The organism is Streptomyces sp. HB132 (genome assembly GCF_016909575.1).
GTDB lineage: Bacteria > Actinomycetota > Actinomycetes > Streptomycetales > Streptomycetaceae > Streptomyces.
Map to the genome: position 1 here is coordinate 1 of NZ_JAFBGA010000028.1, position 45,087 is coordinate 45,087.

Sequence of the window (45,087 nt, forward strand, 5' to 3'; positions counted from 1 at the left end):
TGAGTGTGCATTCGCGGTCGGCTGATGATGCTGATGGTGAGTGGGTGCGTCACGCGACGGGTGTGCTGTCGGCAGTGGGTGCGGGTACGGGTGAGCCGTTGCGTGAGTGGCCGCCGCGGGGTGCTGTCGGGCTGGACGTGGCGGGGTTCTACGAGGAGCTGCTCGGGCTCGGATATGGGTACGGGCCGGTGTTCCAGGGGCTGCGTGCTGTGTGGCGGCGCGGCGAAGAGGTATTTGCCGAAGTTGCGCTGCCGGAGGAGATTTCCGGGGACGGATTCGGTGTGCATCCGGCCCTGTTGGACTCGGCCCTGCACGCGATGGGACTGGCAGGTGACCGGGGTGAGGACGGTGGAGGGACAGGTCTGCCGTTCGCGTGGTCCGGGGTTTCTCTTCATGCTGTGGGGGCTTCGGTTCTGAGGGTGCGGATCGCGCCGGCTGGTTCCGGGGTGTCGTTGGTGTTGGCTGATGTGGCCGGTGAGCCGGTGGCGTCGGTGGATTCGTTGGTGCTGCGGCCTGTTTCGGCTGAGCAGGTTCAGTCGTCGGTTGTTCCGCGTGATGCGTTGTTCGAGGTGGACTGGGTCGAGCACGTGCGTGGTGGGGAGGGTGTGGCGTCCGTCGTCCAGGTGGTGACGGGTCTGGACGCGCTGGACGTGCTGGATGCAGTGCCGGGTGTGGTGGCGGTGTCGTTCGCGGAGTGTGGTTCGGGGTCCGGCGGGGTGGTGTCCCGTACGCATGAGGTGACGGGCCGGGCGCTGGGGTTGGTGCAGGGGTGGTTGGCGGACGAGCGGTTCGCCGATGCGCGTCTGGTGGTGGTGACTTCGGGTGCCGTGTCCTGTGACGGCGATGCTGCGCCGGATCCGGTGCAGGCTGCTGTGTGGGGTCTGGTGCGGACGGCGCAGTCGGAGAATCCGGGCCGGTTCGTGCTGGCGGACGTTGACGGGGCCGAGGCTTCGTGGGCAGTTCTGTCGGCTGCGGTGGCTTCGGGTGAGCCGCAGGTGGCGGTGCGTGGTGGTGCGGTGTCCGTCCCGAGGCTCGTGCGTACGGCGGTCGGTGCTGGTGGGGCTGCTCCGGGTGTCGATCCTGAGGGCACGGTGTTGGTGACGGGTGCCAGTGGTGCGCTGGGTGGGTTGGTGGCGCGCCATCTGGTCGTGGAGCGCGGCGTCCGGAATCTGCTGCTGGTGAGCCGTCGGGGCGGCGATGCGCCGGGGGCGGCGGATCTGGTGGCGGAGCTGGAGGGGCTGGGTGCGCGGGCTGGTTTCGTCGCGTGTGATGTGGCGGATCGTGCCGCGCTGGCGCAGGTGCTGGACGGTGTCGCTTCTGAACACCCGCTGACGGGTGTGGTGCATACGGCGGGTGTGCTGGATGACGGTGTGGTGTCGTCGTTGACGTCGGAGCGGCTTGCTGCGGTGTTGCGGCCGAAGGTTGATGCGGCGTGGCATCTGCATGAGTTGACGCGTGGCATGGATTTGTCGATGTTCACGTTGTTCTCGTCGGCGGCGGCGACTTTGGGGTCGTCGGGTCAGGCGAACTACGCCGCGGCGAACGCGTTTCTCGATGCTCTGGCCGTGGTGCGGCGGGCGGAGGGGCTGGCGGGTCTGTCGTTGGGTTGGGGTCCGTGGGCCGAGGGCGGGATGCTCGGGCGGCTCGATGCCACCGACCTCCAGCGCATGGCCCGCGCCGGCCTGCCCGCACTCACGGCCGAACAGGGTGTCGCCCTCTTCGACGTCGCCGAGACGACGGGTCGGGCAGCGGTCCTCCCGCTGCGGCTCGATCTCCCGGTCCTCCGCCAGGGCGCTGCCTCCAATGGCGTGGCGCCCCTGATGCGTGGGCTCGTACGCGTATCGGCACGCCGTGTCGCGCAGTCCGGGACGGCCGATTCGGCTCTTGCCGACCGGCTGCGTGGACTGGACCAGGCAGAGCGTCTCCGTATGGTGCTGGACCTCGTCCGGCGCGAAGTCGCACTCGTGCTGGGGCATGCGTCCGGGGACTCCGTCACCTCCGGACAGGCCTTCAAGGAGCTGGGCTTCGACTCGCTCACCGCAGTCGAACTCCGTAACCGTCTCAACGAGGTGACCGGCCTCCGCCTCCCCGCCACGCTGGTGTTCGACTACCCCACCCCTGAATCGCTCGCCGAGTACATCCGCGACGAGGTCGTGGGCACGCAGGGCGAGCTGGGCCGGTACGGCGTGGCTGTGGCGGATGCTCTGGACGACGACCCCATCGCGATCGTCGGAATGAGCTGCCGTTACCCGGGCGGAGTCCTCAGCCCTGAGGATCTGTGGCAGCTGACGATCGGTGGAGGCGACGGCGTCGCACCGTTCCCCACCGACCGCGGCTGGGACCTGAACGGGGTGTACGACCCCGACCCCGAGAACCGTGCCGCCTCGTACACCGCGGAAGGCGGCTTCCTGTACGACGCGGGGAAGTTCGACCCGGCGTTCTTCGGCATCTCCCCGCACGAGGCGCTGGCCATGGACCCCCAGCAGCGGCTGCTGCTCGAGGCCACCTGGGAGGCGTTCGAGCGCGCGGGCATCGACCCGGCAGCACTGCGCGGGAGCCGGACCGGTGTGTACGCCGGAATGATGTACCACGACTACGCGTCGCAGACCGCCTCCGTACCGGAGGGCGTCGACGGCTTCCTCGGCATCGGCACCTCGGGGAGTGTCCTGTCGGGCCGGGTGGCGTACACGTTCGGTCTGGAGGGGCCGACCATGACCATCGACACGGCGTGCTCGTCGTCGCTGGTCGCCCTGCACCTCGCCGCTCAGGCCCTGCGCAAGGGCGAGTGCACCATGGCGCTGGCCGGCGGTGTGACGGTGATGTCCACTCCGGGGGCATTCATCGAGTTCAGCCGTCAGGGTGGCCTTGCTTCGGACGGACGGTGCAAGTCGTTCTCCGCGAGCGCGGACGGCACCGGCTGGTCCGAAGGCGTGGGCATGCTGCTGGTCGAGCGGCTGTCCGACGCCCGACGCAACGGCCACCCTGTGCTCGCACTCGTGCGAGGTTCAGCGGTGAACCAGGACGGTGCGTCGAACGGTCTGACGGCGCCGAACGGCCCGTCGCAGCAGCGGGTGATCCGGCAGGCCCTGGCCGCCTCGGGCCTGTCGGCAGCCCAGGTCGACGCCGTGGAGGCGCATGGTACGGGTACGACGCTGGGTGATCCGATCGAGGCGCAGGCGTTGTTGGCGACGTACGGGCAGGGGCGTCCGGAGGGGCGGCCGTTGTGGTTGGGGTCGTTGAAGTCGAACATCGGTCATACGCAGGCTGCCGCGGGTGTGGCCGGGATCATCAAGATGGTGATGGCGATGCGGCACGGTGTGCTGCCGCAGACGTTGCATGTGGATGAGCCGACGCCTCAGGTGGACTGGGAGTCCGGTGACGTCGAGTTGCTGACGGAGCAGCGGGAGTGGCCCGAGACGGGTGAACCGCGGCGCGTGGGCGTGTCGTCGTTCGGCGTCAGCGGCACCAACGCACACGTCATCCTGGAGCAGTCCTCCGAGGCTGCGGTGCCGGCCCCGACTGATCTCTCGGTGCCGAGCGTGCCGAGTCCGTCGGTGGTGCCGTGGGTGGTGTCGGCGAAGACGGCTGAGGCGCTTGTCGCTCAGGTCGAGCGGGTGTCGGCGTTCGCAGCGGATCGGAATCCGGTGGACGTCGGGTTCTCGCTGGCGACGACGCGTGCGGTGCTGGAGCACCGTGCCGTGGTCATCGGCGACCGGACGATCGAGGGGTCGGTGACCTCGGGTCGTACAGCCGTGTTGTTCTCGGGTCAGGGTGCGCAGCGCTCGGGTATGGGCCGTGAGCTGTACGGGGCGTACCCGGTGTTCGCGGACGCCTTCGACGCGGTGTGTGCGGAGCTGGACCGTCATCTGGACCAGCCGCTCTGTGACGTGGTGTTCGAGGGTGGTGAGCTGCTGGACCAGACGCAGTTCACGCAGGCCGGGCTGTTCGCCCTTGAAGTGGCGTTGTTCCGTCTGGTGTCGGCCTGGGGTGTGCGGCCGGATTATCTGCTGGGTCATTCGATCGGTGAGTTGTCGGCCGCGCATGTGGCCGGGGTGCTGTCGCTGGAGGACGCGGCGAAGCTGGTGGCGGCGCGTGGTCGTCTGATGCAGGCGCTGCCGGCGGGCGGGGCGATGATGTCCCTCCAGGCCACGGAGGACGAAGTCCTGCCGCTGCTGACCGACGAGGTCTCGATCGCTGCCCTCAACGGGCCGTCTGCGACGGTGGTTTCGGGTGACGAGGACGCTGTCCTGGCGATCGCCGCGCACTTCGCGGCTCAGGACCGCAAGACGAAGAGGCTCCGCGTCAGTCACGCGTTCCACTCGCCGCGTATGGACGCCATGCTGGAGGAATTCCGTACGATCGCGGAAAGCCTGACCTTCCAACGGCCCGGTATCGGGATCGTCTCGAACGTCACCGGTCAGGTGGTGTCGGGCGAGGAGATCTGCTCGGCGGACTACTGGGTGCGTCACGTCCGTGAGGCTGTCCGCTTCGTCGACGGTATGCGCACTCTGCAGGGCCAGGGAGTGACCACGTACCTGGAGCTGGGTCCGGACGGTGTGCTGTCCGCGATAGGGCAGGACTGCGTCGAGGAGTCGGCGTTCGTACCGGCCCTGCGCAAGGAGCGCGACGAGGCGACGACCCTCGTCACCGCGCTCGCCGAACTGCACGTACGCGGGTCGGCCGTCGACTGGGCGGCGTACTTCGCCGGCACCGGCGCCCGCCGCATCGACCTCCCCACCTACGCCTTCCAGCACGAACACTTCTGGCTCGCCTCGTCCTTCAGCGGGGCCACGGACGCGAGGGCCCTCGGCCAGAGCGCGGGTGAGCATCCGCTGCTGGGAGCCAAGGTGATGGTGGCTCAGGCCGATGAGTACCTGTTCACCGGCCGACTGTCGGTCGAGTCGCATCCGTGGCTCGGCGACCACATGGTCATGGGCTCGGTCCTGCTCCCGGGCACAGCCTTCGTCGACCTGGCGCTGCACGTCGGTGAGCAGGTCGGCTGCGGCCTCCTGAGCGACCTCACGCTGGAGGCGCCCTTCGTCCTCCCCGAGCACGGGGCCGTGGCCATCCAGCTGACCCTGGGCGCTGCCGAGGACGACGGCAGTCGGGCGATCGCCGTTCACGGGCGACCCGCTGAGGACGCGGACGCGAAGTGGACACGGCACGCGGCCGGGACACTGTCCGCAGGCGGCGTACCGGCCGGCGAGTCGCTGGAGGAGTGGCCGCCGCGCGCTGCCGTCGCCCTCGACGCCGCAGGTCTCTACGAGAACCTGGCTGAGATCGGCTTCGCCTACGGGCCGACGTTCCAGGGGCTGCGGGCCGCGTGGCGGCGTGGCGACGAGGTCTTCGCCGAGGTCGCACTGCCGGAAGGAACGGATGCCGCAGGGTTCGGCGTCCACCCCGCCCTGCTCGACTCCGCCCTCCACACGATGGGTCTGGCGGCCGGCGAGGGCACGGCCGGAGAAGCGCGGCTCCCGTTCGCGTGGAGTGGGGTGTCGGTCTCCGCAGTGGGGGCGACGGTCCTGCGGGCACGCATCACAACCGTCGGTTCGGGTGTCTCCCTGACTCTCGCCGACAGCACGGGCGCGCCGGTTGCATTCGTCGACTCACTGGCCCTGCGCGCGATCTCGCCCGACCAGCTCTCGGCTGCCGCCGACACCGGAACGCGCGATGCGCTGTTCCAGGTGGACTGGATCAACCACGAGGTGGCGGAGGAGAAGGTCGAAGCCCGCTGGGCCGCGCTGGGCGACGCGATCGGCGTACCCGGACTGCGGTACGCCGACCTGACCGCGTTCACCGCCGCGGCGGACTCCGGTGAGTCGGTGCCGGGTGTGGTGGCGGTGTCGTTCGCGGAGTCCGGTTCGGGGTCCGGCGGGGTGGTGTCCCGTACGCATGAGGTGACGGGCCGGGCGCTGGAGTTGGTGCAGGGGTGGTTGGCGGACGAGCGGTTCGCCGATGCGCGCCTGGTGGTGGTGACTTCGGGCGCAGTGTCCTGTGAGTCGCCGGATCCGGTGCAGGCTGCTGTGTGGGGTCTGGTGCGGACGGCGCAGTCGGAGAATCCGGGCCGGTTCGTGCTGGCGGACGTTGACGGGGCCGAGGCTTCGTGGGCAGTTCTGTCGGCTGCGGTGGCTTCGGGTGAGCCGCAGGTGGCGGTGCGTGGTGGTGCGGTGTCCGTCCCGAGGCTCGTGCGTACGGCGGTCGGTGCTGGTGGGGCTGCTCCGGGTTTCGATCCTGAGGGCACGGTGTTGGTGACGGGTGCCAGTGGTGCGCTGGGTGGGTTGGTGGCGCGCCATCTGGTCGTGGAGCGCGGTGTCCGGAATCTGCTGCTGGTGAGCCGTCGGGGCGGGGATGCCCCGGCGGCGGCCGGCCTGGTGGCGGAGCTGGAGGGGCTGGGTGCGCGGGCTCGTTTCGTCGCGTGTGATGTGGCGGATCGTGCCGCGCTGGCGCAGGTGCTGGACGGTATCGCTTCTGAACACCCCCTCACGGGTGTGGTGCATACGGCAGGCGTGCTGGATGACGGTGTGGTGTCGTCGTTGACGTCGGAGCGGCTTGCTGCGGTGTTGCGGCCGAAGGTTGATGCGGCGTGGCATCTGCACGAGCTGACGCGTGACATGGGTCTGTCGATGTTCACGTTGTTCTCGTCTGCGGCGGGTGTGTTCGGTGGTGCGGGTCAGGCGAACTACGCCGCGGCGAACGCGTTCCTGGACGCGCTGGCGGAGGCACGCCGGGCGGAAGGGCTCGCGGGACTGTCGCTGGCCTGGGGCCCCTGGGCGGAGAGCGGGATGCTCGGACGCCTCGACGACGCCGACACCCAGCGCATGGCGCGATCCGGTGTGCCGCCCCTGTCGGTGGACGAGGGCCTGGCGCTGTTCGACGTCGCCGCGGGTCTCGACCGCGCCGCCGTGGTGCCGGTACGGCTCGACCTCGCGGTATGGCGCAAGCGCGCTGCGGCCGAGGGTGTGCCGCAGCTCTTCCGGGCACTCGTACGCGTTCCCGGCCGCCGCACCGCGAAGTCCGGTGAGTCCGAGTCTGGCTTCGCCGCACGGCTGAAGGCACTCACACAGGACGAGCGGACTCGTCTGGTCGACGGCTTGGTGCGTACCCAGGTCGCTGCGGTCCTCGGGTACGCGTCGAGTGAGGCGATCAAGTCCAGGCATGCCTTCAAGGAGTTGGGCTTCGACTCGCTGACCGCCGTCGAACTGCGTAACCGGCTCAACGCGGCGACCGGGCTGCGGCTGCCCGCCACGTTGGTCTTCGACTACCCCACCCCTGCCGTGCTTGCCGAGTTCCTGCTGGACGAGGCGCGGGGTGCCGATCCCGAGGGGCCGGTGGCAGCGGGTGCGGCGGCCTTCGCGGACGACGAGCCCATCGCGATCGTCGGCATGAGCTGCCGCTACCCGGGTGGCGTCGCCGCTCCGGAAGACCTGTGGCGGCTCGTCTCCATGGCAGGGGAGGGGATCTCCGGATTCCCGACCGACCGTGGCTGGAGCCTGGACGGCATGTACGAATCCGACGCCGGCCGGGAGGGCAAGTCCAGGACCATCGAGGGCGGCTTCCTCTACGACGCGGGTCAGTTCGACCCCGGCTTCTTCGGGATCTCGCCGCGTGAGGCGCTGGCGATGGACCCGCAGCAGCGGTTGCTGCTGGAAACGTCGTGGGAGGCCGTCGAGCGGGCGGGTATCGACCCCGAGTCGCTGCGGGGCAGCCGCACGGGTGTGTTCGCCGGCCTGATGTACCACGACTACGCTGCCCGGCTGGGTTCCGTACCCCAAGACGTCGGCGCCTTCCTGGGAACAGGCAATTCGGGCAGTGTGGCGTCGGGGCGGGTGTCGTACGCGTTGGGCCTGGAGGGTCCGGCGGTGACGGTGGATACGGCGTGTTCGTCGTCGTTGGTGGCGTTGCACTGGGCGATTCAGGCGTTGCGGTCGGGTGAGTGCTCGATGGCGTTGGCCGGTGGTGTGACGGTGATGGCGACGCCTGGGACGTTCGTGGAGTTCTCCCGTCAGCGTGGTCTTGCGGCTGATGGCCGGTGCAAGGCGTTCGCCGATGCGGCGGATGGTACGGGGTGGTCCGAGGGTGTGGGCATGCTGCTGGTGGAGCGGTTGTCGGACGCGCGGCGTAACGGGCATCGGGTCCTGGCGGTGGTGCGGGGTTCGGCGGTGAACCAGGACGGTGCGTCGAATGGTCTGACGGCGCCGAACGGTCCGTCGCAGCAGCGGGTGATCCGGCAGGCTCTGGCGAATGCGGGTCTGTCGGCTTCGCAGGTGGATGCGGTGGAGGCGCACGGTACGGGGACGAAGCTGGGTGACCCGATCGAGGCGCAGGCGTTGCTGGCGACGTACGGGCAGGAGCGTGCGCAGGATCGGCCGCTGTGGTTGGCGTCGGTGAAGTCGAACATCGGTCATACGCAGGCTGCGGCGGGTGTTGCCGGGATCATCAAGATGGTTCAGGCGATGCGGCATGGTGTCCTTCCGCGGACGTTGCATGTGGACGAGCCGTCGTCGCAGGTGGACTGGTCGGCGGGTGCGGTGGAGTTGCTGACGGAGTCGGTGGCGTGGCCGGAGACGGGCGAGGTGCGGCGTGCGGCTGTGTCGTCGTTCGGGATCAGTGGTACGAACGCGCACGTCATCCTCGAACAGGCACCCGCTGAAGGTGATGGTGCCGCGACGCAGGGGGACGAGGTCTCACCGCTGGGCGGGGAGGCACTGCCCTTCGTCCTCTCAGGGAAGTCGGAGGCCGCGCTGCGGGACCAGGCCGCACGTCTGAGGGAGATGGTGGCGGCCGGTTCCGGGGTGGAGCCCGCAGGGATCGGCTTGTCGCTGGCGATGGGACGGTCGCGCTTCGAGCATCGTGCGGTGGTGGTCGCCGCAGGTGCCGATGAGCTCAGTTCGGCTCTGGGCGCGCTCGCCGATGAGCGTCCCGGGGCGGGTGTGGTGCGGGGTGTCGCTGATGGCGTGATGCGGCCGGTGTTCGTGTTCCCGGGGCAGGGTTCGCAGTGGGTGGGTATGGCTGCGGGGCTGATGGGGTCCTCGGATGTGTTCGCGGAGCGGATGCGGGAGTGTGCGACCGCGTTGTCGGCGCATACGGACTGGTCGCTGCTGGATGTGCTGCGTGGTGAGCCGGGTGCTCCTGGGTTCGGTCGTGTTGATGTGGTGCAGCCGGTGTTGTGGGCGGTGATGGTGTCGCTGGCCGAGGTGTGGCGTGCGGCCGGTGTGGAGCCCGCTGCGGTCATGGGCCACTCCCAGGGCGAGATCGCTGCTGCCTGCGTGGCCGGTGGGCTGTCCTTGGAGGACGGTGCGCGGGTGGTGGCGTTGCGGAGCCGGGCGATTGTGGAGCTCTCGGGACTGGGCGGCATGGCGTCCGTGGCGGAGCCGGCGCAGCAGGTGGAGGCACGGCTCTCCAAGTGGGAGGGGCGCCTTTCCGTCGCGGCGGTGAACGGCCCGTCCTCGGTGGTGGTCAGTGGTGACGGTGACGCGCTGGATGAGCTGCTGGTGGTGTGCAAGGCGGACGGGGTGCGTTGTAAGCGCATCGATGTGGACTACGCGTCTCACAGTGCGCATGTGGAGCGGATCCACGACCGGCTGCTGGAGGTGCTCGCGGACCTGGCTCCGCGTGCCTCGCGGGTGCCGCTGTTCTCCACGGTGACCGGGGAACTGCTGGACACGGCGGGGATGGACGGCGAGTACTGGTACACGAACCTGCGCCGCACTGTCCGCCTGGAGGAGACGACCCGCACCTTGATCGACGCCGGGCATCGTGTGTTCGTCGAGGTCAGCCCCCATCCGGTACTGGCCGTTGGACTGCAGGAGACGTTCGAGGCGGCCGGTAGTGACGCGGTGGCGTTGGGGACGCTGCGGCGGGACGAGGACGAGGCCCGGCGCTTCATGACCTCCCTCGCCGAAGCACACGTGCAGGGGGTGGAGCTCGACTGGAAGACCCTGTTCGCGGGCACCGTGGCCCAGCACGTCGACCTGCCCACCTACGCCTTCCAGCATCAGCGCTACTGGCTGAACCCCTCCGCCGGAAACGGTGCCGTTGACGTTTCCTCGGCTGGGCTGAAGTCCCTCGACCACGCCATGCTGTCCAGCGCCATGGGCCTTGCCGGCACAGACGGGGTGGTGATGACGGGCAGGGTCTCCATCGAGACTCATCCCTGGCTCGCCGACCACGCCGTGTGGGGCTCGGTTCTCCTGCCGGGCACAGCCTTCGTGGAACTCGCTCTGCAAGCCGCGGACCAGGTCGGCTGCGACCTCGTGGAAGAGCTGACGATAGAGGCACCGCTTCTCATCGCCGACCAGGACGCGATCGTCATCCAGGTCGCGGTGGCCGCGGCCGACCCGACGGGCCGGCATGAGATCACGGTGTTCTCACGCCCCGCCGACGCCTCGGACGAGGCATGGACGCGGCACGCCAGCGGCACGCTCGCCACCGGCGCGGAGACGACGGACGGCCTGGCTGACTGGCCGCCGGCTGGAGCGCAGGCCGTCGCGGTGGACACGCTCTACGCGTCGCTCGCCGACGCGGGGTACGAGTACGGCCCCCTGTTCCAGGGGCTGCGTGCCGCGTGGCGGCAGGGTGACGACGTATATGCGGAGGTGGCCCTGCCCGACGAGGCCGAGGTCGACGGCTTCGGGCTGCATCCGGCTCTCCTGGACGCCGCGCTGCACGCGATGGGCCTCGCCGCGGTCCCCGACTCGGACGGGACGGCGGGAGCGGTCGGCCTGCCGTTCGCCTGGGCCGGCGTGTCCCTGTCGGCAGTGGGAGCACAGCTCCTGCGGGTCCGAGTCCGCCGTCAGGGATCGGGAGCGTCGCTTCTGCTGGCCGATGGAGCCGGATCGCACGTCGCCTCGGTGGAGTCGCTAGCGCTGCGCCCGGTATCGCCGGAGCAGTTGCGCGGAAGCGGCAACGCCCACGCCGACTCGCTGTTCCGCGTGGAATGGTCCGTCAAACCGGTCGGCGCCGCTCGGAACGCCGAGAAGCCGGAGGGCGCCTGGGCCGTCATCGGGGAAGCCGAGTTCCTCCCCGAAGCGGTGCGGTATGCGGATCTGGCATCGATGGACGAGATACCGGATGTGGTGGCGGTGTCGTTCGCTGCATCCGGCTCCGCTCTCGCTTCCGGTCCCGGGGACGTGGCGTCCCGTACACAGGAACTCGCCGTCCGGGCACTGGAACTGGTGCAGGAGTGGCTGGCGAACGAGCGGTTCGCAGACGCGCGGCTGGTCGTGGTGACGCGGGGAGCGGTCTTCTGTGACTCGCCCGATCCCGTGCAGGCAGCTGTATGGGGTCTGGTGCGGACGGCCGAGTCCGAGAACCCCGGACGGTTCGTGCTGGTTGATCACGACGGCCAGGAACCCGGCCTGTCGGCGGTGGTCGCCTCGGGTGAGCCGCAGGCCGCAGTGCGCGCGGACGAGATGTTCGTTCCGAGACTGGCACGGGTCCCGTTGCCCGAGGGGCAGGCACCCGCCTTCGTCGAACCGTCCGGCACCGTGATGGTGACGGGTGCCAGCGGGGTTCTGGGCGGGGTGGTGGCACGTCACCTGGTCGCCGAGCACGGCGTGCGGCACCTGCTCCTGTTGAGCCGTCGAGGTGCGGATGCCCCTGGAGCGGCCGAACTCGTGGCCGAGCTGTCCGAGTCGGGGGCGCAGGCACGCTTCGAGGCGTGTGACGTGGCGGATCGCGGGGCACTGGCCCAGGTCCTGGACCGCGTCGAGTCCGAACACCCGCTCACGGGTGTCGTGCACACCGCCGGTGTGCTCGACGACGGGGTGGTGTCCTCGCTGACGCCGGAACGGCTGGCTGCTGTGATGCGGCCCAAGGTTGACGCCGCGTGGAACCTGCACGAGCTGACCCGTGACATGGATCTTTCGATGTTCACGCTCTTCTCCTCCGCCGCGGGTGTGTTCGGCGGTTCCGGTCAGGCGAACTACGCCGCGGCGAACGCGTTCCTCGACGCCCTGGCCGAGGCGCGCCGGGCGGAAGGGCTCGCCGGGCAGTCGCTGGCCTGGGGACTGTGGGCTCAGGCCAGCGCGATGACGGGACAGCTGGACAGTGGTGATCTGCGGCGGATGGCCCGGGGTGGTCTGACGCCGCTGTCCTCGGAGCAGGGGCTCGAGCTCTTCGATCTGGCCGGGGGGCTGGCCGACGAGGCCGTGCTGGTGCCGATCCGGGTCGACATGGCTGCTCTGCGGCTACGGCCGGAGATGACTCCGCTGATGCTGCGGGGTCTTGTCCGGGTACCGAACCGGCGGCAGGCGGACTCCGGCACCGATCGCTCCGCATCGTTCGGACGCACCCTCCTCGCCCTCCCCGAGGCCGAACAGCACCAATGGGTGCAGGATCTGGTACGGGCCCAGGCGGCCGCCGTGCTCGGGCACGACTCGGGCGAGGCGGTGCAGCCCGAGCGGGCGTTCACCGAGCTGGGCTTCGACTCCCTCACCGCCGTCGAACTGCGTAACCGGATGAGTGCCGCCACGGGCCTGCGTCTGCCGGCCACCCTCGTGTTCGACTACCCGACCCCCTTCGCGATGGCCGACCACATACGGACCGAGATCGTCGGCGTGCAGGCGGGGGCCGTCATCAGTCGGCCCACCGTGACCGGCACCGAGGACGACCCGGTCGTCATCGTCGGCATGAGCTGCCGGTTCCCGGGCGGTGCCGAATCGCCCCGAAAGCTGTGGGAGCTGGTGGTCGGCGGCAACGAAGGCATCACCGGCCTGCCCACGGACCGGAACTGGGACGTGGAAGGGCTGTACGACCCCGACCCGGACAACCCCGGCACCTCCTTCACCCGCGAAGGCGGTTTCCTGCACGACGCGGCCGAGTTCGACCCGGGCTTCTTCGGGATCTCGCCGCGTGAGGCCCTCGCCATGGATCCGCAGCAACGACTGCTGCTGGAAGGTTCCTGGGAGGCCATCGAGTCGGCAGGCATCGACCCGGCATCGCTGCGCGGCACGAGCACCGGCGTGTTCGCCGGGCTGATGTATCACGACTACGTCGCTCAGCTGGCCACCGTCCCGGAGGGTGTCGAGGGGTACCTCGCCACGGGCACGTCCGGCAGCGTCGTGTCCGGCCGTGTCTCCTACACGCTCGGACTCGAGGGACCCGCTGTAACGGTCGACACCGCTTGCTCGTCCTCCCTGGTGGCGCTGCATCTCGCGGCGCAGGCCCTGCGTTCGGGCGAGTGCTCGATGGCGCTGGCAGGCGGCGCCAGTGTGATGGCCACACCGGGCAGCTTCATCGAGTTCAGCCGCCAGCGTGGACTGGCCGCGGACGGCCGGTGCAAGTCCTTCGCCGCGGGCGCCGACGGCACCGGCTGGGGCGAGGGTGTGGGCATGCTGCTGCTGGAGCGGCTGTCGGACGCGCGGCGCAACGGGCACGAGGTGCTCGCGGTCGTACGCGGCTCTGCGGTGAACCAGGACGGTGCGTCGAACGGTCTGACGGCCCCGAACGGCCCGTCGCAGCAGCGGGTGATCCGGCAGGCCCTGGCCAACGCCGGTCTCACCCCGGCGCAGGTGGATGCGGTGGAGGCGCACGGTACGGGTACGACGCTGGGTGACCCGATCGAGGCGCAGGCGCTGCTGGCGACGTACGGGCAGGGGCGTTCGGACGACCGTCCCCTGCTGCTCGGCTCGATCAAGTCGAACATCGGGCACACGCAGGCCGCCGCGGGTGTGGCCGGTGTGATCAAGATGGTGATGGCCATGCGGCACGGTGTGCTGCCGCAGACCCTGCACGTCGACGCGCCGACGCCCCAGGTGGACTGGTCGGCGGGCGCGGTGGAGCTGCTGACGGAGTCGGTGGCGTGGCCGGAGACCGGTGAGGCGCGCAGGGCGGGGGTGTCGTCGTTCGGTATCAGCGGGACCAACGCCCACGTGATCGTCGAGCACACACCGGTCGTCGAAGAGCGCCACGAGCCTTCGGTGTCCTTGCCGGTGGTTCCATGGGTGGTGTCCGCGAAGTCCGAGGCAGGTCTTTCGGCACAGCTGGAACGGCTTTCGGCGTCCGCCCGGGAGCACGCACCGGTGGATGTCGGGTTCTCGCTGGCGACGACGCGTGCGGCGATGAATCACCGAGCGGTGGTCATCGGGGACGTGGCGGTCCGGGGCACGGTCTCGTCGGGTCGAACCGGCGTGTTGTTCTCGGGTCAGGGTGCGCAGCGGTCGGGTATGGGCCGTGAGCTGTACGCGTCCTATCCGGTGTTCGCGGATGCGTTCGATGCGGTGTGTGCGGAGCTGGACCGTCATCTGGACCGGCCGGTGCGGGATGTGGTGTTCGAGGGTGGTGAGCTGCTGGATCAGACGCAGTTCACGCAGGCCGGGCTGTTCGCGCTCGAAGTGGCTTTGTTCCGTCTGGTGTCGGCGTGGGGTGTGAAGCCGGATTATCTGCTGGGTCATTCGATCGGTGAGCTGTCGGCCGCGCACGTGGCTGGGGTGCTGTCGCTGGAGGACGCGGCGAAGCTGGTGGCGGCGCGTGGTCGTCTGATGCAGGCGTTGCCGGCCGGTGGGGCGATGGTGTCGCTCCAGGCGTCGGAGGACGAGGTCCTGCCGCTGCTCGGCGAGGCGGTCTCGATCGCCGCCCTCAACGGGCCGTCCGCGACGGTGGTTTCGGGCGATGAGGACGCCGTCCTCGCGGTTGCCGCGCACTTCGAGGCGGAAGGTCGCAAGACGAAGCGGCTCCGTGTCAGTCACGCGTTCCACTCGCCGCGTATGGACGCCATGCTGGAGGAGTTCCGCACGGTCGCGGAGGGCCTGACCTTCCACTCGCCCGGCATCGGGATCGTCTCGAATGTCTCCGGTCTGGTCGTGTCTCATGACGAGATCTGCTCGGCGGACTACTGGGTACGCCACGTCCGCGAGGCCGTCCGCTTCGTCGACGGTATGCGCACTCTGCAGGGCCAGGGAGTGACCACGTACCTGGAGTTGGGCCCGGACGGTGTGTTGTCCGCGATGGGCCAGGACTGCGTCGAGGACTCGGCGTTCGTACCGGTTCTGCGCAAGGACCGCGACGAGGCGACGACCCTTGTCACCGCGCTCGCCGAACTGCACGTACGCGGGTCGGCCGTCGACTGGGCGGCGTACTTCGCCGGCACCGGCGCCCGCCGCATCGAGCTCCCGACGTACGCCTTCCAGCGCGAGCGGTACTGGCCCGAAGGCGGGGCGCCGCTCATGGGCGGCAAGCGAGCCCTGGAAGCCGCATCGTCCCTCGACGCGACCTTCTGGGACGCCGTGGAGCAGGAAGACGCGGCGGCGCTCGGGGTGGCTCTGGGGTCGGACGAGCTTGCACCGCTCGAGGCGATGCTGCCCGTGCTGTCCTCGTGGCGTCGGCAGAGCCGTAACCTCTCCACCGTCGATGCCTGGCGCTACCGCGCCACCTGGCAGCCCGTCTCCGCCGTTCCTCGCCCCGCGTTGGAGGGCACCTGGCTGGTGGTCGCACCGGAGCACCACGCGACGCACCCCGTCACCGACGGGCTCCGCGCACACGGAGCCGACGTCATCCACCTTCCGCTCGCCGGCACCGTCGGCCGGGACGAACTGGCCGGCATACTCGCCGACCACTCCGAACTCGTCGGAGTGGTGGCACTGCCGACGACGGAGGACGAACCCACCGCCGGGGCGGTGGGCGCCGAGGTCATCAGGACTCTGACCCTCGTCCAAGCCCTGGGTGACGCGGGCAGGACGGTTCCGCTGTGGTGCCTGACCCGCGGCGCGGTGTCGGTGGGCAGGTCGGACGGAACGGTCACCCCCTCGCAGGCACAGGCCTGGGGGCTGGGCCGGGTGGCCGCGCTGGAACACCCGCAGCGCTGGGGCGGGTTGATCGACCTTCCCGAGGTGCTGGATGACCGTGCCGTGGGACGCGTCTGCGCGGCACTGGCGGGTATCGACACCGAGGACCAGGTCGCCGTCCGGGCATCGGGTGTGTACGTACGACGGCTCGTCCGCACACCCGGTACCGGGCAGGGGTCCTCGTGGACGCCACGGGGGACCGTCCTGATCACCGGTGGTACGGGCGTCCTGGGAGCGCACGTGTCCCGCTGGGCCGCCCGCAACGGTGCCGAGCGGCTGGTACTCACCAGCCGCCGGGGCATCGATGCCCCAGGCGCCCAAGAGCTCAGGGACGAACTCGTCGCACTCGGAGCGGCTGTCACCGTCGCCTCGTGCGACGTCACCGACCGCGCCGCACTCATCGAACTGGCTGACGGCCTGCGGGCCGCCGGATCACCGGTGAGGGCCGTGCTGCACACCGCCGGAGAGGCCGCTTCGCATCCGCTTGCAGAGCTGGACGCCGACGGCCTGGAGGCCGTCCTGTCCGCCAAGGTCGCAGGGGCGGTCAACCTGGACGCGGTGTTCACGGATGACGACGCCGACGCGACGCTCGACGCGTTCGTCCTCTTCTCCTCGATCGCGGGCGTGTGGGGCAGTGGGGGGCAGGCCGCCTACGCGGCGGCCAACGCCCATCTCGACGCCTTGGCGCTGAGCCGTCGTGCCCGCGGTCGGGCCGCCACCTCGGTGGCCTGGGGACCGTGGGGCGGAGGCGGGATGGCACAGGGTGAGGCCGAGGCGCATCTGCTGCGACGCGGACTGCCGGCCATGGCTCCCGAGCGCGCTGTCGCGGCTCTGCAGCAGGCGCTGTCCGAGGGCGACTCCCTCATCACGGTGGCCGACGTCGACTGGGCGCGCTTCGCCCCGGCGTTCACCGCGCTCCGCCCGAGCCCGCTGCTCGCGGAACTCCCCGACGTACGCGAGCTGCGGGAGACGGCTTCGGCGCCGACGGGTGACGCCGTGTCAGCCCTGCGGGACCGGTTGGCGACGGCCACCGGAGGCGAGAGGACCCGGGCACTGCTGGAACTCGTACGCAAGCAGGCTGCCGTCGTGCTGGCGCACCCGAGCACCGAGTCGGTCACTGCGGCGAGCACGTTCCGCGAGCTGGGCTTCGACTCGCTGACCGCCGTCGAACTCCGTAACCGTCTGGCCAAGGAGACGGGGCTGACGCTCCCCGCCACCATGGTGTTCGACCACCCGACGCCGACGGTCCTGGCCGAGCATCTGCGTACCGAGCTGTTCGGAGGCGAACTCCGGAGGGCCGACTCCTTCACGGCCGTGGCAGCGGCGGACGCCGACGATCCCATCGTGATCGTCGGGATGAGCTGCCGGTTCCCAGGAGGCGTGCGCTCGCCGGAAGAGCTGTGGGAGCTGCTCGCCGCAGGCGCCGACGGAGTGTCCGGATTCCCGGTCAACCGGGGCTGGGACCTGGACTCGCTGTACGACCCGGACCCGGACCACTCCGGTACCTCCTACGTCTCGGAGGGCGGATTCCTGCATGACGTGGGGGACTTCGACCCCGGCTTCTTCGGGATCTCGCCCCGCGAGGCCACGGCGATGGACCCGCAGCAGCGGCTGCTGCTCGAGACGTCGTGGGAGGTGTTCGAGCGGGCCGGCATCGACCCGGCCTCCCTGCGTGGAAGCCGCACCGGCGTCTTCACGGGGACCAACGGCCAGGACTACTCGGCGTTGCTGTTCATGTCTGCCCAGAACTCCGAGGGCCACATGGGGACCGGCAACGGCGCGAGCGCCGTCTCGGGCCGGCTCTCGTACACCTTCGGGCTGGAGGGTCCGGCGGTGACGGTGGACACGGCGTGTTCGTCGTCGCTTGTCGCGTTGCACCTGGCGATTCAGGCGCTGCGGGCGGGGGAGTGCTCACTCGCCCTGGCCGGTGGCGTCACGGTGATGTCGACACCCGGCGCGTTCATCGAGTTCTCCCGTCAACGCGGCCTCGCGGTGGACGGCCGGTGCAAGGCGTTCGCCGACGCGGCGGACGGCACGGGCTGGGGTGAGGGTGTCGGCATGCTGCTGGTGGAGCGGCTGTCGGACGCGCGGCGCAACGGCCACGAGGTGCTGGCGGTCGTACGGGGCTCGGCGGTGAACCAGGACGGTGCGTCGAACGGCATGACGGCCCCGAACGGCCCGGCCCAGCAGCGCGTCATCCGGCAGGCACTGGCATCGGCGGGTCTCTCCGCGTCCCAGGTGGACGTGGTCGAGGCCCACGGTACGGGTACCCGACTGGGCGATCCGATCGAGGCGCAGGCGCTCATGGCGACCTACGGCCAGGAGCGCGCCCACGGCAGGCCGCTGCTGCTCGGGTCGATCAAGTCGAACATCGGGCACACGCAGGCTGCGGCCGGTGTGGCCGGTGTGATCAAGATGGTGATGGCGATGCGGCACGGGACGCTGCCGCGCACCCTGCACGTGGACAGTCCGTCCACGCAGGTGGACTGGTCGGAAGGAGCCGTCGAGCTGTTGACCGAGTCGGTCGGCTGGCCCGAGACGGACGAACCGTGGCGTGCGGGGGTGTCGTCGTTCGGGATCAGCGGCACCAACGCCCACACGATCATCGAGCAGGCACCTCCCGCCCCGGCCACGGCCGTCGCCATCGCCCCGCCGGTTCTGCCGTGGGTGCTGGCCGGCGGCTCGGAACGAGCCCTGGTGGCTCAGGCCGGACTCCTGCGGTCACACCTCCTGCGACGTCCGGGACTCGAAGCCCTCGACGTGGCGTTCACTCTGGCCACGGGCCGAGCGGCGCTCACACACCGGGCTGTGGTCAGCGGAGCCGACCGAGACGCGCTGTTGCGCGGTGTCACGGCCCTCTCCGAGGGAGGCGCCGATCCTCAGGTGACGGTGGACCAGGAGGTCGACGGACAGGTGGCGGTGCTCTTCTCGGGTCAGGGTGCGCAGCGCTCGGGTATGGGCCGTGAGCTGTACGCGTCCTATCCGGTGTTCGCGGACGCCTTCGACGCGGTGTGTGCGGAGCTGGACCGTCATCTGGATCAGCCGCTCCGCGATGTGGTGTTCGGGGGTGGTGAGCTGCTGGATCAGACGCAGTTCACGCAGGCCGGGCTGTTCGCGCTCGAAGTGGCGTTGTTCCGTCTGGTGTCGGCGTGGGGTGTGAAGCCGGACTATCTGCTCGGCCATTCGATCGGTGAGTTGTCGGCCGCGCATGTGGCTGGTGTGCTGTCGCTGGAGGATGCGGCGAAGCTGGTCGCGGCGCGTGGCCGTCTGATGCAGGCGCTGCCGGCCGGTGGGGCGATGGTGTCGCTCCAGGCGTCGGAGGACGAAGTCCTCCCGCTGCTGACCGACGGCGTATCGATCGCCGCGCTCAACGGGCCGTCCGCGACGGTGATCTCCGGTGACGAGGACGCTGTCCTGGTGATCACCGCGCACTTCGAGGCGGAAGGCCGCAAGACCAAGCGCCTCCGTGTCAGTCACGCGTTCCACTCGCCCCGCATGGATGCCATGCTTGACGAATTCCGCACGGTCGCGGAGGGCCTCACCTTCCACCAGCCCCACATCGGCATAGTCTCCAACGTCACCGGCCGGACAGCCGGGCCGGAGGAACTGTGCGAGCCCGAGTACTGGGTGCGGCACGTCCGTCAGGCCGTCCGCTTCCTCGAAGGCATGCGAGGTCTGGAGGACCTGGGAGTCGCGACCTTCCTGGAGTTGGGCCCCGACGGCGTGCTCTGCGCCATGGGACAAAACTGCGTCACCCCGGAGGGCACTGCGTTCATTCCGGCCCTGCGCAAGGACAGGGACGAGCCGGGCACCGTGGTCGCCTCACTCGCCGGTCTGCACGGACGGGGAGTCACCGTCGACTGGCCGGGGTTCTTCGCCGGCACCGGCGCCCGGAGCATCGAGCTGCCGACCTACGCCTTCCAGCGGCAGCAGTACTGGCCTGAGCCGGCCGGAGCGGAATCCGCGGCTGATGGCGGAACGTCCGCCCTGGACGAGCGGTTCTGGGCAGCGGTGGAACAGGAGGACCTGAGCGGACTGGTCGAGGGCTCGGGGCTCTCCGCCGACCAGCCGCTCAGCACGGTGTTGCCCCTGCTGTCGTCATGGCGTCGGCAGTCCCGTGAGCAGTCCACCGTCGACGCGTGGCGCTACCGGGTCACCTGGAAGCCGTCCACCGCCACCGGCGCGCCGGCCGCATCGGGGACCTGGCTGGTCGTGGCGGCGGAGGAACACCACGACCACCCGGTCGTCACCGGCCTGCGTGAACACGGCAGTGACGTCGAACTGCTGACGGTGGGCAGTGGCCAGCAGAATCGGTCGGTGTCGGCCGGGGAACTCGCCGAGAAGCTGGCCGGCCGGACGGCCGGGCACGGGGAACTCGTCGGCGTCGTCTCCCTGCTGGCGCTGACCCACAGCCCGACGGCGGCGAACCTGAGTCTCTTCCAGGCTCTGGGCGACGCCGACGTCCCGGCCCCCCTGTGGTGTGTCACCCGGGAAGGGGTGAGCGTGAGCCGTACCGACGCGGCACCCGACCCGGAGCAGTCGCAGCTGTGGGGCCTGGGAAGGGTCGCAGGACTCGAACAGCCCCACCGGTGGGGCGGTCTGATCGACCTTCCCCCGACGACGGACGAGCGAGCTGCGGCCCGCGCGGTCGCCCTGCTGACAGGCGGTACTGCGGAGGACCAGGTCGTGGTGCGTTCCTCCGGAGCGTTCGTCCCACGCATCGAGCGGGTGTCGACCCACGCGGCCGGGCCCGAGTGGGAGCCCAGGGGCACGGTGCTGGTCACCGACGCCTCCACGCCTCTCGGCTCGGGCGCCGCCCGCTGGCTGGCCGGAACCGAGGCCGACCAAGTGGTGCTGATGGTTCCGGAAGGCGCTGAAGTTGCGGCGGGGGCGGTAGCACAGCTCGGCGAGCGTGGACTCGTCGTCCGCTGCGACGTCGCCGACCGCAAGGCACTCGAAGCGCTCGTCCGCGAGCTCACCGAGGGCGGCAGCCCGGTCCGTGCGGTGCTGCACACGGTCGGCGGCAACCAGCTCACCCCCCTCGACGCGCTCCGTATGGACGACGTCGACGGACGACTGAACGCGAAGGTGGTGGGCGCGGCCCATCTCGACGAGGTGTTCGCCGACACCGAACTGGACGCGTTCGTCCTGTTCTCCACCATCGCCGGAGTCTGGGGAGGCGGTGGCCAGGGGGCGTACGCCGCGGCGGGCGCGTACCTGGACGGTCTGGCACAGAACCGCAGGGCGCGCGGTCTGGCCGCCACCTCGGTGGCCTGGGGGCCGTGGGCCGAGTCGGCGTCCGCCACTCCGGAGGACGCAGCGGCCGAGGAACAGCTCCGCCTGCGAGGGCTGCCCGCGATGCTGCCGGAGCTGGCGCTCACCGTCCTGCGGCGCGCGGTCACCGACCACGACCCGCTGCTCACGGTGGCCGATGTGGACTGGGCGCGGTTCGTACCGTCGTTCACGGCCATGAGGCCCAGCGCGCTGTTCGCCGATCTGCCTGAGGCCGTGGAGGCACTGGGCCGTGACGCCGAGGGCGAAGGCGTCGACACGGACGCCGCCGAGGAACTGCGCCAGCATCTCGCGGGACTCTCCGAAGCGGACCGGGAGGCGGAACTGGTGCGTCTGGTGCGCACCCACGCGGCCGCCGTACTGGGCTACGCAGGCATCGAGGAGGTCGGCCCCGGCCGGGTGTTCCGCGAGCTCGGTTTCGACTCGCTGACAGCCGTGGAACTCCGCAACAGGCTCACGCGGGCAACGGGTCTGCGCCTGCCCGCCGGGCTGGCCTTCGACTATCCGAGCGCTGCCGCCGCCGCCGGCTTCCTGCACACGGAGCTCCGGTTCGGCTCGGACACCACCGGCGCGTCGCTGCTGGCGGAACTGGACAGGCTGGAGGCGGCAACTGCGGCGAACGAGCCCGACACCCTTACCAGGGCAAAGGTCGCCATGCGCCTCCAGGCATTCCTCGCCAAGTGGTCCGAAGGAGGGACGGCCGAGGCGGACCCGGCGGATGTGACCGACAAACTCGAATCCGCCTCCGATGACGAGATATTCGACTTCATCAACAACGAACTGGGGCGCTCGAACTGACGGTCACGGCCCCGGCGTGGCGCGCGTGACGGCCGCCACGCCGGGGCCGTGGTGTTCGCGGGGCCGGGCTGCGGCCGGCCGTACCCCTGCTCCCACGGGGCCGGGAGCCCGGGGGCCGGAACGGTCGTGGTGCGCGCCGCAGGGGCCAGGGATGAGGGGAGGTCCGTTAGGGGGCGGATGGAGACCCGTAGGGGTTGTGCGGCCAAGGGGGGTCGAATAGCTTCGCATTGCGAGTTGATCTGCTGGAATGTCGACGTCATTGCCAGGCCGTATCGATATTCATGGATCGTCATGCAAAGGCTTTGGGTGAAGGGTTGCGTCGCCTCGGGGAATTAGTTTCCGAGGACATTTCTATCCGTTGACAGCTGAGACGTCGTCTGACGTTCCACCCCTTTATCGGTCCTCCATCGCTATTAAGTGCTGTCTGCTCAGGGGTGGGATTGAATGGCGAACGAAGAGACGCTGCGGGAATACCTCAAGTGGGTCACCGCGGATCTGCACCAGGCCCGTCAGCGTCTGCAGGAGGTCGAGGCGGCCGACTCGGAGCCTGTCGCGATCGTCGGCATGAGCTGCCGGTACCCGGGCGGGGTGCGCAGCCCCGAGGACCTGTGGGAGCTTGCGGCCTCGGGCGTCGACGCCATATCCGGATTCCCCCTGGACCGCGGCTGGGAAAGCCTCGGCGACGCCGCCGACTCAGCGGGGCCCTCGTTCGCCATGGAAGGCGGCTTCCTCGGCGACGTCGGCGGCTTCGACCCCGCGTTCTTCGGGATCTCGCCGCGTGAGGCGCTGGCGATGGACCCGCAGCAGCGGCTGCTCCTGGAGACCTCCTGGGAAGCGATCGAGCGCGCCGGCATCCCCCTGGAGACGCTCCGGGGCAGTCGTACCGGTGTGTTCGCGGGCACGACGGGCCAGGACTACTCGATGCTGCTCCAGCCGCCCCCGGAAGGAACCGGCGGCTATGTACTGACCGGCACCTCGGCGAGCGTCGTCTCCGGGCGCATCGCCTACACGCTCGGTCTGGAAGGGCCGGCCGTCACGGTCGACACCGCCTGTTCCACCTCGCTCGTGACTCTGCACCTCGCCGTGCAGGCCCTGCGCTCCGGCGAATGCTCGCTGGCCCTGGCGGGCGGAGCGACCGTGATGTCGACTCCCAGCGCCTTCTACGGCTTCAGTGACCAGGGCGGCCTCGCAGCCGACGGCCGCTGCAAGTCGTTCGCCGCGACCGCCGACGGCACCGCATGGTCCGAGGGCGTCGGTGTGCTGCTCCTGGAACGGCTCTCGGACGCCCGCCGCAACGGTCATGACGTCCTCGCCGTCGTCCGGGGCACCGCCGTCAACCAGGACGGTGCGTCCAACGGTCTGACCGCGCCCAACGGCCCCTCGCAGCAACGGGTCATCCTCCAAGCCCTCGCCGACGCCCGTCTGTCGGCCCAGGACGTCGACGCCGTCGAGGCACACGGGACCGGCACCCGGCTGGGCGACCCGATCGAGGCCGAGGCGCTCATGGCGACATACGGCCAGGGCCGCCCCGCGGCCCGGCCCCTGCGCCTCGGAGCGCTGAAGTCGAACATCGGACACTCGCAGGCCGCGGCCGGTGTGGCCGGTGTGATCAAGATGGTGATGGCGATGCGGCACGGGACGCTGCCGCGCACCCTGCACGTCGACAGTCCGTCCCCGCAGGTGGACTGGTCCGCGGGAGCCGTCGAGCTGCTCACGGAGCAGATGGAGTGGCCGGGCACGGGCGAGCCCCGACGGGCAGGTGTGTCGTCCTTCGGTATGAGCGGTACCAACGCGCACGTGATCGTCGAGCAGGCACCCGCTGACGATGCTCCCGAGCCGAGCGCTGAGGGAACCCCGCCGCTGCGCGGGGAAGTGCTGCCGTTCGTACTGTCCGGGAAGTCGTCCGACGCGGTGGCGGAGCAGTCGGCCCGTCTGCTCAGCCTGCTGAACCGTGATCCGGACGTGGCTCTGCACGACGTGGCGTGGTCGATGGCCACCGCGCGTACCAGGTTCACGCACAGGGCCGCCGTCGGGGCCTCGGCCCGTGAAGAACTGGTGGCCGGCCTGGAGGCCCTGGCGGGTGGGCGGTCGGGCCCGGCGCTGGTGCGGGGTGTCGCTGATGGTGTGATGCGGCCGGTGTTCGTTTTTCCGGGGCAGGGGTCGCAGTGGGTGGGTATGGCTGCGGGCTTGTTGGAGTCCTCGGATGTGTTCGCGGAGCGGCTGGGCGAGTGCGGTGCGGCGTTGGAGCCGTTCACGGACTGGTCGCTGCTGGATGTGCTGCGTGGTGAGCCGGGGGCTCCTGGGTTCGGTCGTGTTGATGTGGTGCAGCCGGTGTTGTGGGCGGTGATGGTGTCGTTGGCCGAGGTGTGGCGTGCGGCGGGTGTGGTGCCCGCTGCGGTGATGGGCCATTCCCAGGGTGAGATCGCTGCTGCGTGTGTGGCTGGTGGGCTGTCCTTGGAGGACGGTGCGCGGGTGGTGGCGTTGCGGAGCCGGGCGATTGTGGAGCTGTCGGGTCTGGGCGGCATGGTCTCGGTCGCGGAGCCGGCGCAGCAGGTGGAGGCACGGCTCTCCAAGTGGGAGGGGCGCCTTTCCGTCGCGGCGGTGAACGGCCCGTCCTCGGTGGTGGTCAGTGGTGACGGTGACGCGCTGGATGAACTGCTGGTGGTGTGCAAGGCGGACGGGGTGCGTTGCAAGCGCATCGATGTGGATTACGCGTCTCACAGTGCGCATGTGGAGCGGATCCGCGACCAGTTGCTGAAGGTCCTGGCGGATCTGGCCCCGCGTGTGTCGAAGGTGCCCCTGTACTCGACGGTCACGGGCGAACTGCTGGACACCGCGGTCATGGACGCCGAGTACTGGTACACGAACCTGCGTCGGACGGTTCGTCTGGAGGAGACGACCCGCACCTTGATCGACGCCGGTCATCGTGTGTTCGTGGAGGTCAGCCCGCATCCGGTGCTTCAGCTCGGTCTGCAGGAGACGTTCGAGGCGGCCGGTGGTGACGCGGTGGCGTTGGGGACGCTGCGGCGGGACGAGGACGAGGCCCGGCGCTTCATGACCTCTCTGGCCGAGGCACACGTCAACGGTGTCGAGCTCGACTGGAAGGCTCTGTTCGCGGGCACCGGGGCCCAGCGCGTCGACCTGCCCACCTACCCCTTCCAGCATCAGAACTTCTGGCCTGAAGCTCAGACGGCCTCTGTCGCGGCAGGTGAGGCCGACCCGCTCGACGCCCGGTTCTGGGACGTCGTCGAGCGCGGTGACACGGATGCGCTGGCGGCCGACCTGGAGCTGGACGACGCTTCGCGCTCCGCGCTGGGCGCCGTACTGCCTGCGCTGACCTCCTGGCGGCGGCAGCAGCGGGACGATTCGACGGTCGACTCATGGCGCTACCGCGTGACATGGCAGCCGCTGACGGTCCTGCCGGCCGCTTCCCTGTCCGGGACCTGGCTGCTCGTCGTCCCCGAATCCGAGACCGACAACGAGACCGTGCACGCCACCATGAGCGGTCTCGCCCGCCACGGCGCCGACGTCTCGGTGTTCACCGTCCCCGCAGGAGCGGACCGCGAGCTCCTGGCCGGTCGGCTGGCCGGCCTGCCCGAGGTGGCGGGAGTGGCCTCCTTGCTGTCGCTGCTCGCAGGGCCCGACCCGCAGCACCCGGTGATCCCGGCGGGACTTGCCGCCGACGTCGAGCTCGTCAAGGCGCTCGGCGACGCGGGCCGGTCCGGCCCGCTGTGGTGCCTCACCCGGAGCGCGGTCTCCGTCGGCCGCTCGGACGGTCCGGTCCGCACGGACCAGGCCATGCACTGGGGCTTCGGCCGTGTGGTCGCACTGGAGCACCCCGACCGGTGGGGTGGTCTCATCGACCTGCCCGCCGTCCTCGACGACCGCGCCTGGACCCGGATCTGTGGCGTGATGACCGGCGGTGAGGACACCGAGGACCAGGTCGCTGTCCGGGCATCGGGCGCCTTCGGCCGCCGGCTGCAACGAGCCCGCTCGGCCCCGGGCACAGCAGGCGACAGGTGGACTCCGCAGGGCACCGTACTGATCACCGGTGGCACCGGTGCCCTCGGTTCGTTCGTCGCCCGAAGGCTGATCGGTGAGGGCGCCGAGCACGTCGTACTCACCAGCCGTCGCGGCGCCGACGCTCCCGGCGCGCAGGAGCTCAGGGACGAGCTGACGGCCCTGGGCGCCCGGGTGACTCTGGCCGCGTGCGACGTGACCGACCGTGACGCGCTCGCCGCGACGGTACGGACGCTGCGTGAGGCCGGGGACCGGGTCTCTGCCGTCGTGCACACCGCGGGTGTCGGCCAGCTCGGCGTCATCACCGAGACGAGTCCCGCCGAGTACGCCGCCGTGCTCGAAGCGAAGGTCCTCGGCGCGGCACACCTGCACGAGGTCTTCGGCGACGAACAGCTCGACGCGTTCATCCTGTTCTCCTCGATCTCCGGCGTCTGGGGCAGTGGCGGCCAGGGCGCCTACGGCGCGGCCAACGCCTACCTCGACGCCCTGGCCCAGCAGCGGCGAGCTGCCGGACTGGCCGCCACCGCGATGTCGTGGGGCGCCTGGGGCGGCGCCGGTATGGCCAGGGGTTCGGCGGAGGAGATCCTGAGCAGGCGAGGCCTGCCGGCGATGGACCCGCAGCTGGCCATCGACGCGATGCAGGAAGCGGTGGGCTCCGGCGAGACGATGCTGACCGTCGCGGACGTGCAGTGGGAGCGCTTCGCGCCCACCTTCACCGTGACCCGGCCCAGCCCCCTCCTGGAGAACCTGCCGGAGGTACGCCGTGTGCTGGCGGCGGCCGCCGAGAGCGAGGCCGCCGGAATGGGCGATCTCTCCGCGTTCCAGCAGCGGCTCACCGCGCTGCCGGAGAGCGAACGTTCCGATTTCGTACTGGAGTTGGTGCGGTCCGAGGCTTCCTCCGTGCTGGGCTTCGCCGACGCGTCGGCGGTGGAGGCCAACCGCGCCTTCCGCGAACTGGGCTTCGACTCGCTGACCGCCGTGGAGGTACGCAGCCGGCTCAACGGTGCCACCGGACTGCGCCTTCCCACCACCGTCGTCTTCGACTACCCGACCGCGACCGCGCTGGCCGGTCACCTCCTCGCCGAAGCCTTGGGACAGGACGACGAGACGGCCGCCGGCGTCCCTGCCGTCGCCGTCCTCGACGACGACCCGATCGTGATCGTCGGTATGGGCTGCCGCTTCCCCGGGGACGTCCGTACGCCCGAGCAGCTGTGGGACCTCGCAGTCACCGGCACCGACGCGATCTCGGGCTTCCCCGTCGACCGGGGCTGGGGGCGTGGGGCCGATGACGGAAGCGCTCCGGCGTTCACCCCCGCCGGTGGGTTCCTCCACGGTGCGGGCGCGTTCGACGCGGACTTCTTCGGCATCTCGCCCCGTGAGGCGCTGGCGATGGACCCGCAGCAGCGGCTGCTGCTGGAGACGTCGTGGGAGGCCTTCGAACGCGCCGGCATCGCCCCGTCGTCCGCGCGGGGGAGCCGGACCGGTGTCTTCGTCGGAGCCTCGTCCCAGGGATACGCCAGTGACGTCCACCAGCCGCCGGAGGGTGTAGAGGGCTACCTGCTGACCGGAACCGCCACCGCGGTCCTGTCCGGCCGGATCGCTTACTCCCTCGGGCTCGAGGGCCCCGCCGTCACCATCGACACGGCGTGCTCGTCGTCCATGGTGGCCCTGCACCTCGCAGCGCAGTCCCTGAGCCAGGGCGAGTGCTCGATGGCCCTGGTGGGCGGCGCCGCGGTGATGGCCACCCCGGCCGTGTTCGCCGAGTTCAGCAGACAGGGCGGACTGTCGTCCAGCGGCCGCTGCAAGGCGTTCGCCGAGGCGGCGGACGGCACCGGCTGGGGCGAAGGCGTCGGCATCCTGCTGCTGGAGCGCCGTTCCGACGCCGAACGCAACGGCCACCGGATCCTGGCGGTCGTCAGGGGCAGCGCCATCAACCAGGACGGTGCGAGCAACGGTCTCAGCGCCCCCAACGGACCTGCACAGCGGCGCGTCATCCGGCAGGCACTCGCCAACGCCGGTCTGACCGCCGACCGGATCGACGCCGTGGAGGCACACGGCACCGGCACGACGCTCGGCGACCCCATCGAGGCGCAGGCCGTGCTGACGACGTACGGACAGGACCGCCCGGCGGACCGTCCGCTGCTGCTGGGCTCCCTGAAGTCCAACATCGGCCACACCCAGGCCGCGGCCGGTGTCGCCGGAGTCATCAAGATGGTGATGGCCCTGCACCACGGCGTGCTGCCGCAGACGCTGCACATCGACGAACCGTCCACTCACGTCGACTGGTCCTCCGGTGCCGTGGAACTGCTCACCGAGCGGCGGGACTGGCCGGAGACCGGGCACCCCCGCAGGTGCGGCGTCTCGTCGTTCGGTGTGAGCGGTACGAACGCTCACGTCATCCTGGAGCAGGCCCCGGAGCCGGCCGCCGCACCCCGCAGGCCCGCCGTCGACGTACCGCTGCCCTGGACCGTGTCCGCGCGGGACGAGGACGCACTGCGCGCCCAGGCGGAACGGCTGCGCGACGCGGTACTCGCCGACCCGGATCTCAGCCTCCTGGACGTCGCACACACCCTGGCGACCACCCGGTCCGTGCACGAGCGGCGTGCGGTCGTCGTCGCGGAGGACAGAAACGCCTTCCTCGAAGGACTCACCGCCCTCGCCGCCGACGGCACCGCCCCCGGACTCGTGCGGGGTACGGAGACGCGCGGCAGGACCGCGGTGCTCTTCTCCGGCCAAGGAGCGCAACGGTCCGGTATGGGACGCGCCCTGTACGACACGTATCCCGCGTTCGCGGACGCCTTCGACGCGGTCTGCGCGCAGCTGGACCGTCATCTGGACCGGCCCGTCCGTGAGGTGGTGTTCGACGGCGGGGACCTGCTGGACCGGACACTGTTCGCGCAGCCAGGACTCTTCGCGCTCGAAGTGGCGCTGTACCGGCTCGTCCGCTCGTGGGGAGTGAAGCCGGACTACCTGCTCGGACACTCGATCGGTGAGCTGTCGGCCGCCCACGTGGCAGGTGTGCTGTCGCTGGAGGACGCGGCGGCGCTCGTCGCCGCCCGGGGCCGGCTCATGCAGGCGCTGCCCGCCGGGGGTGCGATGGTCTCGCTCCAGGCGGCGGAGGCGGAGGTGCTGCCCCTGCTGACCGACGGTGTGTCGATCGCCGCGCTCAACGGCCCGCGTTCGACGGTCGTCTCCGGCGACGAGACCGGCGTGCTGGCCGTCGCCGGGCACTTCGCGGCCCAGGGCCGTAAGACGAAACGCCTGCGCGTCAGCCACGCCTTCCACTCCTCGCACATGGACGCCATGCTCGCGGACTTCCGCGCGGTCGCCGAAGGCCTCACGTTCCACGAGCCCACCCTCGCGGTCGTCTCCGACGTGACCGGGGCCGTGCTCAGCGCCGACGAGATCCGCGACCCCGAGTACTGGGTGCGCCACGTACGAGGGACCGTCCGCTTCCTGGACGGTGTACGCACCCTGCAGGACCAGGGAGTGGCCGCCTTCCTGGAACTGGGTCCCGACGGCGTGCTCTCCGCCATGGCCCAGGACTGTGCCGCCGACGGTGACACGGTCTTCGTGCCGGCGCTGCGACCCGACCGGCCCGAACCCTTGACGCTGCTCACCGCCCTCGCCGGACTGCACGTGCGCGGCGCGTCGGTCGACTGGCCGCGGTACTTCGCCGGCAGCGACGCCCGCGACGTCGCCCTTCCCACCTACGCCTTCCAGCACCGTCACTACTGGCTGCGGGGCGAAGGCGCGGCCGGGGACGTCCGCGCGGCCGGCCTCGGCCGGGCCGACCACCCGCTGCTGGGCGCCGCGGTCCAGATCGGCCACAGCGACGCCTACCTGTTCACCGGCCGCATCGCGCTGGACAGCCACCCCTGGCTCGCCGACCACACCGTCCTGGGCACGGTCCTGATGCCGGGCACCGCGTTCGTCGAACTGGCCGTGGAAGTGGGCGACGAGGTCGGCTGCGGCCACGTCGAGGAACTCGTCATCGAGGCCCCGCTCGTCCTGTCCGACGAGGCAGCCGTCGCACTCCAGCTGTGGGCGGGACCGGCCGACGCGTCGGGCCGCCGCACCCTGGAGATCCACTCGCGTGACCCCCGCGGTCCCGAGAACCCCTGGACCCGCCACGCCAGCGGAACCCTGTCGGCGGCCGGAGACGGCGAACGGCGGGACGACCTCACCGTCTGGCCCCCCGAAGGCGCCGTCGCCGTACCGGTCGAGGGCCTCTACGACCACCTCACGTCGATCGGATACGCCTACGGGCCGGTCTTCCAGGGCCTGCACGCCGCATGGCGGCTCGGCGAGGAGGTCTTCGCCGAGGTGGCACTGCCCGAGGCGACCGAGCCCGGGGCCGGACGGTTCGGCCTGCACCCGGCCCTCCTCGACTCGGCCCTGCACGCCATGGGGCTCAGCACCTCGCACGACTCGTCCGACGACGACAGCGTGGGGCGCAACCGACTCCCGTTCGCGTGGAACGGCGTGACGCTCCACGCGGCGGGCGCCGACGCCCTGCGCGTGCGGATCACCCCCAAGGACGCCGACGGCGTCTCGCTCACCCTCGCCGGCCCGTCCGGTGAGCCGGTCGCGTCGATCGAGTCCCTGGTCCTGCGCACCGTCACGGCCACACAGCTCGACGGAGCCCGCCGGCCCACGCACCACGACTCTCTGTTCCACCTCGGCTGGTCGCCCGCACACCTCCCCAGGGAGCTCCCCGACGCCCGTTGGGCGGTACTCGGTGCGGACCACCTCCAACTCGCCGCGGCAGGCGTCGGAGTCGACGTCCACCCGGGCACGGACGACCTGGCAGCCGCCCCCGTACTGCCGCCGGCCGTCCTGCTGTCCCTCGCGCCGCGTACGCCTGACGAAGCGACGGTGCAGCGCACCCACGACCGTACGGCCGAGGTCCTGGACACCGTCAGGACCTGGCTGGGCGACGACCGGTTCACCGACGTCCTCATGGTCGTCGCGACACGCGGAGCGGTCTCCGTCGACGGCGAGGACGTGACGGACCTCGCGCAGACAGCGGTCTGGGGCCTGCTCCGTTCCGTACAGTCGGAGGCACCCGGCAGGTTCGTCCTGGTCGACCTCGACGACACCGACCTGTCGGCCCGTAACCTCGCCACCGCCGTCGCCACCGGTGAACCGCAACTGGCCCTGCGCGCCGGGCAGGTCCACGCCCCGGGGCTGAACCGGGTGGAGGCCACCGAGCCCACCGGATCCGGGGACGTCGACCCCGACGGAACCGTACTGGTCACGGGCGCCGGGGGAGTGCTGGGCGGCTTGGTGGCACGCCGCCTCGCCGAGCGCGGTGCGCGCCGCATGCTGCTGGTCGGCCGCCGTGGGTCGGCCGCCCCCGGGGCCGAGGAACTGGCCGCCGAGCTGACGCGGGCAGGTGTGCACGTCACCTTCGCCGCCTGCGACGCCGCCGACCGGACGGCCTTGGCCGGTGTACTGGACGCCGTTCCCGCGGAGCACCCCCTGACCTCTGTCGTCCATGCCGCGGGCGTCGTCGACGACGGTGTCGTGGCATCCATGACCCCGGAGCGACTCGCCGCCGTGCTCCGTCCCAAGGTGGACGCCGCCTGGAACCTGCACGAGCTGACCGAGCGGTCCGACCTCGCGGAGTTCATCCTCTTCTCCTCCGCGGCCGGCACCTTCGGTGGCCCGGGGCAGGCCAACTACGCGGCTGCCAACGCCTTCCTCGACGGCCTGGCCCAGCATCGGCACGCCCGCGGCCTGCCCGCGACCGCACTGGCCTGGGGACCGTGGGCCGAGAGCGGCATGGCCGGCCGGATGGACTCCGCCGACATCGCACGCATGGCCCGCTCCGGACTCGTGCCACTCTCCCAGGAACAAGGCGTCGCCCTGTTCGACCTCGCGCGCACGACGGGGCGGCCGGCCCTCATGCCGGCCCGGCTGAGCACCGACACCGCACAGATACGCGCCGACGCGATGCCTCCGCTGCTGCGCGGTCTGATCCGGCTGCCCGCCAGGCCCGCCGCGGAGAAGAGCGGCCGGGCGGCCGAATCCGTCACCCTGCTGAAGGAGCGGCTCACCGCGGCGGGCGGCGCGGAGCGCACCGGCATCCTCCTCGACACACTGCGCACGGCGATCGCCGACGTACTGGGCCACAGCTCCTCCGCTGCCGTCGTCGTCACGAGGGGCTTCCTCGAGATCGGCTTCGACTCGCTCACCGCCGTGGAGCTGCGCAACCGGCTCAACACCGTGACCGGGCTGCGGTTGCCCTCGACGCTCGTCTTCGACCACCCGTCCCCCGAGGCGCTCGCGCTGTACCTGCGGGACGAACTCGTCGGTGACGGAACGGTGTCGGGACTCTCCCTGCTGGCCGAACTGGACCGGCTGGAGGCCACGCTCGCCGGTGTGCCGTCCGACGACGCCGACCGCGTCAAGGTCAGCGAACGGCTGCGCGGGCTGATGGCCGGCTGGAACGACGGCGACGGCTCCGAGGACCACGGCAGTGTCCGGAGCCTCGAAGAGGCCACGGCGGACGAGCTCTTCGACCTGCTGGACGACGAGCTCGAGACCTCCTGACAACCCGAGCCCGCCCAGCCCCTTCCCGATCGACCCTTTTGCAAGGAGTGACACCCCATGGCGAACGAGGAGAAGTTCCTCGACTACCTCAAGCGGGCCACGGCGGACCTGCGTGAGACTCGCCGTCGGCTGCGGGACATGGAGGACCGGGAGCGGGAGCCCATCGCGATCATCGGGATGAGCTGCCGGTACCCGGGCGGGGTGACGAGCCCCGAGAAGCTGTGGGACCTGGTCGCGTCGGGCGGGGACGGCATATCGCCGTTCCCCACCAACCGTGGCTGGGACCTCGACGGAGTCTTCGACACGGACCCGAACCGGTCCGGTACGTCCTATGTCCGCCAGGGCGGATTCCTGCACGACGCGGGGGAGTTCGACCCCGGCTTCTTCGGCATCTCGCCCCGCGAGGCGCTGGCGATGGACCCGCAGCAGCGCCTGCTCCTCGAGGTCGCGTGGGAGTCGTGCGAACGTGCGGGGATCGACCCGACATCGCTGAAGGGCAGCAGGACGGGCGTGTTCGCCGGTCTGATGTACCACGACTACATCAGCACGCTGCACTCCCTTCCCGAAGGCGTCGAGGGTTACCTGGGCACGGGCAACTCGGGCAGCGTCCTGTCCGGCCGGGTGTCGTACACGCTGGGCCTGGAAGGGCCCTCCGTGACCGTCGACACGGCGTGCTCCTCCTCCCTGGTCGCCCTGCACTTCGCGGTTCAGGCGCTGCGGTCGGGCGAGTGCACGATGGCCCTGGCCGGTGGGGTGAGCGTGATGGCCACCCCCGGCACGTTCGTGGACTTCTCACGTCAGCGCGGTCTGTCCTTCGACGGACGCTGCAAGTCCTTCGCCGCGAGCGCGGACGGCACCGGCTGGGCCGAGGGCGCCGGTGTCCTCGTGGTGGAGCGGCTGTCCGACGCCCTCCGGCTGGGACACGACGTGCTGGCCGTGGTCCGCGGCTCCGCCGTGAACCAGGACGGTGCCAGCAGCGGTCTGACGGCGCCGAACGGTCCGTCGCAGCAGCGGGTGATCCGGCAGGCACTGGCCAACGCACGGCTGGCGCCGGAGCGGATCGACGCCGTGGAGGCGCATGGTACGGGTACGACGCTGGGTGATCCGATCGAGGCGCAGGCGTTGTTGGCGACGTACGGGCAGGGGCGTCCGGAGGGGCGGCCGTTGTGGTTGGGGTCGTTGAAGTCGAACATCGGTCATACGCAGGCTGCCGCGGGTGTGGCCGGGATCATCAAGATGGTGATGGCGATGCGGCACGGTGTGCTGCCGCAGACGTTGCATGTGGATGAGCCGACGCCTCAGGTGGACTGGGAGTCCGGTGACGTCGAGTTGCTGACGGAGCAGCGGGAGTGGCCCGAGACGGGTGAACCGCGGCGCGTGGGCGTGTCGTCGTTCGGCGTCAGCGGCACCAACGCACACGTCATCATCGAGCAACCGCCCGTCCCGGCCGCCGCCCCCGAAGAGGCGACGGCGGGGAGGTCTCCGGTCGTCGTGCCGTGGCTGCTCTCGGCAGCGGACGGCCCCGGCGCGCTCGACGCACAGGCGGACGCCCTCGCGTGCCACGTGGACGCGGTGGGGGCGGATGCGTCCGGCGCCGTGGACGTCGGATACTCCCTGGCCACCGGCCGCGCCGCACTCGCCCGGCGCGCGGTGGTCCTCGCGGAGGACCGCGACGGACTGCTCGACGCTCTGAACGCCCTGGCGGCAGGACGGCCGTCCTCGGGTGTGGTGCGGGGCTCGGCGGGAGACGGCCGGCTGGCCGTGCTGTTCCCGGGCCAGGGGTCGCAGTGGCAGGGCATGGGCCGGGAGCTCTACGAGACGTATCCGGCGTTCAAGGACGCCTTCGACGCCGTGTGCGCGGAGCTGGACACCCACCTCGACCGGCCGGTCCGTGACGTCGTCTTCGGTGCGGGTGATCTGCTGGACCGGACCTGCTACACACAGCCCGGAGTCTTCGCCGTCGAGGTCGCCCTCTTCCGGCTGGTCTCGTCGTGGGGCGTCGCCCCCGACCTCCTGATGGGGCACTCCTTCGGCGAACTGGCCGCCGCCCACGTGGCGGGCGTGCTCTCGCTGAGGGACGCCGCGACACTGGTCGCGGCCCGAGGCCGTCTGACGCAGGCCATGCAGACCGGTGGTGCCATGGTCTCCATCGAGGCGACCGAGGACGAGGTCCTTCCGCTGCTGACCGACAGGGTGTCGCTCGCCGCGCTCAACGGGCCCCTCGCGACCGTGGTCTCGGGGGACGAGGACGCCGTGCTGGCGGTCGCCGCCCACTTCGAGGCGGAGGGGCGCAGGACCAAGAGGCTGCGGGGCAGCCAGGCCTTCCATTCCCCCCACACGGACGAACTGCTCGACGAGTACCGCGCGGTGGCCGTGGGGCTCACCTTCCATCCCGCCGTGGTCGCCATCGTCTCCACCGTCACCGGCCGGCTCGCCGAGCCCGGTGAGCTCGCCGACCCCGAGTACTGGGTACGTCACCTCCGTCAGGCGGTCCGCTTCCACGACGGGACACGGAGCCTTCAGGAGCAGGGCGCCACGACGTTCCTCGAACTCGGCCCCGGCAGCGTGCTGTCCGGCATGGCACAGGAATGCCTGGACGGCGAGGCACACGCCTGTGTGCCCGTCCTGCGCCGCAACAGGAACGAGCCGAGGGCACTGCTCCAGGCAGTCGCGGAACTGCATGTGCGCGGTCCGTACGTCGACTGGTCCTCCTACTTCGAGGGGACCGGGGCCCGCCGGGTCGACCTGCCTACGTACGTCTTCCAGCACCAGGAGTTCTGGCCGCAGCCCATGCCCCACCTCCCGGGCGGCCCCGACGCGCTCGCGGCCCAGGACCCCGCCCAGGCACGCTTCTGGCAGGCCGTCGACGGTGGCGACCCGGAGGCCCTGGCCGAGGCGCTCGGCATCGAGGACGACATGCGGTCCTCGCTCGCGGACCTGCTCCCCGTCCTGTCGTCGTGGCGGCGGCGGCACAGGGACGAGTCGACGGTCGACTCCTGGCGCTACCGCGTCACCTGGAAGCCGCTGACGGTCGCCTCCACGGCCGGTCCGACCGGAACCTGGCTCCTCGCCGTGCCCGCGGACCTGGCCGGGGACGAGGCGGTGACCGCGGTCGAGCGCGAGTTGGCGGCGGGCGGCGCCGTCGTCGAGCGACTCCTGATCAGCACGGACGGGAACGACCGGGCCACGGTCGCACGCTCCCTGACCGACGCCCTCGCCGACAGAGGCCCGCTCGCAGGGGTCGTGTCGCTGCTCGCACTGGACGAGGAGGCGGACCGCGGCCACCCGGTGCTGCCGGGCGGACTCTGCGCCCTGCTGGCGCTGATCCAGGCACTGATGGACCTGGAGGAGGACCTTCCGCTGTGGTGCGTGACACGCGGCGCGATGTCCATCGGGCGGTCCGAGGCGCCCACGGGCGCCGTCCAGGCACTGACCTGGGGCCTGGGCCGCGTGCTCGGGCTTGAGCGCCCCGAGCGCTGGGGCGGCCTCGTCGATCTCCCGGCCGATCCGGGCACCCTTGACGCCAGGGCGTGGGCACGCCTGCGCGGTGTGCTGGCCGGGCCCGTCGGAGAGGACCAGGTCGCGCTGCGGCAGGGAGGCGTCTTCGGACGCCGGCTCGTACGCGCCCAGGGCCCTGCGGCCTCCACGCCGTGGAACCCGCACGGCACCGCCCTCATCACCGGCGGGACGGGCGCACTGGGTGCGCACGTGGCGCGCCACCTGGCCCGCGAGGGCGTGGAGCACCTCGTGCTCACCGGCCGACGCGGACCCGCCGCCGAAGGCGCCCCCGCGCTGCACGACGAACTCGTCGCCCTGGGAGCCCGGGTGACGATCGCGGCCTGCGACGTCGCCGACCTCGACGCACTCACCGCGCTCGTTGACCAGGTGCGGGAGGCCGACGGCCGGCCCATCGGGACGGTCGTCCACGCCGCCGGGGTGACCGTCACGGCGGGGCTCGCCGAGTCGGATCCCGCCGACGTCGCGGACGCCCTCGCCGCCAAGGTGGCGGGCGCCGCGAACCTCGACAGCCTCTTCGGGACGGAGTCGGACGGGACACTCGGCGCGTTCATCCTGTTCGCCTCGGGCGCCGGAGTGTGGGGCGCAGCCGGACAGGGCGCCTACGCAGCGGGCAACGCGTACCTGGACGGCCTTGCCGAGCACCGGCGCAGCCGTGGGCTCCCCGCCACGTCGGTCGCCTGGGGCGGCTGGGCCGGTGGGGGCATGGCCGACAGCGCGGCCGAGGACATGCTCGCCCGACGCGGGCTCACGGGGATGGACCCGGAGCTGGCCGTGGGCGCGCTCGTACGGGCGGTGGAGACCGGCGAGACATGCCTGGCCGTCGCGGACATCGACTGGTCCCTGTTCGCCCCCGCGTTCACGCTGGCACGCCCCAGGCCGCTGATCGGTGACATCCCGGAGGCCGCCGAAGCCCTGCGGAGCGACGCGGCCGGGGCCGGCGGCATCGAGGCAGGCGCCTCGGCACTGCTGCACGCCAGGCTGGCCGACCTCCCCGTGGCCGAACGCGAGCGGGAACTTCTCGACCTGGTCAGGGCCGAGGCCGCAGCCGTACTCGGCCACCCCTCGGCCGAAGCGGTACCCGCCGACCGGGCGTTCCGTGAACTGGGCTTCGACTCCCTGACCGCCGTGGAACTCCGGAACCGGCTGAACAGGGCGACCGGGCTGGACCTGCCCACAACCCTCGTGTTCGACCACCCGACACCGGCCCACATCACCACGGCCCTCCTGATGCCGCTGCTCGGCGGCGCGAGTACCGAGGCCGCCGCATCCGCCTCCACCCAGGCCCCCGTGCCTCCCGGCAGCGACGACGACCCCATCGCGATCGTCGGCATGAGCTGCCGTTACCCGGGCGGTGTCGGATCCCCCGACGACCTGTGGGACCTGGTCGCCGACGGCCGCGACGCCATCGCGGACTTCCCCTCCGACCGGGGCTGGGACCTCGGCCGGCTGTTCAGCGAGGACCGTGAACGCCCCGGCACCACCTACTGGGACGAAGGCGGCTTCGTCCACGAGGCCACGGACTTCGACGCCGGCTTCTTCGGGATCTCACCGCGTGAGGCGCTGGCGATGGACCCGCAGCAGCGTCTGCTCCTCGAGACCTCGTGGGAGACCTTCGAGCGGGCCGGCATCAGCCCCACTTCCGTACGGGGCACCCGAACCGGCGTGTTCACGGGGACCAACGGCCAGGACTACGCCACGGTCCTGCTCGGCTCCCCGGACGCCGGATCGGGCTCGCTGGCCACCAGCAACGCGGCCAGCGTCGTCTCGGGCAGGCTCTCGTACACGTTCGGTCTGGAAGGGCCGGCGGTCACCGTCGACACGGCGTGTTCGTCCTCACTCGTCGCCCTGCACCTGGCGACGCAGGCGCTGCGGGCGGGGGAGTGCTCGCTGGCACTGGCCGGCGGGGTGACGATCATGTCGACGCCGGCGGCGTTCGTGGAGTTCAGCAGGCAGGGAGCACTGGCCTCCGACGGCCGCTGCAAGTCCTTCGCCGACGCGGCGGACGGCACGGGCTGGGGCGAGGGCGTCGGGATGCTGCTCCTGGAGCGGCTGTCCGACGCGCGGCGCAACGGCCACGAGGTCCTGGCCGTCATCCGGGGTTCCGCAGTCAACCAGGACGGTGCGTCCAACGGCCTGACGGCTCCGAACGGTCCGGCCCAACAGCGGGTTATCCGGCAGGCACTCGCCTCGGCGGGGCTGGAGCCGGCCCAGGTCGACGCGGTCGACGGACACGGTACGGGGACGACGCTGGGTGACCCGATCGAGGCGCAGGCGCTGTTGGCGACGTACGGGCAGGAGCGGCCGGACGGCCGTCCCCTGCTGCTGGGTTCCATCAAGTCGAACATCGGCCACACGCAGGCCGCCGCGGGCGTGGCCGGGGTCATCAAAATGGTGCTGGCGATGCGGCACGGCGTGCTGCCTCGCACTCTGCACGTCGACGAACCGACCACGCACGTGGACTGGTCCTCCGGAGCGGTTGAGCTCCTGCGGGACAGCGCGGACTGGCCGGAGACGGGTGAGGCGCGGCGGGCCGCGGTGTCGTCGTTCGGGGTCAGCGGCACGAACGCGCACGTGATTCTTGAACAGGCTCCGGTGATCGAGGCGACGGAGAACGCCGCGGGCGCGGTGGTGCCGGTGGTGCCGTGGGTGGTGTCGGCGAAGACGGCCGAGGCTCTCGTGGCACAGGCGGAACGGTTGTCGGCGTTCGCTGCGGACCGGGCTCCCGTGGACGTCGGGTTCTCGCTGGTCACGTCGCGTGCGCTGCTGGAGCACCGCCAGGTGGTCATCGGCGACGTGACGGTCCGGGGCAGGGCATCGGCGGGGCGTTCGGCGGTGTTGTTCTCGGGTCAGGGTGCGCAGCGCTCGGGTATGGGGCGTGAGCTGTACGCGTCCTATCCGGTGTTCGCGGATGCGTTCGATGCGGTGTGTGCGGAGCTGGACCGGCACTTGGACCGGCCGGTGCGGGATGTGGTGTTCGGGGGTGGTGAGCTGCTGGATCAGACGCAGTTCACGCAGGCCGGGCTGTTCGCGCTCGAAGTGGCTTTGTTCCGTCTGGTGTCGGCGTGGGGTGTGAAGCCGGACTATCTGCTGGGTCATTCGATCGGTGAGTTGTCGGCCGCGCATGTGGCCGGGGTGCTGTCGCTGGAGGACGCGGCGAAGCTGGTGGCGGCGCGCGGTCGTCTGATGCAGGCGTTGCCGGCCGGTGGGGCGATGGTGTCGCTCCAGGCGTCAGAGGACGAGGTCCTCCCGCTGCTCGGCGAGGCGGTCTCGATCGCCGCACTCAACGGCCCCCGATCGACGGTGATTTCCGGTGACGAGGACGCTGTTCTCGCGATCGCCGCGCACTTCGAGGCGCAGGACCGAAAGGCGAAGCGCCTCCGCGTCAGTCACGCGTTCCACTCGCCGCGTATGGACGCCATGCTGGAACAGTTCCGCACGGTCGCGGAGGGCCTCACCTTCCACCGGCCCGGGATCGGCATCGTTTCCAACGTGTCCGGGCGGGTCGTCTCGGGCGACGAGATCTGCTCGGCGGACTATTGGGTGCGTCACGTCCGCGAGGCCGTGCGTTTCCTCGACGGAATGCGCACCCTGCGGGAACAAGGCGTCACCGTCTCCCTGGAGTTGGGCCCGGACGGTGTGTTGTCCGCGATGGGCCAGGACTGCGTCGAGGACTCGGTGTTCGTCCCGGTTTTGCGCAAGGAGCGCGACGAGGCGACGACCCTTGTCACCGCGCTTGCCGAACTCCACGTACGTGGATCGGCCGTCGACTGGGCGGCGTACTTCGCCGGCACCGGCGCCCGCCGCATCGACCTGCCGACCTACGCCTTCCAGCACGAGCGGTACTGGCCGAGCGCGCCGCCCGCCCCGGTCGGCGGGCCTGTCGGCACGCGGAATCCGATCGACGCCGAGTTCTGGGACGTCGTCGCGCGCGGTGACGTCGACACCCTGGCCAGGACGCTGGACGTCGGGGAGCCCGGTACGCCGTCCCTCGCGAGCATGATGCCGGCCCTGTCCCAGTGGCACCGCAATCGCAGCGAAAGCCTGTCGGTCGGATCCTGGCGCTACCGCGTGACCTGGAAGCCCATGGGCGACGCGGCCGAGTCCGTGCTCGCCGGGGTCTGGGTGCTCGCGGTCCCCGCAGGGATCGCCGATGAGCCGGTCGTCGCGGACTGCGTGGCCTCTCTGAGCGGCCACGGGGCAAGCGTCGTGGTGCTGCCCGTGGACGGTGGACCGGACGACGTCACCACGATCGGCGACCGGCTGCGGGCGACCATCGACGACCACGGAAGCCTCTCGGGCGTCCTGTCGCTGCTGTCCTTCGACGAGCGGCCCCATCCCGTGCACAGCATGCTGCCGTCCGGTTCGTTCGCCGTTCTGTCCCTTCTGCGGGCGATGACCTGGCTGGAGCTGGAGGCGCCGTTGTGGTGCGCCACCCGGAGCGCCGTGTCCGTCCGGCGGTCGGACGTCCTCGCCCGGCCGGTCCAGGCACAGACCTGGGGCCTGGGGCGGGTGGCCTCCCTGGAACACCCCAAGGTGTGGGGCGGGCTCGTCGACCTGCCGGAAGAGGTCGACGCCCGCGCACTGACGCGGTTGGTGGGCGTCCTCGCGGGCACGGAGGGCGAGGACCAGCTGGCGATACGTGGCACAGGCGTGCTCGCCCGACGTGTGCTGCCCGCGCCACCGGACGAAGCGGCCCCCGTACGGTCCTGGAAGCCGTCCGGCACCGCACTCGTCACCGGCGGAACGGGGGCGCTGGGCGGGCACGTCGCGCGCTGGCTGGCTGCGGACGGAGTCGAGCACCTCGTCCTCATGAGCCGCAGCGGTGACAAGGCCGCCGGGGTCACCGATCTGGTGGTCGAACTGGAGAAGCTGGGCAGCAGGGTCACCGTCGCCGCGTGCGACGTGACCGACCGGGCCGCCGTGGCCGCTCTGCTGGAGCGGCTCTCCTCCGCCGGGGACACGGTGCGGACCGTCGTGCACGCGGCAGGGGTCGGCAGGCTCGCCCCGCTGGCGGTGACGGACGACGACGTGTTCGCGGACATCGCCGCCGCCAAGGTCGCCGGAGCCCGGCACCTCGACGAACTGATCGACCACGAGAACCTCGACGCGGTCGTCTACTTCTCGTCGGTCTCGGCCGTCTGGGGCGTAGGGGACCACGGCGCCTATGCGGCGGCCAACGCATACGCCGACGCGCTGGCCGAACAACGTCGTGCCGAGGGCGTGCCTGCCCTGTCCGTCGCCTGGGGGCCGTGGGCCGGTGGCGGAATGGTGAGTGAGGACGCCAAGGTCCTCCTCGACCGGCAGGGCGTACGTCTCATCCAGCCCGTGTCGGGCATGGCCGCGCTCCGGCAGGCCCTCGAACACGACGACACCACCGTGGTGGTCGCCGACGTCGACTGGGAACGCTTCGCGCCGATCTTCACCATGGCGCGTCCCCGGCCCCTGATAGCCGACATCCCGCAGGTGGCAGCCGTCCTCGGAGAGGTGGCGGCGGAGCCTGCCGGCGAGACGGACGCGGCCCTGGCCCTGGGTGCGGAGCTGATGGTGCTCTCCGAGCCCGACCGGGCGCAGCTCCTGCTGGATCTGGTCCGCGACCACGCGGCCACCGTGCTCGGGCACACGACGCCCAAGGCGGTCGAAGCGGGCCGGGCCTTCAGAGAACTCGGCTTCGATTCGCTGACCGCGGTCGAACTGCGCAACCGGCTCAACACCGCGACGGGGCTGCGCCTTCCGGCGACGTCCGTCTTCGACCACCCGACCCCGGCCGCGCTCGCTAGCCATCTGCAGGCGGAGATCCTGCAGGACGCGGAAGGCGGTCTGCCGGCGGGCGAGGAACTGGACCGCCTGGAACAGGCCCTCGCCGCCCGCGCGCACGACGACATCGGCCGGATGCGCGTGGTCATGCGCCTGGAATCCCTGTTGTCCAAGCTCGACGAGGCGAACGGGCCGGCGGACCGGGACAGCAGCGCTGAGCGCTACGAGTCCGCGACGAACGAGGAGTTGTTCGACCTGATCGACAACGACCTCGGGATCTCTTGACGTGGCAAGCATGAATTTTCCTGTACGACTCACGGGAGCGATGGACTGATGGCGGACGAAGAGAAGCTGCGCGAGTACCTGACCAAGGTGGTCGGCGAGCTCCAGCAGACTCGCCAGCGACTTCGCCATGTCGAGTCGGGCGAAGCGGACCCCATCGCGATCGTCGCGATGAGCTGCCGCTACCCGGGCGATGTGCGCTCCCCGGAGCAGCTGTGGGACCTGGTGGCCTCCGGAGGCGACGCCATCGCGGGGTTCCCCGCGGACCGCGGATGGGACCTCGAGAAGCTGTACGACCCGGACCCCGAACTCGCGCACCCTGGTACCTCGTACGCGAACGAGGGCGGATTCCTCTACGACGCCGCGGACTTCGACCCGGGCCTCTTCGGGATCTCGCCGCGTGAGGCGCTGGCGATGGACCCGCAGCAGCGTCTGCTGCTGGAGACGTCGTGGGAGGCGTTCGAGCGTGCCGGCATCGACCCGCTCTCCGTGCGCGGCAGCCGCACGGGCGTATTCATCGGCGCCTCCACCCAGGGATACGGCATCGGCATGGCCGCGTCACCCGGCTCGGACGGGCACGCGCTGACGGGCGACGTCACCTCGGTGCTGTCCGGCCGGGTCTCGTACACCCTCGGGCTCGAGGGCCCGGCAGTGACCGTGGACACGGCGTGCTCGTCGTCGCTCGTCGCCATGCACTGGGCGATCCAGGCGCTGCGATCCGGCGAGTGCACGCAGGCGCTGGCCGGCGGCGTCACCGTCATGTCCAACCCCGGTGTCTTCGTCGAGTTCTCCCGGCAGCGAGGCCTGGCGGCCAACGGCCGGTGCAAGGCGTTCGCCGAGGCGGCGGACGGCACCGGCTGGGGCGAGGGCGTGGGCATGCTGCTGCTGGAGCGGCTGTCGGACGCGCAGCGCAACGGCCATCGGGTCCTGGCTGTGGTGCGGGGTTCGGCGGTGAACCAGGACGGTGCGTCGAACGGTCTGACGGCGCCGAACGGTCCCGCGCAGCAGCGCGTGATCAGCCAGGCGCTGGCCGGCGCCAGACTGTCGCCCACCCAGGTGGACGTCGTGGAGGGCCACGGTACGGGCACCCGGCTGGGTGACCCGATCGAGGCGCAGGCACTGCTGGCGACGTACGGGCAGGAGCGGCCGGAGGGCCGTCCCCTGCTGCTGGGCTCCATCAAGTCGAACATCGGCCACACACAGTCCGCTGCGGGTGTGGCCGGGGTCATCAAGATGGTGATGGCGATGCGGCACGGGGTTGTGCCGCGGACGCTGCATGTGGACGAGCCGTCGTCGCAGGTGGACTGGTCGGCCGGCTCGGTGGAGTTGCTGACGGAGTCGGTGGCGTGGCCGGAGACGGGTGAGGCGCGACGTGCCGCGGTGTCGTCGTTCGGGATCAGTGGCACGAACGCGCACGTGGTCCTGGAACAGGCGCAGCAGACCGAAACCGCCGTGGGAACGGCGGCCGGTGTCGTGTTGCCGGTGGTGCCGTGGGTCGTGTCGGCGAAGTCCGAGGCGGGACTTTCGGCGCAGGTGGAGCGGTTGTCGGCGTTCGCCGTGGATCGGGATCCGGTGGACGTCGGGTTCTCCCTGGCGACGACGCGTGCGGCGCTGGAGCACCGTGCGGTGCTGATCGGCGACCGGACCGTGCGCGGTGAGGTGGTCGAGGGCCGGTCGGCGGTGCTGTTCTCGGGTCAGGGTGCGCAGCGCTCGGGTATGGGTCGCGAGTTGTACGCGTCCTATCCGGTGTTCGCGGATGCGTTCGATGCGGTGTGTGCGGAGCTGGACCGTCATCTGGACCGGCCGCTCCGCGAGGTGGTGTTCGAGGGTGGTGAGCTGCTGGATCAGACGCAGTTCACGCAGGCCGGGCTGTTCGCGCTCGAAGTCGCCCTGTTCCGTCTGGTGTCCGCGTGGGGCGTGAAGCCGGATTACCTGCTGGGGCACTCCATCGGTGAGCTGTCGGCAGCGCACGTGGCGGGGGTGCTCTCACTCCAGGACGCGGCGAAGCTGGTCGCGGCGCGCGGCCGTCTGATGCAGGCGTTGCCGGCCGGTGGGGCGATGGTGTCGCTCCAGGCGTCGGAGGACGAAGTCCTGCCGCTGCTGACCGACGAGGTTTCGATCGCCGCGCTCAACGGGCCGTCCGCGACGGTGGTTTCGGGTGACGAGGATGCTGTCCTGGCGATCGCCGCGCACTTCGAGGCGGAAGGCCGCAAGACCAAGCGGCTCCGCGTCAGCCACGCGTTCCACTCGCCGCGTATGGACGCCATGCTGGAGGAGTTCCGCGCGGTCGCAGAAACACTGACCTTCCACGCCCCGCAGGCCGCCATCGTCTCCAACGTGTCCGGCCGTGTCGTGTCGGACGACGAGATCTGCTCGGCGGACTACTGGGTGCGCCATGTCCGCGGGGCGGTGCGCTTCCTCGATGGGATGCGGGCTCTCCGGGACCAGGACGTGACCACTTACCTGGAGCTGGGTCCGGACGGGGTGCTGTCCGCGATGGGGCAGGACTGCGTCGAGGAGTCGGCGTTCGTACCGGTTCTGCGCAAGGACCGCGAAGAGGCGCTGACACTCGTAGGGGCACTGGCCGAGGCACACGTGCGTGGTGTGCGCATTGCGTGGGACGCGTACTTCGCGCCTTCCGGTGCCGTCCAGGTGGAGCTGCCGACCTACGCCTTCCAGCACGAGCGCTACTGGCCGGACACTGCCCCGAGCGCTCTCGTGACCGAGGAGAGCTCCGGCTCTACCTCGGACCGCCACTTCTGGGATGCCGTCGAGAGAGGTGACCTCGATGCGCTGGCCCGGACGCTGGAATCCGCCGATATCGGGTCTCTTCGCGAGGTCATGCCTGTTCTCTCGTCCTGGCGTCGCCAGTCGCGCGAACTCTCCACCGTGGATTCCTGGCGTTATCGGGTGGTGTGGAAGTCGGTCGGGGGTGTGGTGTCGGAGTCGCTTACGGGCGGTTGGCTGGTGGTGTGTGCTGCGGGTGGTGTGGATGGTCCGGTGGTGGCGGGTCTGGTGGCTCGTGGTGCGGGGTTGTTGGTGGTGGATGGTGTTGTTGATGGTGGGGTGTTGGGGGAGCGGT

3 protein-coding genes and 2 pseudogenes are annotated in these 45,087 nt (G+C 70.9%); all 5 read left to right on the forward strand.

Features of this window, described 5'->3' with window-relative positions; genetic code table 11:
• Positions 1 to 74: 74 nt before the first annotated feature.
• A pseudogene (locus JOC24_RS34320) lies at positions 75 to 5,582 on the forward strand (SDR family NAD(P)-dependent oxidoreductase); the annotation flags it as partial.
• Positions 5,583 to 5,822: 240 nt separating this feature from the next.
• Positions 5,823 to 21,872 (forward strand): type I polyketide synthase, encoded by a 16,050-nt coding sequence (locus tag JOC24_RS32225; RefSeq protein WP_374104548.1) that lies wholly within the window; start codon positions 5,823 to 5,825, stop codon positions 21,870 to 21,872.
• A gap of 483 nt (positions 21,873 to 22,355) precedes the next feature.
• A pseudogene (locus tag JOC24_RS32230) lies at positions 22,356 to 32,450 on the forward strand (type I polyketide synthase); the annotation flags it as partial.
• A 57-nt stretch (positions 32,451 to 32,507) separates the two neighbouring features.
• Positions 32,508 to 42,008, forward strand: coding sequence for a type I polyketide synthase (locus JOC24_RS32235; protein WP_205023990.1), 9,501 nt, complete (start codon positions 32,508 to 32,510; stop codon positions 42,006 to 42,008).
• 45 nt (positions 42,009 to 42,053) lie between these two features.
• On the forward strand, positions 42,054 to 45,087 hold a 3,034-nt coding region (locus tag JOC24_RS32240; protein WP_239581367.1), incomplete at its 3' end, for a type I polyketide synthase.

What these genes read in the sequence shown, in the direction of transcription:
- JOC24_RS32235 (WP_205023990.1), top strand. Translation starts at nt 32,508, where the DNA reads ATGGCGAACGAGGAGAAGTTCCTCGACTACCTCAAGCGGGCCACGGCG.